Here is a 55,234-nt window from a genome sequence, read left to right as displayed (position 1 = left end):
CCCCGATCCTCAGGGGCTCGGGAGTCGTCGTACTCGTCCCAGGTGGCGAACCCCTTCGGTGGCGGCGGTGCGACGTACCCCAACACCTCGCACCAGAAGCGAGCGACGCGCTCGGGTTCCGCGCAGTCAAAGGTGACCTGGAACTGCTTGATCGATGACATGCGCGCACGATAGCAGGGGGGCTCTCGCCGGCCAAAGATCAATAATGGGCCAACCCTGAGGCACCAAGCAGCTGTTGACGCTGGAAGAGTCCCTCCGGGCGGTCCCTCCGGCCGCACCGCCCTCAGGCACGCAGAGCGGCGTCGAGCTCGCGGATGAACTCTCCCGCGCGACCGCCCCCGGCAGGCGCGGCGGGCAGACGGCCGAGTACCGCGGTGACCGCCGGCGGGGCATGATGCCGCGCCCATGCAAGGGTGCCCGCGCCGACACGCGGGTCTTCTCCGGACACCAACTCCTCTGCCCGTGCCGCATGCGCTGCCGCGCCGAGGATGTGCTTCACCTGATGGGCATCCGCCAGGGGATGAAGGTACGCCGCGCCCGCCGCATGGCTGGCCGCCCGCGCCGCGTCGACCGCGGCGGGCGAACCGGCCTCCCGTGCCGCTCTGAACGCCGCCCACGCGCTCTGCCGCAGGGCGGCCGTGCGCCGCCCGCCCTCGGCGAAAGCGCGTGCCGCATCGATGGCGTCGCGAGGGCGCGGGTCGGCAGGGAGATCCCGTTCGAAGATCGACAGCGCCCTGCGCGCACAGTCCGCCGCGAAGCCTGTGATCTCACGGAGTTCGCGTTCGCTCAGCTCGATCCTGTCCGACTCCATGCCCCCAAGGATAGGGGCCGGGTCCGACGCCACCACGCGCCCCGACCCGCACAACGGTGACAGCGAACGACGGCTGACGCTCCGATAAGTCCTGCGCATTCGAACGGATCGTTGGATACTGTTCGCCCGTGACTGATCAGCAGGGGACAGGGCTGTCGGCGGAGCCCGGCAGCGAGCCGGGCAAGGAACCGGACATACGGGTGGGCGCCCAGGTGGTGGCGGCGCTGGCGATGGGCGGGGTGCTGGTCGCCGGGCTGCTGGTGCTGCAGCACCGGCAGGACGCCGCGGGCAAGCCCGCCGCGGCGGCGACCTGCCAGGCCGCAACCGCCGACGATTCCCCCAGGTACCCGGCGCTCTGCGCCGCGTTGAACCGGCCCGACCTGCCGGTCCTCGTCGGGGCACCCACGGACCGGGTCACCGTCGCCGGGCCCGGCCCCACCCACTGGACCAGCTCGGACGGCACCAAGGAGGTCGTCCACGGCGCCGAGGTCCAGATCGGCCAGATCTCCCTGCGCCTGACGGACGACGACGACCTGGACGTGACCGATGCCGAGATCATGGGCACCGCGGCACACCACCGCGCTCAGGTGCTCGGCCACCTCAGCACCACCTACGAGATGAACACCTTCGGCTTCAGCTTCTCGCTCGGCGGCGGCCCCGCCTCGTCCGAGCCGGGCGGGGTCGCGCACAACCTCGTGATCGGCAAGCACCCGGACGGGCACGGCGGTTCCTACGAGCTCGCGATCTGGCGCCAGGACGCCGGAACCCCGGACGAGGCAAGCCTGTACCGGATCGCCGAGGCGGTGCTGCCGAGCCTGCCGGGATGGGACACGGGCACCACGGCCCCGAGCGCTCCGCCTGCCACCCCGTCACCGGCGGCGGAGACGGTCCAGTAGCCCGGCAGACTCTCAGGGCTGTGGTTGTCACAGACGTGGGCGGCGGGGGCGTGGGACGCGGCCGATGCGGAGGACGTCCTGCAGGAGACCTGGCTGAGGTGGGCCGACATCGACCGCTCCCAGGTCCACGAGCCGCGCGCCTACCTCGTGCGGGCCGTCACCCGCCAGGCGCTCAACCGCCTGCGGACGCTCTCCCGCCGCCGCGAGGAGTACGTGGGCGAGTGGCCGCCGGAACCCCTGCTGACCCACCCCGATGTCGCCGACGACGTGGAACTCGCGGAGAGCGTCTCGATTGCGATGCTGGCCGTCCTGGAGACGCTGCGCCCCACCGAGCGGGCGGTGTTCGTGCTCCGCGAGGTGTTCGGCGTCCCGTTCGAGGGGGTCGCCGAGGCCGTGGGCAAGAGCCCCGCCGCGGTCCGGCAGATCGCACGGCGGGCCCGCAGCCACGTCGCCGGCACCGACCGCAGCGTCATCGGGACGACGGCGGTGTGGCTCAACGGCGCTCCCGCGCTCCGGATCGGATCCGCCACCGCAGGGGCCGCGGTCAGCCTCACGGCCGAGAACGGGCGCATCACCCGGATCTACGCGACGGCCAGTGCGTGGCGGGAACAGCCGTGCGGCCCCGGGGAGCGCAGCTCGGCGACCATGGCGCGCCGTGCCCGACCTCCTGGGCGTTCCACCGCAAAAAAATTTCGGCGGCGATGTCGAGAACCCGCGTCCGGCTCCGTCCCCGGGGTGAACGCGACCACAATGGGTCGCACGATCACCGAGGAGAACCACGATGGCCAAGTACCTGCTGCTCAAGCACTACCGCGGCGCCCCGGCGCCGGCCAACGACGTGCCCATGGACCGGTGGAGCCCGGAGGAGATCTCGGCCCACATGCAGTACATGAACGACTTCGCCGCCCGGCTGGAGAAGACCGGCGAGTTCGTCGACGGTCAGGCGCTCGCCCCCGAGGGAGCGTGGGTCCGCTACGACGGCGAGGGGCGCCCGCCGGTCACCGACGGACCGTTCGCGGAGACCAAGGACCTCATCGCCGGCTGGATGGTGATCGACGTCGACAGCTACGAGCGCGCCGTCGAGCTGGCGGGGGAGCTGTCGGCCGCCCCCGGGGCGGGCGGCAGGCCGATCCACGAGTGGCTCGAGGTGCGCCCGTTCCTGGGCGCGGCACCCTGCATCACGGAGTGACCTCAGCGATGAACGAGGCCCTGCTGAGGAGCCTCACCCCGAGCGTGCTCGGGATCCTCGTCCGCCGCGGAGCCGACTTCGCGGCGGCCGAGGACGCCGTGCAGGACGCGCTCGTCGAGGCGCTGCGCGTCTGGTCGGCCGACCAGCCGCGGGATCCGAAGGGCTGGCTGGTCACCGTGGCCTGGCGCCGGTTCCTCGACCAGGCGCGGGCGGACGCCGCCCGCCGCCGGCGCGAGGACCGCGTCGACGAGGAGCCGCCGCCCGGGCCCGCGCCGGCGCTGGACGACACGCTCCAGCTCTACTTCCTGTGCGCCCACCCGTCGCTGACGCCCGCGTCGGCCGTCGCGCTCACGCTGCGCGCCGTCGGCGGGCTGACCACCCGCCAGATCGCCCAGGCCTATCTGGTGCCCGAGGCGACCATGGCACAGCGCATCAGCCGGGCCAAGCGCACCGTCTCCGGCGTGCGGTTCGACCGGCCCGGCGACGTCGCCACCGTGCTGCGCGTCCTCTACCTGGTCTTCAACGAGGGCTACTCCGGCGACGTCGATCTCGCCGCCGAGGCCATCCGGCTCACCCGGCAGCTCGCGGCCCACGTCGAGCATCCCGAGGTGGCGGGGCTGCTCGCCCTCATGCTCCTCCACCATGCCCGGCGGGCCGCGCGGATCGCGCCTGACGGCAGCCTGGTCCCGCTCGCCCAGCAGGACCGCGGCCGCTGGGACACCGGGTCGATCGCCGAGGGGGTCGCGATCCTGCAGGCGGCCCTCGCCCGCGACAAGCTGGGCGAGTTCCAGGCCCAGGCCGCCATCGCGGCGCTCCACGCCGATGCGCCCACCGCGGAGGAGACCGACTGGGTGCAGATCGTCGAGTGGTACGACGAGCTCGCAGGCCTGACCGACAGCCCGATCGTCCGGCTCAACCGCGCGGTCGCCGTCGGAGAGGCGGACGGACCGCGCGCCGGCCTGGCGGCGCTCGCCGCGCTGGACGCCGCACTGCCCCGCCACGCCGCGGTGGCGGCCTACCTCCACGAGCGTGACGGTGACCTGGCGACGGCGGCCCGGCTGTACGCCGAGGCGGCCCGCAAGGCCCCCAACCTCGCCGAGCGCGACCACCTGACGCGCCAGGCCGCCCGGCTCAACGCCGACGGTGGCCGCTGACGGGCCGGTCACCCCACGGTGTCGTCCGGAGTCATGCACAGTGCTGCCCGACTGCCCGACTGCCCGACTGCCCGACTGCCCGACTGCCCGACTGCCCGACTGCCCGACTGCCCGGCGTCAGTGGATGCGGGGGCCGCTCGGCCGGAGTTCCTCCTCGCGCGTCGACTCCCGTTCTCGCCAGGCGCCGGGCGGTTCGCCGTGGTGGCGGCGGAATGCGGCCGCGAAGGCGTAGGGCGAGCCGTAGCCGACACTGCGGGCGATGCCCGCCAGGCCGAGTCGGCCCGTGCGCAGCTGCTCCCTGGCCAGCGCCGCCTCCAGCAGCCCGTTGCCGATGTCGCCGGAGAACCGGTAGGCGCGGCAGAGGCCGCAGGCGTCCGCCACGTCACCTGCCTGAGCACCTACGGCGCCGACACCGCCCCACCGGGGATCGACATCAAGGCCGTCGAAGCCGACCTCGCCGCCCGAACGGGCATCACCCACTGCGTGGTCCGCCCCGCCTGGGTGATGCAGAACGTCACCGACAGCCACCTGCCCCTCATCGGCGGCGTGATCACCGTCCCCGCCGGCAGCGGAACCGAGGCCTTCGTCGACGCGGCCGACATCGCCGCCGTCGCGGCCGAGACGCTGCTCGCCCCCGAGGCCCACGCCGGCGCCGTGTACGCGCCCACCGGTCCGCAGGCCCTCACGGTCGGCGACGTCGCCGACCTGATCGCCGCCGTGACCGGACGGCCCGTCGCACACCAGGACCTCGACCCGGAGGCCTGGATCGGCGGCGCCGTCGCCGCCGGGATCGTCCCCGCCGACTACGCGATGATGCTCCGTTGGCTGACCGCCACCGTCATCAGCGCTGACCGTGCAGCGGGACACGCTGCTCCGGCTCGCCGACGGCGACCGGGCGCTGCTGCCCGACCGCGCCGTGGTGCTGCTGGAGCGGATGGCCGGCCTCGGCTTCACCGCAGACGAGGTGGCGGCCACCAGGGAGGGCTGGGTGCTGGCCAGGGCCCTGGTCCCGGAAGGCTTCGACGACTACCTCGACCACGGCGAACAAGCCCTGCGGGACACCCGGTTCGTCGCCCTGGTCAGGCGCGGTGCCGAAGCCGTGGCCTGGGATCCGGACGACCCGCGCATCGACGAGCTCGCCACCGCCATGGCCGACCACTACCTCGCCAACCCCGCACAGCTGAAGACCGTGACCGGCTTCCAGGCCCGCACCGAGACCGCGACCCGGTACCGGCTCATCAGCCGCTTCGGCAACCAGTCACCGGCCGGGGCCCGGATGGCCGATCTGATCGAGGCCAAGCTCCGCGCCGCGGGCGTCCCCATCCCGCGCCCCTGACGGCGGTTGGGCGGTCCGGTGGCCCGCCGGTCGGCGGCATGCGCCCCGTGCTCTACCAGACCTGGTAGGGCCGGAACTGCACGCTGATCCGGGGGCCGGTGGGCCGGGCGGTCTTCGGGACGGCGTGCTCGAAGGTTCGCTGGCAGGAACCGCCCATCACCAGCAGGTCGCCGTGGCCCAGGGTGTGGCGCCGGGTGGGACCGGTGCCGCCGTGCGGGCGCAGCAGCAGGGCGCGGGGTTCGCCGACGGAGAGGATCGCGATCATCGTGTCCTGGTCGGCCGCTCGTCCGCCGCGGTCGCCGTGCCAGGCCACGCTGTCGCGCCCGTCGCGGTAGTAGCAGAGCCCGGCGGTCAGGAACGGCTCGCCGAGTTCGGCCGCATAGTGCTCGCTCAGCCTCCGGCGGGCCCGGGTCAGCACCGGGTGCGGCAGCTCGGCCCCGGGACCGTAGTGCGCGAGCAGCCGCGGGACGTCGACCACCCGCTCGTACATCGGCCGCCGCTCGGCCCGCCACGGGACCTCGGCGGCGAGGTGTTCGAACAGTTCGTCCGCCCCGGTGAGCCACCCCGGCAGCAGGTCGACCCAGGCGCCGTGTCCGAGCTCGACGCGGCGGACGGCGGTGAGCGGGCCGAGCCCGAGGGCGTCGGCGCTGCCGAACAGGGTGCTCTGGAGGTGCTGCATGGGGACAGGGTAACGCGATAATCGCTCGCATGTTCGATTAATTGGGGGCTGCGGTGCCTCCGCACAATCCCGTTGGCGGACCATGGCGACACCTGCTACCTTTCCGGAGGCCGTGCGAGAGAACGAGGAGGTGGTACCCGTGAACGCAGTATCGACATGGGTGCTCCCCTCCGGGGTCACGGTCGGGCGATAGGTCGTCCGGGAGCGCCTTCATGAGCACTCCCGAAAGGCACGACCATGCAGTTCACTTCCGAGCAGCGCCTCGACAACGGCGTCCTCGAGCGCGAGTTCACCCTCGGCGAGATCCCCGGCACCCTGTGGACGCCTGAATCCGCCGCACCCGTCCCGCTGATCCTGATGGCCCACAACAACGGCCTCCCCAAGCGGGAACCCCGACTGGTGGCCCGGGCCCGGCAGACCGCCGGGTACGGCTACGCGGTGGCCACCATCGACGCCGCCGGGTGCGGTGACCGGCCCCGTTCCGCCGCCGACGAGCAGGCCCGCGCCGAGCTCCGCCGGGCGATGCAGGCCGGCGAGCCGGTCGATGAGATCTTCGAGTCCTTCGTCGGCCCGCTGGTCGAAAAGGTGGTCCCGGAATGGCGGACCGCCTTGGACGTCCTCCTAGCACTGCCCGAAATCGGCGGCCCGGTCGGGTACTCGGGGTGGACCGCCGTCGGCATCCGCCTCGCGGTGGTCGAGCCGCGCATCGAGGCCGCCGGCTTCTTCGCCGGGGGCTATGTGCCCCACGCCCAGCGCGAGGAGGCCCGGCAGGTCACCATTCCGCTGCTGTTCCTGCTGCAGTGGGACGACGAAGGCAACCCCCGACAGCGGTCCCTGGACCTGTTCGACGCCTTCGGCTCCAAGGAGAAGACGATGCACGCCAATCTGGGCGGGCACGCCGGTACCCCGTGGTTCGAGGTGGAGGAGGGGGACCGCTTCTTCGGCCGGCACCTGAAGTGAGGCCGGGCCGTCAGGCCCGCAGCACACGGTAGGCGCTGCCGTCCGGGCTGCCGCCCATCGAGGACAGGTCCCGGCCCTCCTCGATGGCGGTGGCCGGCAGCTGCCCCCCGCTTCTCAGTTCCTGCCCGACCCGGACCCGCGCCGCCCCGAGGTCGACATCTCCTTCAAGGCCCACCTGCCCTACGCCGACTTCCGCCGCCCCCATCGCGGGCCTGTCTGACCGTTCGCGTCGAATCGGCGGGTGCAGGACGCGCCGACCTGGGGGGCGCGTCGACCGCACGGCGGACATGGTCGGACAGGACCTACGAACGGCGGGCCAGCAGGTGGGCGTCGAGGAAGCCCCGTTCGGAGGCCGGGTCGTGGAGCAGCCGGGCGAAGGGGACGAGCCCGGCGTCGGCCAGCAGGTCGGCGAGGCGGTCCACCGGCCAGCTGTAGGCAGGCGTCACCTTGTGGTCGAATCGGACCGGCTCCGGTCCGTCGGTCCCGAAGCAGGAGACCAGGAGCAGGCCGCCCGGTGCCAGGACGCGTGCCTGCTCGGCGAGCAGCTCCGGCAGTTCCTCCGGCGGGGTGTGGATCATCGAGTAGTGGGCCAGGACGCCGCCGAGCGCGCCGTCCTCGACCGGCAGGGACTCCATCCGGGCCTCCTGGAAGCGCAGGGCCGGATGGGCCCGCCGGGCGTGGTCGACCATGCCCGGGGAGAGGTCCAGTCCGAAGGCGTCCAGGCCCAGTTCGTGCAGCATGGCCGTCAGGTATCCGGGCCCGCACCCGACGTCCGCGGCCCGCGGGTTGCCCGTCGCGCGCACCAGCTCGGCGAAGGTGCCGATCATGGCCCGGGCGAACGGCTGCCTCTCCAACCGGTCTGCGAACAGCGACGCGTACCGCTCGACGACCCCGTCGTAGGCCGCCCTGGTCTCGTTCTGATGATCCGCCACGGGAAGGATTCTAAAGCTGGCCTGATTAAGTGATCTTGTGGCAGGTCGAGGTGAGGCGACGGTCGCGGCGTGGGAGCGGATCGAGCCCTTGTTGCCGCAGGTGGACGGGCGTCGCCGTCCACGATCAAGCACGCCCACCAAGCGCGCGGCCGGCGCCGGCCGCATGCCTTCGACAGCGTCCTCTACCGCGACCGCTCCCGTCCGGCCCGCGCAGGGCCGGACGGGCCGGTGGGAAACCCTTGGGGCGTCAGCTCTCCGCCCAGTACAGGGTGGGGACAAGCGTGGGGTTGCTCTGGTAAAGCAGCTCCATCACCGGGTCGTAGTCAAAATCGCCCTGCTTGAAGTTGCCGGTGATGCTCCGGGCGTCCTTGCAGAACTTGGCGTCCTTCGAGTTGAACCTGGTGAGCCACCAGTCCTCGTCCAGGATGAGCGGGCGATAGTTCTCCTTGCTGACCGGGTCGGTGATCGCTTCGATGAACTTCGAGGCGTTGCTGTAGCTCTTGTCGGGCAGCAGCCAGAAGACCAGACCCCGCTCTTTCTTCTGCAGGACGAGAGACTTGAAATCATCATCGAATTCGAGGTACTTGGACGGCTGCGACCGTGCTTCGAGCATCTCCTCCCTGTTCGTCGGGAACAGCCAGCTCCTCTTTGCGCCGAAGAAGAAGATCGCGTTGTCGAGCGTTTCGTCAGGGATGGACTTGTACTGCTTCGAGAGGAATGTTGCACTGAGAAAGGCGTAGCGCCGATTGTCCTGGTCGACCACCGTTGGCCCCCTTCTTGTCTTTCTTGTCCCGATGAACTGCCAACGCCCAGTTCTCCCCAGGGCAGCAGCGGGGAAACACCCGGACTCCGGCTTCACCCGAACGGGTGCGGCCGACGGAAGCCCGTCAGCGGGACGGGCTTCCGGACGCCCTTCGGGCCGCGAGCCGGTGTCCTGTCGCAACTGCAACGCGGCAGAGCTTGGGCAAGCCTCGTCGTTCCAGCCCAGCCGAGGGTGCCGTGGAATCGGTGATGGTGATTCACGGTCCCACCGGGGAACGGTGGAAGCCATGAGCGATGCATCGGAGCTGGTCCCGGTCACGTCGGGCGGCAGGCTCGGTCCTGTCGCCCGGCACCCCGGTCTGCGCGACCCCCGCTATCTGGCGCGGCGAGGCGCGCTCGTCGCGTTGGCGCGCGGCCACCGGGTCGGTGATCCCTCGCCGTCGGTCGCGTACCGCACTGCGGAGCACGCGACGTGGCGCACGGTGCACGCGGCACTGGAGCCCGCCCTGCGGGCCCACGCGTGCCGCGCGGTGCTGGCCGCCCGCGAGGACGCGTGCATTCCCGCAGACCGCATCCCGCAGCACGACGAGGTCGGGGCGCACCTGCGGGCCCGGACCGGATTCGACTTCACCCTGGCCGGTGGCTTCGTGCCGAACCGGCGGTTCCTGGGGGCGCTGCGGCACGGCTACTTCCACGCGGTGCAGTTCGTCCGGCACCCCGCAGCGCCGCTGTACACGCCCGAACCCGACGTGATCCACGACGTGTTCGGCCACGGTGTCCACCTGGCCTCGACCCGGTTCGCCGAGCTGTACCGCCTGATCGGCAGGGCAGCCGCACAAGTGCGCACCGAGCAAGCCCTCGGCCTGCTCAGCCGGGTGTACTGGTACACCCTCGAATGCGGCGTGGTCACCGAGGCCGGGGCGGTCAAGGCGTACGGCGCGGCGCTGCTCTCCTCACCCGGCGAGCTGCGCCGACTGCCCCGGTGCGAGATCCGCGACTGGGACCTGCGCGCGATGGCAGGCACCGCGTACCGGGTCGATGCCTACCAGCCCGTCCTGTTCGCCGCACGCTCGATGGATCACCTCACCGATGCCCTCGCCGCGTTCTGCGCGGACTTCGACGACGACACCGGGGCCCGACTGAGGACCGCTGGGAGTGTCCGCCGGTAGGGGGCCTCCACAAGACCCATCACACCAGGTCAGGAGCCCCCTGCCCACGTCTGCCTCCAAGGAACGCACCCCAGGGGAAGCCACCGGGTTGACGCTTCGACAAGTGGGCCGCTGCGCGCGGTCGTTCCGGGCCGGCCGGTGGCTCCGGCCGTGCCACAGCGCTCACCTGACGGCGGGGCCGGCTGGTCGGCGTGCTGCCGCCTTCGGCCCGGATCGCCGGACGGTTGTGGCCGCCGCAGCGCCGGTGTGAAAGCCCCGGGGGAGGGTAGCCGAGCAGAGCAGGGGTGGGACCGGGACGGGCGCAGGCGGAGAGCGCCGGGATGAGTGGACGAGGAGGCGTGCGATGGGCGAGACGTCGATGAGGGCCACTGGGTGGGCGCGGTCCTTCCCGGTCAGTGGCGGAGTGCGAGCCGGCCGACGGTGGGCGCGCGTGCACCTGGACGCCCTGGGGTGGACGGTCCACGCGCCGGACACGGCCGACGATGTGCTGCTCACGGTGTCGGAGCTGATCACCAACGCCCACCTGCACGCGCACAGCGACGCCCAGCTCGTCCTGCTCTGGGACCGGCGTTGCCTCCACGTCAGCGTCCACGACGCCTCCACCGAGCTGCCGCACCTCCGGTCGCCGGACCCGGTGCGGCCCAACGGGCGCGGCCTCGCGATCGTCGACACCCTCGCCGACAGCTGGCGCGCGCACCCGCAGGGGGGCGGAAAGACCATTACCGCGTGCTTCCACGCGCCGGGCAGACCCGGTCCCGCGCCCGCGCCGCTGACCGACGGCACGGCCGACCGCGCCCCGGGGTAGCCACCGGGCGGTGTGGTCACTTGCCCGGAGACGGCGGGCGCGACGAGGATGGTGGTGCCGCCTCGCGGCGCACAGACCTCACTGGAGCCGGGCCGTCGCGACGGGGACCAGATCCGGTGAAGGAGCGTCCATGCTGACCGAGCCGACGGCATCCGCCGAGCTGATGGCACCCGGCCGGGCCGGGCAGGGCCCTGAGCGGCGCCGCGCCGTCGCGGCGGCCCCGAGAGGCGAGCGGCGGAGGGGTGGTGCGACCCAGTGACCCCGCCGCCCCTTCCGGGCCCCCTCGCCCACCTCGCCCCTCTGCTGGACCACTACGGCTACCTGGCGCTCGCCACGCTGGTCTTCCTGGACAACGTCCTGGTCCCGGTTCCGGGGCAGACGGTCCTGATCGCCGCAGCGGTGTACGCCGGCGCCGGGCGGCTGAACATCGTGGCCGTGATGTGCGTCGCCGCCCTGGCAGCGGTCCTGGGGAGCTGCCTCGGCTATGTCATCGGCCGCCGTGGCGGGCGGCCCTTCGTCCACCGCTACGGCCGCTACGTGCTCCTGACCCCGGAGCGCTTCGCCAAGGCCGAGGGCTTCTTCCAGCGCAACGGCGGCAAGGTCGTCACGGTGGCCCGGTTCATCGACGGACTGCGCCAGACCAGCGGCGTCCTCGCCGGAACCACCGACATGCCGTGGCGCCCCTTCCTCCTCTTCAACACCCTCGGAGCCGCCCTGTGGGTCGGGCTGTGGGGCGGTCTCGGCTACGCGGCCGGCGCCGACATCAACCCCCTCTACCACGAGGCCGTCCGCTACCAGACCTACCTGCTCATCGCCCTCGCGGTCGCAGCCGCGGCGCTGCTCGTCCGCTTCCTCCTGCGCCGACGCCGCTCCTCGGACGGCGACAGCTGAGCAGCCGGCCCTCGGCCGCCCGGGTACCCGGCACGGGGCGTGGGGGGTTCAGCGGGAAAGGTGCGTGAGTCGCCTGCGACCGGGGGCGATACGACTCACGCGGCCCGCAGCTCGTCCGCCCCGCGCTTGGACAGCCTGACGCGCACGAGGGCGGCCGCGAGCCGGGCCAGGTCCTTGGGCGGTACGAGCTTCGCGAGGCCGTCCGGGGTGTGCGGAAGACCGAGTCCGGCGGCGGTCGCGCAGGCCCGCTCGTCGAAGAACGGACGCAGGTCCGGCCACACGGCCTGGACCTCCCGGCAGAAGATGTCGGCGCCCACCGGCCCGATTCTCGGCACCTCCTGCAGCAGCTCCCGGAGCCTTCCCAGGTCGCCCCCGGCCTGTGCGCGCATCTTCCGCAGGTCGCCGCGGTAGCGGTCGAGCAGCAGCTCGGCGCCGTCGCCGAGTGCGGTCGCGGTGCTCTCGTCGTACCGGACGTAGTGTGCCCGCCCGAGTGCGTCCACCCGCTCCTGCCAGCCGGCGCTCGCCATCGCCTGCGGTGTGCGCAGCCCGGCGGTGAACAGTTCCCTGGCGGCGGCCGTGGCGATCTCCGCCTTGATCCGGATCGAACACAGGACGGTGAGGACCAGCAGTTGGTACAGCGGTGCGGGCTTGTCACGAAGGGTGATGCCGGCTTCGTCGGCATAGGTCCGCCCGTGCGCGCGCAGCAGCCGGGCGACCATCTCGGCGGTTTCCATCGGAGTGCTCCTTCCCGCCGCCGTCCCGCGGGCCCGGACCGGACATCCGGCCCCTGACAAGGCAGCTACCCGTGCCGCCCGCGATGACACAGGATGCCGCTCCCACCGGGGAAGGCCTCTTCGTCCCGCGGCACCTGGTCACCTCCGGGCAGACACGGCATCAAGGCGGTGATACCGCCCCGTCACTGTTCTCGGTGGTCCCGCCGCCCCGTTCGCACGGGCGCGGGACGCCGTCGTCGCGTCATGCCGACCGCCTCAGGACCGGGCGCGCTGCGCCGCCTCGTCGAGCGCGCTCACGGCAGCCCGGTGGGGCGCGAGCGCGAGGCAGGTGAGGACGGCGCCGAGGGTGGAGAGGGCCGCGAGGGCGAGGCCGAGGGTGTGGATGGCGCTGGTGAAGCCTGCTGCCAGGGCTGCGTGGTGCGCCTCGGCCACCTCACCGTGGACGGCCTGCCCGGCGATGCGGGTGGCGGAGTCGGGGGAGAGGCCGCTGCCGTGCAGCCGGGCGGCGGTGAGCGTGGTGAGCAGGGCCGCGGCGCCCGCGACGGCAACGGACTCGCCGGTGATGCGCATGGTGTTGAAGATGCCTGCTGCGGCTCCGGCGTTCTCGACCGGAACGGTGCTGACCGCGGCGTCGTCCATGACCCCGAACGCCAGGCCGACCCCGGCGCCGAAGGGCAGCAGCGGAAGCGCCAGCGCCGGCCAAGATCCGTCGCTGCGCAGGGTCACCAGGAGCAGGGCGCCGGCCACGATCAGCGCGGACGCACCCGTCAGCACCGCCCGCACGGAGGTGCGTGCGGCCAGTCGGCCGGCGGCGAGCGGCAGGAGCAGGACCGGGGCGGTCATCGGCAGCAGGAGCAGACCGCTCGCCACGGTGCTGCGGCCGCCGACACCCTGGAGATAGGCGGGCAGGTAGACCAGCAGGACGACGAAGCCCAGGGTGACCGTGAAGGGCTGGCAGACCACGGCGACGAACTCGGGCCTGCGGAACAGGCGGACGTCGAACATCGCACGGTCGGCCAGCCGGATCTCCACCGCGGCGAACAGCGCCACCAGCCCCACGGCGGCGGCGAGCAGCAGCAGGGTGCCCGGCGCGCTCCAGCCCGCGGCGCCGGCCCGGACGAAGGCGAAGGACAGACAGGTCAGCCCGGCGGTGAAGGTGACCAGCCCGGCCACGTCGAGCGCGGGCTGCTCGGGGTTGCGGGACTCCGGGGCCCGCAGCGCGCACCGCCAGGCGAGCACGGACATGGCCGCCACCAGGAGGAACACCGGGCGCCAGCCGGCCGCCTCGACCAGGGCCCCGGCGACCAGCGGTCCGATCGCCAGGCCCGTGCCGAAGGAGGTGCCGAGGATCCCGAAGGCCAGCTGTCGGCGCCGCCCGGAGGTGGAGTGGGCCAGCACCGCCGCGCCCGAGGCCAGTACGGCCGCGGCCCCGCAGCCCTGGACCACCCGGGCCGCGTCGGCGACGGCCATCGAGGGCGCCAGCGCGACCAGCAGGGACAGCGCGCCGACCAGGGCGATGCCGGTCAGCAGCACGCGGCGCCTGCCGAGCCGGTCCGCGAGGCTGCCGGCGGCGAGCGGCAGGGCGGCGAAGGTGATGTTGAAGCCGTTCAGCATCCACTGCGCGGTGCCGACCGAGGAGCCCAGGTGCGCCGACATGTTCGGCAGGGCCACCGCCGCCCCGGTCACGGAGAACGGCAGCATCATGCTGGCGGACCCGACCGCGACCACCGTGGGCCAGTAGCCGCGCCCGGGGCAGGGAGCAGGGGGAGAGGAGAGGGAGGGAGGAGCGGAAGCAGTGGACATGCCCTCGATCGTTCGCGATGGCCGGCGGCCGATGAAGAGACTGCGGTTCCCTGGGTCCCACAGGGCCACCTTCCGGCCACCGCACCCCTGGCCGCGCCCGCCATACTGGGGCGCATGGCCGACACGATCATGATCGCCAACAGCCTCGGCGACTACCTCAGAGCCCGGCGGGCCCTGGTGGCACCGGCGGAGGCGGGCCTGCCGACCACCGGCCGGCGCCGGGTGCCCGGCCTGCGCCGCGAGGAGGTCGCGGAACTGGTCGGGCTCAGCACCGACTACTACGTACGTCTGGAGCAGGGGCGCGCCGAGCACCCCTCGGACGAGGTCCTCGACGCGCTCAGCAGGGCACTGCGGCTGGGCTCCGCCGAGCGCGCCCACCTCCACGACCTGGCCCGACCACCCCGCCGCGCCGGCGCGGCGGCAGCGGCCACCGGACGGGGCGAGGCGCTGCGTCCTGCCCTGCGGCAGGTGGTCGAGGCCGTCCCGAACGCCCCCGCCGTGATCATGAACGACCGCAACGACGTCCTGGCCTGGAACCGGCTGGCAGCCGCGCTGATCGCCGACTTCCCCAACCTCGCGCCGCGCGAGCGGAACATGGCCCGCCGGATCTTCCTGGACCCGGACGCGCGCGACATCCACCTCGACTGGGACGAAGCCGCCCGCACCACCGTCGGCATGCTGCGCATGGCCGCCGGACGCCGTCCGCACGACCCGGAACTCGTGCGCCTGATCGGCGAACTGTCCCTGGGGAGCGACACTTTCCGCAAGCTGTGGGCCGGCCACCACGTCCACGAGAAGACCCACGGACCCAAGCACTTCCGCCACCCCGCCGTCGGCGAGGTCATGCTGAACTACGAGACCTTCCAGGTCCCCGGCGCCGCCCACCACCTGCTGGTGATCTACACGGCCCCGCCCGGCAGCGCCGCCGAGGAGGCCCTGAACTTCCTCGCGAGCTTCGCCTGCCGGTGAGGTGCAGCCCGGTGACGCCTGCCGGTCCGGTGGCGCCTGTCGGGCTGCTCAGCCACGGGTGATGCCGGGGTTGGCGGCGATGATCTCCTCCGCCGTCCGCCACACCAGGGGCAGCGCGGCGACGGTCTCCTGTGCCCGGGTCAGGAGGTCGCCGGTGGAGGTGATGCCGAGGTCTGCCAGGAGCTCGGCGAAGGCGGGCCGGAGGGCGCGTTCGCGGTGCGGGGCGTCGGTGGCCAGGATCTTGTGGCAGCGCGCGAAGGTCGCGGTGATCCAGAACACCGCTTCCCGGTGGTCGCCCCGGCGCGCGAGCTCGTGGCAGGCGTCGACGGCGATGGGCCTGGCCGCCGCGGTGATGTCGGAACTGAAGAGGAACGGTGTCCGGGCGCACGCCGCCGCCTCGTCGAAGGTCCGCGCCAGGGCGTCGACATGCTGGTCGACCCGCTCGGCCGTCAGGTCCTGGCACCCCGTCAACCGCAGCAGGCCCGGGTACCGCTCGGCGAGGCCGTACTCGTCAAGGACCTCGCGTGCCCGCAGGTAGCGCAGCCGGACCGTCGGGTTCCGCAGGGCGGCGACGAGCAGGAGATGGGTGGTGACGCCGGTCGGGAAGAGCCAGCCCGTCACCTGGTCGTGCCAGGGCGCCGTGGTGTCGAAGGACGTCAGGGAAGTCTCGATCCTCCGGCGGACGTTCTCGCAGCGGCGCCGCACCCATGCCTCGTCGGCGAAGGAACGCGCGACCTGCGCCTGCAGCTCGCGCAGGTCGCCGGTCGGATCGTCGATGACGGTGTCGCGGCTGAGCCCCGCGGCGAGGTGGTAGTCCGCGAGCACCGAGGGGGCCGACCGGAGCTGCTCCCAGGAAAGGTACGTGACCTCCAGCAGTGCGCCCCGGTGCTCGAACTTGCCGAGCTTGGGCCCCGCGACGGGCCTGCCGGTGACCACCACGAGGTCCACGTCGGTGCCGACGGGCAGCGCCGCGTCCGGAGCCAGGGCCACCGTCGAGCCGGTGAAGTACGCGCCGCGGTAGTCCTCGTGGCGCCGGCCTTCGCCCATGACCCAGTGCGCTGCCGTATCACGTGCCGTCGCGATGTCCACGGGCGCCATTGTGCCGTGGGCCGGGGCCGGCGGACCGAAGGCCGGCGGATCGAAGGCTCGCGGACGGGCGTCGGCGGACCGGGTCGGCGGCCCGCGTGCTCCGTTCGGGTGATAGCGGGGTTCGGTGGTGCGGTGGGGCGGGCAGAGCCTTCGGCATGACCTCTCCCTCGGCCAGACACCACCACCAGCACCGCCGCCCGGCCGCCGCGCCCGGCTCAGCCGCCTCAGCGCACCTCCAGCCGCCGTCGGCCGCCGCCCGGCCACGCGGCGCGGGCGGGTGCTGCCGGACCTGGTCCAGCGAGCACCGCACCCGGGGCGGGGAGGTGGTCCGCACGACCTGGCACGAGCCCGCGTGCACGACCTGGAGCCGTCCGTGACCGGCTCCGGCCACTCCGGGCGCCTTGCAGCCCGCCTGCCCCTGCGGGGCCGACGCCAGGCGCTCAGGGCCCGGTCGTCCGTGGCGGCCGGGCCGTCGCGGACGTCGCCCGGAGTGACGAACCCGTGATCGCCCGGGCGAGCAGCGTGGACGACTCCTGACCGGTCGCGCGGACGTACCGCCTCTTGCCCGGCATCCACCGTCCGGTTCACCGGCCGATCGGCCGGTCAGCCCGTGGGTGGAGACCGGGGGAGGGGCGAACTCCACCTGCGGATCCACCCGTAGGTGCAGGTGCCCGCAGCCTCGTCACAGCAGGCTGGAGCACATGACAACGACCGAATGGATCACCGACCTCGCCCTCATCCTCGTCGTCTTCCGGCAGCTGCGGGAAGGTCGGCTCGACCTCAGGTCCTTCCTGATCCCGCTGGGGATCGTGACCTTCGTGGCCTACTCGTACCTGGACAGCATTCCGACTGCGGGCAACGACCTGGTGCTGATCGGGGTGCTGATGGGCGTGGGTGCGGTGCTCGGCATCGCCGGCGGCATCTACACCCGGATCCGCACGGCCGGCGGGCACATCCTGATCAAGGCCGGTGCGGTGTCGGCGATCCTGTGGGTCGTGGGCATGGGCGCGCGGATGGGGTTCCAGATGTGGGTCGAGCACGCCGGCGGGGCCGCCGATGTCGCCCGGTTCAGCCTCACCCACCACATCACCAGCGACCAGGCGTGGGTGGCGGCGTTCGTGCTGATGGCGCTCACCGAGGTGGTCACGCGGCTGGCCACGATCTTCATCCGGAGCCGCACCCTGACGGTGGCCCGCCCCGTGCGCGTCTACGACCGCACCGCCTGACCATCCGTCGGTTCCGCCCCCGCGCGAAGGCCGCGGGCCCGCTCCCCGGGCCCGCGGCCTTCGCGCACCAACGTCCTCTGGTGCAACGTCCGACCGCTGGCCCGGCGGGCCGTCGCTGGTTCGCAGTGCGCCGCCAACACCTCCGACGACGGGGGCATGTGCAGCGTGGGCCGGCGCTCGACCGTGCGGATCACGGTGACCGACAGCTCCGGTGCCACCGCGTCCGCGCGGGCGAGCCTCATCTGCCTGGACCAGTAAACTGCCGCAACCGGCCGGGCACTTGGGCCGGACCCCTCGGCGGCGCCCCTGGCTCCACAAGGCGCGAGCAGCCGGCGTTGCACGCCGTCCGCTCGCTGCCAGGCTCTCGCGGCCTTCCGCCGCCGTTGCCGGCGCTCCCTACTGCCGTGCGGCACCCGGTTCTTGCGCGGGCAGGCCGCGCAGCAGTGTGTCCAGGAACAGCTCGAAGCGCGGGGTGCTGTCGCCGAGGTCGAGCGGGTGCTCCTGGACGGCGAGCCAGCTGACGATGGACGTGATGAAGATGTACCAGCTCTGCTCGGCCAGGTGCGGGGAGACCCCGGCGCCGGTGAACGCGGTGGTGACGCTGCTGCGCAGGCGTCCGAAGGTCTCGGTGGTGTGGCGGTGCGGCCGCGAGAGGCGGGTGGCGTAGCCGGGCAGGGCCAGGAAGTGGTCGTGCATGCCCCAGGCGAGGTCCGCGAGCCAGGGCCGCCAGTCGGCGCCCCGGGGGCCCTTGGCGGGAAGGATGCGTTCGACCATGACCTCGTTGATGAGGTCGGACAGCTGGTCGCGGTTCTTGACCCAGCGGTAGAGCGCGGCGTGGGTGACCCCGAGGCGGGTGGCGAGCTCCCGCATGGTCAGGGTGTCGAGGTTCCCGGTCGAGACGGCGGCGTCGACGATCAGCTCGCGGCTGATCTGCGCGGGGCGTCCCCGGCGTGATCGGGTTGTCGGGGTATCGGCCATGGCCAGGACTATACGAGACCGCGGTCGGCGGGTGCCCGTGATCAGCGGGCTTCCCATCAGGACTGGACCAGCGCGGCGTAATAAGTAACCATTGGTAGCTAAGTGGGCTGTGCCTCGTCGGACGCCCGCCGACAACCCATGTCGTGACAGAGCTGGGAGGAAGCGCAGATGCACGCAAACGTGGTGCAGGGTACGGTCGCCGACGGGTTCGAGCCGGTCCGGGAGGAGCTCGCCGCGGTCGCGACGGGGGAGGGCGGCGACCATGCCGCGCAGCTCGTGGCCTACCGGCACGGGGAACGGGTCGTCGACCTGTGGACGGGCCCGGAGATCACCGGGGATTCACTGTTCGGCGCGTACTCCGCGTCCAAGGGCGCCGCGCACCTGGTCGTCGCCTCACTCGTCCAGGAAGGCGTGCTGGACCTGGAGCAGAAGGTGAGTCACTACTGGCCGCAGTTCGCGGTGGAGGGCAAGGCGGAGGTGACCCTGCGCGAGCTGCTGGCGCACCGGGCCGGCCTGGTCGGCGCGGATGCGGGGTTCACGATCGAGGAACTTGCCGACGACCGGCAGGTCGCCGAGCGTCTGGGCGCACAGTGCCCGTACTGGCGGCCGGGCACCGCCTTCGGCTACCACGCGCTGGTCATGGGGGCGCTCAGCGGCGAGGTGGTGCGCCGCGCCACCGGGTGCAGCGTCCAGGAGTTGTTCGCCGAGCGCGTGCGCGATGCGTACGGAGTCGACTTCCACCTCGGACTGCCGCAGGAACAGGAGTCACGATTCCTCCGTGCCCGACCGATGGTGACGACCCCCGAGCGGCTGGCCGCGCCGGCCGCGTCCGCGAGCGGTCCGAACAGCCTGTCCGGCATCGCCTTCAACCGCAATCACCCGCAGAACCCGGGGGTGTGGGAGCTGCCGAACTTCCAGGTGGTCCGCAGCTCGGGGACGGCCTCGTTCGGCGGGGTGGCCTCGGCGCGCGGCCTGGCCCGGATGTACGCGGCCACGATCGGCTCGGTCGACGGCTCGGTCCCCCTGCTCAAGCCCGAGACGCTCGCGATGGTCGGGCAGATCCAGTCCATCGGCCACGACGTGGTCCTCGGTGCGCAGAAGGCGTTCACCATCGGGTTCCACGCCACCTCCGAGTACTACCCGCAGCTCGGCCAGGGCTCGTTCGGCCACAGCGGCGCGGGCGGTCAGCAGGCCTTCGCCGACCCGCGCAACGGCATCGCCTACGGCTACACCCGTCGGCGCACCCCCTTCCCCGCTGCCGCCGCCCCGGAGAACGACCGCCTGATCCGCGCCCTGTACGGAGCCGCCGCCGGACGGTGACCGCCTGACGGGGGGCAGTGGTCACCCGGGTCGCACACTTCTCCTCGTCCGTCGGGCAGGCGGCGCCGGTCGGCCCCGACGGCGGAAATCCGATGTGCCGGGGATGATCTTCGTGGCAGGCTCCGCCTGACCGACCGTCATCCCGTAGGGAGCCGCTCCACCGTGCGCCGTAGTCTCGTCCGGGTCGCTGCCGCGACCGCCACCACCCTCGCCGTGCTCACGGGGTGCGACAGCGCCGGCCACTCCGCACCGGCCGCCGCACCGGGCTCCTTCGACCCGGCCCAGGCCGTGGCGAACGCGAGCAAGGAACCGTATGCGGTGTCGGTGAAGGTGACCGGCGGGCCCGACGCGATGGTTCTCACCGCGCGGCAGAACGTCAACACCCTGCAGACCGGCCACCGGGAGCAGAAGGACCCCGACGGCAGCACCATGGAGTTCATCACCACCGCCACCTCCGAGTACATGCGCGGCTACGACGCCAGCGGCCGGTGGAAGAAGATCCCGAAGTCCAACGACGCCTGGGAGCTCGACTTCACGGGCTACGCCCCGCTGCTGCTCGCCCAGGGGAACGCCACCCGCAAGGGCATGGAGAGCCGGGACGGCGTCCCGGTCTACCACCTCGCCGGCCACCTGGGCATCGAGCAGGTCGCCGGCGTGACCCCGGAGTTCTACCGGGCCACGAAGTCCAGCGGCGTCACGGGCTTCGACCTGGACCAGTGGATCGACGCCCAGGGCCGCACCCGCTACGTCGAGGAAGCCATGGTCGTCGACGGCGCCATGAGGGTCATCAAGGCGACCTACAGCGACTTCGGCCCCGCCGAGACCTTCACCGCCCCACCCACGGACGCCGCCTGACCCTGCGCCGGGCCCACCGTGCGGTCCCGTCGGCCGGTCACCCCGGCCGCCGGCTGCTCCCGCCACCTCGGTGCCCGGCCGCGCCGGGGCCCGGGTCAGCCCTCGTGGACCGGCCGGCCGGCGCCGTCGCTCGGGGGAGCGGCCGCTCATGCCTCCTGGTGCGTGCCGGGCGCGGCGGAACGGGGGCCGAGGACGGTGTCGACGTGGGCCATGAGCGAGGAGCGCAGGCCGTCGGGTGTCATCCCCTGGTCGTCGAGCAGGTGGGCCACCAGGTCGGCGCGGATGGTGGCCAGCAGCGCGTGGGCGGTGAACGCCGCGTCGTGGACCCCGGGCACCTGATCCAGTGCCGCCCGCAGCACGGCGTGCCACCAGCCGTAGTGCTCGGCCTGGTAGGGGCTGCTGAGTCCGGCGTCCTCGGCGGCCGCCATCAGGTTCCGGTTCTCGATCTTGAAGCGCAGCGAGGCGTCGAGGAGGTCCAGCACCCGCTGCCGCGGCGAGGACCCGGCAGCGTCCTGCGCCTCCTGCACGGCCTGCTGCACGGGTTCGAGACGGGCGGCGATCACGGCACCGACCAGGCCGGCGCGGTCGCCGAACCGGCGGAAGAGGGTGCCCTTGCCCACGCCCGCGGCCGTCGCGATGTCGTCCATCGACACGCTGAGGGGGCTGCTGCTGGCGGCGAACAGGGCGTCGGCGGCAGCCAGGACGACTTCGCGGTTGCGCAGGGCATCCGCGCGCTCGGGGCGCTGGGTCACAGGTCCTCCTCGGTCTTCGGCCTGTCCCGGCCCCGGGGAATGATATGCGGCTGCCTCGCGCGGGCGGCGGCTCGCGCCCGGCTTCCCCGGCGGCGATGCGATGCGGTGCGGTGCGGGCCGAACGGCGACCGCCGGCGCCGGACGGCCGTGGCGCATCAGCTGCCCTGCGACAGCTCCCGTTCGACGAAGGCGCGGAAGGTGCCCGCGGGGCGGCCGGTGAGGCGCTCGACGGTGTCCGAGGTGCGGTCCTCGGCGCCGGCGGCGATGGCGCGGTCCATGCCGGCCAGCATGGTGGCGAACTCCAGCGGGATCTCGGCCGCCCAGCGATCGCACAGTCGCTCGAAGGTCAGGTGGCGGTGTTCGACGAGCCGGCCGGTGGCCTCGGTGATGATCGCGGCGACCTCGTCGTAGCTCAGGGTCTGCGGCCCGGTGAGGACCAGGTCGGTGTTGGGCGCCCGGTCGTCGAGCAGGGCGTGGACCGCGACAGCGGCGATGTCCTCGGCGTCGACGAACCCGACGCGCCCGTGTCCCGCGGCCGTGAGGATGGCGCCGTTCTCGCGGATGCTGCGTGCGTGCGGGCTGGAGCCGGCGAAGTTCTGCATGAACCAGGAGGGCCGCAGCACCGCCCACTCCTCGAACAGGTCGGGCAGGTGCGCGTGGACCCGGCCCACCGCCGGACCACCCGCGGGGATCGCCGAGGAGCTGAGCAGCACGGCGCGGCGCAGCCCTGCCGCGCGGGCCCTGCGGAGGAAGGGCAGCATGACCGTGGCCGGCTCGGAGGAGCCGACGGGCGGGACGAGGTAGGCACGGTCGACGCCGTCCAGGGCCGCGTCCCAGGTCGCGGGCTCGTTCCAGTCGAAGCGGACGGCCTGCGCGCCTGCCAGCGGGGTGGCGGACCGGCCGGCGGCCTTGGCGCGCCGGCCCTTGCCGACCAGGCCGGCGGTGACGCGGCGACCGGTGGTGCCGGTGGCCCCGGTGACCAGGGTGCTGCTGGTCGGGGTCGTCATCGGTGTGCTCCGGTGAAGTCGGCGCCGGGCCGGGAGACGGCGAGGGGGTTCCAGTAGTCGCGGTAGGAGGTGATGAGACCGTCCTTGACCGTGACGACGGCGATGTAGGTCAGGTCGAAGGGGCTGCCGGTCTCCACCAGGCGGCCGACCCCGCGCATCTCCACCACGATGGTCGCGGGGGTGGTGGTCTGGTGGATCGTCACGTCGGGGAAGTCGTGCAGGTCGATGTGGTCGGGGTAGTGGCGCATGTAGGCGGCGACCGCGGCCTTGCCTTCGAGGCGAGGGGGCCAGCCTTCGGGTGCGAAGGGGAATTCGAGGACGCCGTCGTCGTCCCACAGGTCCACCCAGGCGGAGATGTCCTTCTGAAGCAGCAGGTGCAGGCCGTGGCGATACAGCTCTGCGGGGGTCATGGGGGGCGTCATGGTCAGGGCTTCCATTCGCTTCGAAGTCTCGAAGTCTCGAAGTCTCGAAGTGTCGAAGTCTCGGGGTGTCGGCGGTTGCGGCCCGTCGGGGCGGCGCATCCGCGGGAGACGTGAAAACGGACCGGCGGTCCGCATGGCATGGAGCATACGGACTGCCGGTCCGCTTAACAAGGCCGGGTCCAGGGGGAAGGCTCGCCGCCGGACCGTTCGATCGCCGTGCTGGCAGGATGGCGGCATGGAACGTGTGCTTGGAATCGGTGGGTACTTCATGAGGGCTGCCGACCCGGAGGCCCTGGGCGCCTGGTATCGCGAATGCCTGGGCCTGGAGGCCGACGAGAACGGCCTGTGGAGCCAGGGAGCGGGGCCGACGGTGTTCGCGACCTTCGGGTCCGAGACCGACTACTTCGGGTCCCGCACCCAGCAGACCATGCTCAACTTCCGGGTCCGCGACCTGGACGCGATGCTCGCGCAACTGCGCGCCAAGGGAGCGGAGGTGGCCGAGGGGACGCAGGAGATGGCGGGCGTCGGTCGATTCGGCTGGGTCACCGATCCCGCGGGCAACCGGATCGAGCTGTGGCAGCCCGCGTGACGGCGCTCTCACGCAGGCGTGGGGGCCGGCCCGAGCCCGGGCCGGCCCCCACGGGACGCCGGTGGTGGTGACCGGTCAGGCCTGCTGGCCGGTGGCGGCGAGCACGATTTCGCGGATGGTGACGTTCGGCGGCTGCTGGTAGGCGTAGACGATGGCCTCGGCGACCGTCTGCGGGTCCAGGGCGCCGCCGGCGGACTTCTTCCACGCCTCGTAGTCGCTCTTGATCCGCTCGTCGGTGGTGTGGGAGAGCAACTCGGTCTCCACGGCGCCGGGGGCGATGGTCACCACCCGCACACCCGAGGAGGCGACCTCCTCGCGCAGGTTCTCGGACAAGGCGTGGACGGCGAACTTGGTGCCCACGTAGGCGCTGTGGTTCGGGTAGGTCTTGCGGCCGGCGACGGAGCTGACGTTGATGATCGTGCCGGTGCCGCGGGCGACCATGCCGGGCAGGACGGCGCGGATGCCGTAGAGCACGCCCTTGATGTTCAGGTCGATCATGCGCTCCCACTCGTCGGCGTCCTGGTCGGCGATGCGTCCCAGGAGCATGACCCCGGCGTTGTTGACGATCGCGTCGGCCGGTCCGAACCGCTCCTCGGCCTCGCGTACCGCGGCCTGCAGCGCGTCCCGGTCGGTGACGTCGACCCCGCGGCACAGGGTCTCGGGCAGGCTGAGCTCCTCCAGCTTCTGCAGCCGCCGCGCGAGCAGGAGCAGCGGGTGCCCCTGGGCGGACAGGAGGCGGGCGGTGGCCGCGCCGATGCCGGAGCTGGCGCCGGTGATGACGATCAGGGGCTTGGACAAGGCGATCCCTCTTCAGACAGGTGCGGACGGTGTGCCGTTCTCCAGTTCACCACCCGTGCGGCGGCGCCGCCGGACATTCGGGTGGCCGACACCCTCCGCGCCGGGTTCGGCGCGACTCATGGCCCGACGGCTCGTTGATCAGTGGGTGGGACAGAGGGAGCGGTCGCGTGCCTGGATCGACCCGGACGAACTGCGAGGTCCGGTCGCGCGGTTGCCGCCGGCAGCCGGTCCACCGTTCGCGGGAATCGTTCGGCCGATCAGGGGCAGGAGGTGCGGTACAGCGCACGAGACACACCACTACCACGACCACCCGGAACCGACTGGAGGCTGAGATGGACACCCGTGGGCTGATCGAACAGACCGGTGAGATGGTCAAGGGCGTGATCAAGGAGTACGCCGGCATGGTGACCGGTGACGAACAACTGCTGGCCGAGGGCCGGGCCGACCGCGAGGGGGCCGACACCGGCGCCGGTGCCGACGCCGACAGCGGCGCCGACGCGAGCAGCGAGCGGACCGAGGCTCCGGCAGGGCCTGCGGGAACGGGACGACCGACGTAGGGAACCCGTCGGGGCCGGCTACGACTCCCGGTCGATGTGTCACCAGGGCGCGGGCGCATACCGTCGTCCTCGTGACCCTTGACCTTGATGCCTACTTCGCCCGGATCGGCTGGAACGGCCCGGCGCCGCAGCCCTCCGCTGCCGCGCTGCGCTCGCTCAACCTGGCCCACGTCCGCGGCATCCCCTTCGAGAACCTGGACCCGGTCCTCGGCACGGTGCCCTCGCTGGCGCTCGACGACATCCAGCGCAAGCTGGTGCACGGCGGCCGGGGCGGGTACTGCTACGAACAGAACACGCTCTTCGCGGCCGTCCTGGAGGCGCTGGGCTTCGGCGTGACCCGGCTGGCCGCACGGGTGCGCAGGGGCGTGCGGCCGGGGGAGACCAGGCCCAGGGCGCACATGCTGCTGCTCGTCGACGACCCTGGTCTGCCGGGTCCCTACCTCGCGGACGTCGGATTCGGCAGCGACGGCGGGCTGCTGGAGGCGGTTCCGCTGGTCGCGGGGAGCGAGTTCGGCGGGGAGCGGCGGCACCGCCTGCTGCGCGAACGGGGGCAGGGACGGGAGCCGCTGGAGTACTGGGTCCTGCAGTCCCGTCAGGAGGACGTCTGGTGCGACCAGTACGCCTTCACCCTGGAGCCGTACGAGACGGCGGACTACGAGATGTTCAACTGGCACATCGCCACCGGCCCGCGGTCCCCGTTCCGCAAGACCCTCTACGTCCAGCGCACCCTCCCCGGCCGCCACCTGTTCCTGACGGGCCGGCGGTTCACCGACACCCGCGCCGACGGCACGGTGCTGCAGCGCGACCTCGCGGACGGCGAGGAGGTGCTCCGTGTGCTCGCCGAGGAGTTCGCGATAACCCTGCCCGAGGGCGTCGTCCTGCCGCAGTGACGCCGGCGCGGGGCAGCGGCCGGCCCTCCTCGCACGGGAACCCTCAGGACAGCTCGCCGGACCGGCTGCCGTCCGGGGCGGGCGGCAGCCGGAAGCCGACCTCGGCGCCGCCGCTGGGGGCGGCGGTGGCGAAGACGGTGCCGTGGTCGGCGGCGACGAGGTCGTGGACGATGGCCAGGCCGAGCCCCGAGCCCGGGGTGGACTGGGTGGCGGCGGCGCGGTAGAAGCGCTCGAAGACGGCCTGCCGGTCACCGGGGGCGATGCCCGGCCCGTGGTCGCGCACGGCCAGCCGGGTGCCGGTGATGTGGACCTCCACCGGCGCGCCGTCGGGGCTGAACCTCACCGCGTTGCCCACCAGGTTGTCCACGCAGCGCTGCAATGCACGCGGGCGGGCCAGCACCGCCACGGGCTCTTCGGCGCGGACGCTGATCTCGCGCCCGGTGCGGCGGCGGAAGCGCCGGGCACTGTCCTCGGCGGCGGGCGGCAGGTCACCCGGCTCCGGGTCCTCCGCGGTCTGCTGGTCGGTGGCCAGCTCGACCAGCTCGCGCACGAGTTCGTCGAGTGCGACGGTCTCGGTGACCAGCGTGGCGAGGATCTGCTCCTCGTCCTCGGGGGCGAGCCGGCCGCGGGCGCGCTGGAGGAGTTCGGCGCAGCCGCGCACCGAGGTCAGCGGGGTGTGCAGCTCGTGACTGGCGTCCTGGACCAGGCGCTGCTGCTGCTCACGCGAGTGGCGCAGCGCGCCGACCATCGACTCGAAGGCGCGGGTGAGGCGGCCGACCTCGTCGCGTCCGGCGGCGGGCAGGGACGGGGTCAGATCGCGGGTGGTGGTGATGTGTTCGGCGGCGCGGGCCAGGCGCTGCACCGGGCACCGGTCAGGCCGCTGGCAGAGCGGTGACAAAGGTGTGTAAGAACTCCGGCGTGGTGGGCGGCGCAGGGGGAGTGGGCACGCTGTCGAGGGTGGACGCGAGGGCCGGCCACTCGCGGCCGGCGGCATCTCCGACTCCGGGCGGCGGCTGTTCAGCGTGGCCCAGAGGCGCGGCTGCGGCCCGGGCGGGCACCGCAGCCGCGAGCGGGCACAGGCGTCAGGCGCCCATGCCGTTCCACTCCGCGGGCTGCACAGCGGAACCGGTGGAGCTCCACTCGGCCGGAACGATGTCCGAGGTGGAGCTGTTCCAGTCGGTGGGCTGGACGCCGGCGCCGGTGTTGTTCCATCCGGCGGGCTGTGCGGCGGAGCCGGTGTTGTTCCAGACGGTCTGCTGGATGCCGGAGCCGGTGTTGTTCCAGACGGTGGGCTGGACGCTGGCGCCGGTGTTGTTCCAACCAGCGGGCTGGACGCCAGCGCCGGTGTTGTTCCAACCAGCGGGCTGGACCGCAGCGCCGGTGTTGTTCCAACCAGCGGGCTGCACAGCGGCGCCGGTGTTGTTCCAGCCCGACGGCGCCGCTGCCGCGTCGCTCTGCGCGAAGGTGGTCACCGCCGCCACCATGCCCGCGGCGCCGAGCAGCAGAGCCGCCAGGCCCAGCCCGGCCACCTTCGGGCGCAGCCCGCCCGCACGGCTCGGCGCTGCGGTCTTCGTCACTCCTGCGATCGTCATCTTGATCCCCCGTTTGTCTGGTCACGCAGCTGGCGTGGGCCCGGCCGACGTTCGGCCGTGCGAAGGGGATTGTGCCAGTTGATGATCAAGAGCGACAGCGATTTACCGTCACCTGAACATGCGGTCGCCGCTGGTGGCCATCCGGTGGGTGCCGCCGTGGTGGTCGACCCAGTCGCGGACGAGCTTGATGGCATTGGCGCACTGCCAGCTGTCGTCGTACTCGCGCACCCCGGTGAAGTCGCCGTAGCCCGCGATGATGCCGTCCACCCGTGCATCGCCCAGCAGCTTGTCGACGTACCACGGGTCGTTGTAGGTGGCCGTCCAGGACAGGGTGGCCGCGAGCTGCCCGGCCGCACGGTCGGCGGCGCCCTTCTTCAGCTCCGCGCACGTGTTGTAGGTGGCCTCCGTGCAGTTGCCGAAGCCTTTGGTGATGTTGGTGTCGCCGTAGTCCATCGCCCGGTGACCGACCGGGATCCCGGCACCGGACCGGTCGAACGCGCCGCGGACCTGGTCGCGGGTCCCGGTCGTCGTCATGCCCTCCAGGCGGCCGAGCTTGCCTTCCAGGCTCTGCCAGCCCCGGCCGCCCACGTCCGGGGTGCTGCCGCCGTGGTATTCGTAGAAGCCGTAGAGGACCTGGATCCCGGCGGCCGTCAGCCGCTGCGCCTTGTCGTGCAGTCCGGCGACGCTGCAGCCGCGGTTCGGCTGTTCCCCGCAGTAGTTCGGGTCCTTGATGTCCAGCCAGACCAGCGACAGCCGGCGACCCGCGTTGGCGTTCGACACAATGCGGTCGATCATGCTGTCGAAGCTCGGCCCCAAGCGATTGTCACCCGCCGAGGAACAGTCGTGGTAGGCACGCCATTCATTGGGGTTCCACCAGGCGCAGACATCGATCTCGATTCCGTTCGCGCCGTGTTTGAGCGCTGCGTCCACGCCGTCCACGGTGTCGGCCCGGTGCGCGATGGCGTAGATCGCCTGCCGCTGGTCGGCGGCCGCCGCCGGCGTCGCGCCGAGTGCGGTGACGCCGGTGATCGCGCACAGCGCCGCCATCAGGGCTGGCACCATGCGCGCGCCGACACGACGCCTGAGGTGAGAAGTCAAGATCAGGTACTCCTTAGGAGCTTCAGAGGGCGGGGTCGACGCCGTGGCCGGCGGCGAGCCGTCGGATCCGCGGCGGAATCTGTCAGGCTGCTCGGCCGGATCGCACCCGGGCGCGAGCGTGCCGCCGGGTTCCGATCGAATGCCCACGGCGGCTCGCCCAGCTGTCGGCGCGGCGGATCCGTGAGCAGAGCTTCGATGTTCCCTGCGGCCACGCGTTATTGACCTGGACTTTGCTGGGAATCATCTGTTGCTTTGCCAAGCCGCGATGGCTCAAGCGTGGAGTTGGGGAGGGCGAGTGCGCCAGAAAGATCTGATGTTCTGTCTGGAAACGGTCAATTCGTGTCCGAAACGGATTCGCTTCCCCGTGTCGGGGCCGGCTGCCATCATGGGTCGGACGTGGCGCTGTCGCTGCCGCTGTCTCCGGGCGGTCGGTGGCGACAGCGCCGTTGCCGGCCGCTGTCCTGGTGAATCGCCCAGTGTCAGGCGACGGTTACTCCGCCTTCGGTCGAGTCGGTGGAGCGGCTGAGGTCCTCCCAGGCGTCGAAGTCGTCCTGGACGCGCTGGCGCCCGGCGGCGACCAGGCGTAGCGCGTCCGAGCCGAGCAGGATGTGCACGGGAGGCTTCTCCACGTCCAGGAGGGCGAGGATGGCGTCGCCCGCGCGATCGGGGTCACCGATGCCCTGACCCGCGAGGGCCTGGCGGCGGGTGCGGATCGGGTCGAACAGTGCGTCGTAGTCGGCGATGCTGCGTGGTGCGCGGACCAGTGACCTGCCTGCCCAGTCGGTCTTGAACGCGCCGGGAGCCACGGCGGTGACCCGCACGCCGAACTGGCCGACCTCCTGGGCGAGGGTGTCGGTGATGCCTTCCAGGGCGTGCTTGCTGCCTTCGTAGAACGCCAGTCCGGGGAAGGTGGTGAGCCCACCCATCGAGGTGATGACGAAGATGTGGCCGCCGCGCCGCTCCCGCATGCCGGGCAGGACCGCCTTCACGGTCGCTACCGTGCCGAAGACGTTGACCTCGAACTGGCGGCGCAGGTCGGCCATCGATGACTCCTCGAAGGTGCCTTCGAGCCCGTAGCCGGCGTTGGCCACGAGCACGTCGATCGGGCCCAGTTCCGCTTCGGCGGCCCGCACCACGGGGTCGATCCGGTCGGCGTCGGTCAGGTCGAGGACGAAGGCACGGGCGCGGTCGGGGTCCAGCGCCCGGAAGGCGGCCGCGTGCTGCTCGGTGCGCACGGTGCCCGCGACCCGGTGCCCGGCCGCCAGGGCTCGTCGGGCGATGGCCAGTCCGAGGCCGGTGCTGACGCCGGTGATCAGGAATGTCTTGCTCACTACGGGTGTCCCTTCGTGAATGAGTGTCAGGCCGCAGGCGTGCGTGGGCACGGCGGCATCGACCCCGCGCGTACGGCGGGGCCGTGTCTGGGTGGTGCTGGTGCTGGTGCTGGTGCTGGCGCCGGATCGCCCGGTTCGGGCGGTGGTGAGGACCCGTCGGGCGGTGGTCAGGACCCGGCGGCGGTGCCCCGGGCGGTCGCGGCGGCGGGTTCGCTGCCCCAACTGGCCAGCAGTCGCAGGCGCTCCTGGGACGGCGAGCCGGACGGCGCGCTGTAGACGACGAGCGATTGGCCCGGGTCGGCGACCGAGGTGAAGATCTCGTACTGCAGTTCCAGGTCACCGACGACGGGGTGGCGCAGGCGCTTGACGCCGGTGCTGCGTTCCTGGACGCGGTGTTCCGACCACCACGCCGGGAACTCGGGTGAACGCATCATCAGCTCACCGATCAGGGTGGCGATGCGCTGATTGCGCGGCTGGGCGGCGGCGGCCAGCCGCAACCCGTGCACGTAGTCGCGGGCGACGCGTTCCCAGTCGCACCACACCAGCCGGGCCCGCGGATCCAGCAGCGTCCAGCGCGCCATGCTGCGTTCCCGGCGCGGCAGCTCGGCCACACCGGGAAACAGCAGCGCCCACATCGTGTTCCCGCCGACGACAGTGAGGTCCCGGTCGCTGACGAAGGCGGGAGCCAGATCCATCGACTCCAACACCTGTCGCAGCGCCGGTCGGAGCCGTGACGCCTGCTCGGCCCGGTCCTTGTGCCCGGCTGCGATGCCCGCGAGGGCGAACAGGTGCCGCCGCTCGATGTCGTCGAACCGCAGCGCCTCGCAGAGGGCCTGCAGCACCTGCTCGGACGGCTGCCGGGCGCGGCCCTGTTCCAGCCGGGTGTAGTACTCGGTGCTCACCCCGGCCAGCTGCGCGACCTCACCGCGCCGCAGACCGGCGACCCGGCGACCGGCGCCGAACTCGGCCGGCAGACCGATCTCGTCCGGCGTGAGTCCAGCACGGCGGGCCCGCAGGAAGTCGCCCAAGTCGTTGTTGCCCATGCCCTCAGTCTGCTCGTCACCCCGCCGATCACCAAGGGCCTGGCTGGCCCTGCCAGTACTACACAGCGGGTCGTGCGAGGCCGCGTCCGGACGGGACGTGGCGGGTGGTCATCCCCTCCATCCGGTGTGGTGCAGCCAGCCCTCGAAGGTCATCAGGTTTGCTGACCGACGTGGGCCGGACGCTGGTGGAGCCGATCGCCGTGCTGACCGAGTGGGCTCACGAGCACGGCGCGGCTGTGGTGGAATTCCAGCAGCCCACAACGGACGACGGACGTCGGCTCGTCAGGCGGGAGTCTCCGAGAGACCGTCAGTCTGTGGTCCGCTCCGAGGAGAAGCAGTGAGGTCGGCCACCACCAGCTCGGCCGCCCGCACCGGGTCCCCGCCGGCGCGGGCCAGCAGCGCGGCCGCGGCGTAGCTTGCGTCGACCGTCTCCCGGTGGGTCACTCGCATCCTGTGCACCGAGTCGTAGCGCGGCGAGCTGAGCGCCGCGCCGATCCCGGGGCGCAGCCGCTCCAACTCCACGACGACCGCCCAGGCGTCGTCCTCCAACCGGGCCCGCCGCACCGGGTCGCAGGCCGCGATGGCCCGGTCGGTCTGGGACGCGTCGAACTCGTAGGCGTCCAGAGACGGCAGGAGCTCGGGAACGCCCAGGATCTCCGCTGCGTCCAGGGTGAAGATCTGGGACCCGTCATCGGAGTCCAGCAGGTGCGCGATCAGTGGGACGGCCCGTGGGTCGTGCCGCCTGGCCAGCCCACGCGCGCCCTCCTGCCGGACCTCGTCGTCCTCATCGGTGGTGCACTTCCACAGCGCGTCCCTGATGGCGGTCGTGTCCTGCTCCAGTTGGAACCCCAAGGCGAAGGCCGCCCAGTTGCGGACCTCGGAGTCCTGGTCCTGGGCGAGCCGGATCAGCGCCCGGACATCGGGCCCGTCGGGCAGTCCGCTGTTGAGGGTGCCGAATACCAGGGCGACCCCATGTCGCACCTCGGTGTCCTCGTGGCCGGAAAGCCCTACCAGGACGGGAACGGCGCGCGGGTCCTGCGCCGCGCCCAGGCCGATGACGAGGGCATGCAACACGCAGGCCTCGGTCTCCACCTCGGCCAGCGCCATCAGGGCGGTTGCCGCCTCGCCACGCAGGCACTCATGCGTGGCGGCCACGTCGCGCACCAGATTGCAGCCCACCTTCCGCTCCAGGACCTCGGCCGACGCCAGCAACCCCAACCCGCAGCGCAACGCGGTCTCCCCGCTCTCCCCCTCCGCCGCCTCCCGGACCAGGTTCCAGTAGGCGTGCCCGTCCTGGTCCTCCTCCGAGGTCTGCTCCAGTCGCGCCGCAGCCATCAAGCGCCCCGCCAGACCCACCGCGTTGTCCATGCGCGCATTCTTACCCGAACGGCTTGCTGCCGGGTACTGAATTCCTACGCCGGCCGGTCCCCGACCTCCAGCTGCCGCCTCGGGCCGGCACCTGCTGCCCGCCGCCGGTCACCACCGCGCCGCCCACGCAGCGTCGCCGGGCAAGAGGCACTGGCCCGGGTCTGACGGTGCATCACTTCTCGCTCGCGGGAGTCCAGGAGGGACACCACAGTTCTGTGGTGTCGGTGGCTCACGGTAGCGTGCCGGGATGGAGAAGACCGTCACCTATCTCGAGATGACCGCTCGCGAAGAGCTGAAGCCCGGACGGGTCGTGCCTGCGTTGGAAGTTCGACGCGAGGAGGGGCTGACGGCGCTGGCGCGCTCGGTGCAGGCCCGGGTCGGTGCGGCCCACGGGTGGCGCAGTTCGACGCGCTCCGACCAGGAGTGGCAGGACTTGGCGATGGCCCACCCGCGCCGCCAGTACTGGTTGATCAGGCTGGCGGGCGAGACAGCCGGGATCGTCGCGCTGGAGCCCCAGCCCGGTGGGGACGTGGAGATCCGCACCTTCGGACTCCTGCCCCAGTACGTCGGCCAGGGGCTCGGCGGGCATGCCCTCACGCTGGCGCTGCGGCAGGCCTGGGCGACCGAACCGTTGGAGGCTGCGGCCGTCCGCAGGGTGTGGCTGCACACCAGCTCCAACGATCACCCGGGCGCGCTCCTCAACTATCAGCGCCGAGGACTTCGCGTCTACCGCACCGAGGTTGAGGAGTAGCCGCGCAAGCCCGGGCCGCTCATGCGTGAGTTGGGGTTCGGTCTCGATCAGTGTGAGCCAGGAGGGTCACGTCGTGTGTGGTGTGCCCGGTGCTGCTGGGCGTCCTCGGCGACGAACACCGACCAGACCATCTGGATGGTCCTGGTGCGGGAGATAAACCGCAGTCCGTATCGGTCGGCGGCGGGTTCGGTGGTCAAGGCCAGGTCGGCTGTCCGCTCGCGGACAGCTCGGGCGGCCGCGCTGGTCGAGGGCGTCAGGGTGATCTTCCGGCCCGTGTACCGGGCGGGGAGTAGCTGGTCGACGAGCGGCACCGGAGCGGGGTGGGTGGCCACCACCGGGACGGCGGGGACCTTGTGGTCGAGATCTCGGGCGATGCCGTACAGGGGAGTCTCAAGGACGAACGCGGCAGCCAGCGCGATCCGGGTGTCCATGTAGAACTCGTTGATTCTCGCGTAGGCGTTGGCGATCACCACATGGCTGATCTCGCCCGAGCGCAGGGCGTTGCCGGCCTGCTCGTACGTGTCGTACAGCCCCACCTGTGGTTCGCACTTGGGCGCGCCGCCGTGGAGTCGGTCCCAGAGGAAGCCGGCAGCTTCCTCACTGCTGGTGCCCTGGGGGCCGAGTGTGCCGACCAGTCGGGCAGGGCGGTGCCGGATGATCTCCCGGGTGAGCAGATCTCCTGCTCCACCGGGAAGGTCGACCCCGCCCGCCGGCCATGCTCCATGGCCGGCGGGCACCCGGTGTTCTGCGGCGAGTTGGTCGGAAGCTGCGGTGGTCACCATGGGTTCAGCCTTGGTCGATCCGGACGGAGGTGAGCCAGTGGTGGTGTCGAACGTCTCCGCCGCCGCGGATGGTCCGGGCGTAGTGGTGGGCGAGGCTTCGGGCGATCGGGCCGGGTTCGCCGGCGCCGATCGGGTGCCCGGAAACCTCGTTGACCGGGGTGATTCCGATGCCGGTGCCGGTGAGAAAGACCTCGTCGGCACAGCGTAGATCGGACACGTCCAACTCGTGTTCGGCGGTCTCGATGCCGAGATCGGCGGCGAGGGCCAGCACGGTGTCCCGAGTGATGCCGGGCAACAGGTCCGCGGTGGCGGGCGGGGTGAGCAGTCGGCCGGAACGAGCTGCGAAGACGTTCGCGGTGCTGGCCTCGCAGACCCGGCCACGGTCGTCGAGCAGGATCGCGTCGTCGTATCCGGCCGCCCTGGCCTCGTCGGCGGCAAGCGCGTTGTTGACGTACCCTCCGGTGACCTTGGCGTGGATCGGGATCGCAGCACTGCGCGGCCGCACCCAGGAGCTGACCGTGCAGCGGATGCCGCCGGGCGGGGTGTAGGCGCCCATCGGGAAGCCGGTGATCGACAGGGCGTCGGAGACGCCGCTCAGGCCGACGCCGGGCCGCGTGCCGGGTAGCAGAGCGAGCTTGTAACCGAGTGGCCGCAGGTAGGTGTCGGCGGTGGTGCCGTTGCGCCGGAGCAGCTCACAGGTGATCTCGACCAGTTCGTCGACGGTGTGCCCGGTCTCGATGCGCAGGAGGCGGCAGGAGCGCAGGAAGCGCTCGTAATGGTCGCGGACCCGGAAGAGCACCAGTTTCCCGCCATCGGCGCAGGTGTGCGCACGGATGCCCTCGAAGACCCCGGTGCCGTACTGCAGGGCCTGGGTGGTGAGCGGCAGACCGGCCTCGGCGAACGGGACGAACGCACCCTGGTGGTAGGCCATGGCGGCGATGGCGGGCCTCGCCCGGGTAGTCATCGAGTCCTCCCGGCCGCGATCTTGGCGGCGGCCGACGCCTCGGCGTCCTGGCCGCCCGCACGCAGGTCGATGACCCGGGCGGCCTTCCAGCTGACCATCGCGCCGGTGGTGGTGATGCTGCCGAGGGTGCCGGTGCCGACCTCCAGCTCGGTGCCGAGTTCGTCGCGGCACTGCTCGACCGCGCGGGCGGCGCCCTGGGCGACGGCGGCCGCGCCCGCACGGCCTGGCAGCTGGAGGGTCAGGGAGAGCCGGTCGGTACCGTCCACGCGGTCGATGGTGATCTGGTAGTCCAGGTAGCCGCGCAGATGACGCAGCAGCAGGTGCTCCAGGTCGTAGCCGGTGATCAGGTGCCCGTTGAGGACGAGTCGGTCACGGACCCGGCCGAGGGCGGCGATCGACGGAGCCGGAACGCTCTGCCCCGGACGCGGATCGGTGATCCTGACCAGGTCGCCGGTACGGTACCGGACCAGCGGCTTGGCACCCTGGTACAGGTGGGTGACGACCAGTTCTCCTTCCCGGGTGCCGTCCGCGCCGGGCTGCACCCAGCGGTCGGTCTCCGGGTCGACAACTTCGTTGTACGAGATGAGCGGAGCGGTGTACAGCCGCCCGTCGGCGGCGGCGGCGCCCATCACCGAGGCCTCCTGCGAGGCGTACAGGGCGTTGTAGGCCTGAGCCCCCCAGATCTCGCCGAGGTTGGCGATCAGGCTGGGCGAGGCGAGTTCGCCGGTGGTCATCAGGACGTCGAGGCGGAAGTCCCGGCGCGGGTCGAGCCCGGCGGCGACGGCCCGTTTGGCGAGCGTCAGTGCCATGCCAGGGGTGCAGAACAGGCCAGTGATCGGGAAGGACCGCATCACCTCCAGAGCCCGGTCGAAGCCGACCATCGGGGAGTGCGGCCACATCTTCGCCACGGCCAGGCCGAGGTTGCGGCAGACGTCGCCGAAGGTGTCCGAGAAAGCGTGCAGCTCGGTCGGCCCTGCCACCCCGATGACCTGGTCATCACCGTACTGGCGGAAGACTGTCCCGTAGTAGTGCGTGAGGACGGTGTTGTTGGCGAGCGAGTCGATATCGTCGCGCGGGCAGGGAGTGGAGCAGCCGGTGGTGCCCGTGGTCTCGTAGAAGATCCAGGCGTCGGCGAGCGGCCGGGACAGCAGGCCGTGCTGGGCGCCGCGCAGGTCGTCCTTGGTGGTGAACGGGATGCCTGCGAGGGCGCGCTCGTCCAAGGTGGTGATGGTGGACGGGTCGACTGCGGCGAGGTGGGCACGGTAGAAGGAGGAGTTCTCCTTGACGTAGCGGAGTGTCCGGCGCACCGACGTGAGCTGGTGCTCTGCCAGACCGGTCCGGTCCCACTGGCCGGCGAGGAACGAGCGGTGCTGGTCGCGGAGTTCGACGGCCGGGCCGGCCAGCTCGGGACGGTAGATCGTGAACATGGGCGTCCTGTGCGGTTGGGGGGAGCGGGGTGGGCTCAGACGAGGGCGGGTTCCGGCTCGACGAGGTCGGCCACCACCCAGTCGCTGATCGGCCGCCACTTCTCGATGGCCTGTCGGTGGAACGGGTGGACGAGGTAGCGCTCCAGCGCTTCCTGGTCCGCGAGCAGGCCGATCACCGCGAAGTCGTAGGCGATCGGCCGGGCCGAGGTGTTCCGGCCGGTCTGCCAGTGCAGCAGTTCGGGGACTTCGGCGCCGATGCGGGCGGCGATCCGCTCGGCCTCGGCCACGGCCGGGTCGTCCCAGCTGTAGTCCGGTTTGAGCTTGAACAAGGCGATGTGGCGGATCATCGATTCCTCTGGAGGGCGGGCGTCACGGCGGCGGAGGCCGACCGCCGCGACGGTCCGAGGTCAGTGCGCGCGGGCGGCGAGCAGCCCGCCGGCGTGCAGGTGGTGGACGTAGTGGTCGAGGAGCGCGGTGTCGACGGCCGGGCAGGACCGCTTCCAGTTCGGCCAGATCTGCTGGATGCGGGTCTGGTCCATGCGGGGGAAGACGGATTCCAGGAACAGCTCCTTGACGCTGATGTCCGCGTGGTTGGCGCGGGTGGCGAACAGCGGCGCGAACGGGGCGATCAACGTGTCAGGGTGTTCGCGGACGTGTTCCAGCACCAGCTGCACCCAGTCGCGGTAGGGCAGCTCCCGGATGGTGTGCCCGGCGGCGCGCAGCCGGCCGACCATGTCGCAGAGCAGTGCGGGGCGCGGATTGGTCAGGTGGAACACCCCTGCGACGTGCGGGTAGGTGGTCGCCACGCCGACGATCGCATCAGCGACGGAATCGACGGGAACCAGGTCGAACGGCAGCCGGATGGCCGGGGCGGCCCCGAGCCGGGTGATCGCGTCCAGGAGAGCGCACAGCGCGGTGTCGGTGTTCCACGCGCCGGTACGGCTGTGCCCGGTGATCTCGTACGGCCGGTAGACGGTGACCGGCAGTCCGGCCCGGGCGGCGTGTTGCAGCAGGCGTTCGGCGACCCACTTCGACTCGCCGTACCCCAGGCTGATCAGTTCGGGATGGCTCAGCGGGCTGGTCTCGGTGAACTGCCGGACGCCCGCGGCACCGCTGCCCGCCAGCACGGCGACGCTGGAGACGTGGTGCAGCGGGATGCGCCGGGCCGCGGCCAGGCCGATCAGCTCGCGGACCGCGGTCACGTTGGGGCCGCGCAGCGCGCTGTACGGGTAGATGAAGTTGACGTGGGCGGCGTTGTGCAGGACGAGGTCGATCGAGTCCGCGAGCCGTCGCCGGTCCTCCGTCGCCAGGCCCAGCCCGGCGCGGGACAGGTCGGCCGGGTGGACCTCGATCCGTTGTGGATCGGGCTGCTCGATCCCGTACCGCAGCAGGTTGGCGCGGACGCGGTCGCGCGCGTGGTCCGGGTCACCGGCCCGCACCAGGCAGTGAACGACGATGTCGGGGTGGCGCATCAGGCGCTCCAGCAGGAAGGCGCCCAGGAAGCCGGTGGCCCCGGTGAGGAGAACGCGACGCACTGGGCCGCTACCGACCGCCGGCCGGTCGAGCGGAGGCAGCGTCAGATCGAGCGAAGCCTCGGCCTCGAAATAGGCGTGCTCGGCCGGGTCGGGCACCGGAGCGGAACCGGACTCGCGGAATCCGGCCAGCGCGGCACGGTGGGCCGAGAAGGCGGGCTGGGCCAGCAGGCTGCGAAGCAGCGGTCGGAACCGGTCCGGGGGCAGATCGAGTGCGGTGAGCGTGCGGTTCACGACGTGTGCCGCAAGCAGGGAGTTCCCGCCGGCTTCGAAGAAGTGGGTGTCCGGGTGGACCGACACACCCAGGCTGTCGGCCCAGATGCGGCGCACGGGGTCGTCGTCCGCCGGTGCGCCGTCCTGCCCCGGCCTGGCGTTCGCGGGTGCCTGGAGGTCGGCCCGTAGGGCGGCGTAGTCGATCTTTCCGTTGTCGGTGAGCGGGAACCGGTCCACGGGTCTGATCGGAGTGGGGATGCTGTGCGCTGGCAGCCGCTCGGCCAGGAACATGCGCACCTGCTCCGGGTGAACGGGACGGTCCGGGCGAGCGGAGGTGACGAAGGCACTCAGCGTCCTGCTCATGTCGTCCTCCCCCCGAAGCAGGACGGCTGCCTCGGCGACGTCCGGGTGCGCTCGCATCTGCGCCTCCAGGGCGTCCAGTTCGATCCGGCATCCGCGGATCTTCACCTGGCGGTCGGACCGTCCGAGGAATTCCAGGGTTCCGTCGGGGTTCCACCGGGCCCGGTCGCCGCTGTGGTACAGCCGGACGCCGGCCCGGCCGCCGACGGCCATGGTGACGAACGCCCTCCTGGTCTCCTCCGCACGCCCCAGATAGCCCAGCGCCAGCCCGTCACCGCCGATGTACAGCTTGCCTTCCTGGCCGGGGAGCGCCGGGCTGCCGTCTTCCAGCAGGACGTGGCACTCGCTGCCCGCCACCGGCTGCCCGATGGGAACGGAAGCCGCATCCCGCGCGATGCTGCGGAGGTCATGCGTGGTGACCAGGATGCCCGCCTCGGTCACGCCGTAGCCGTGGATGAGCTGGCGCGGCGCACCGCTGTCGAGGACCGCACGGGCGAGCCCGACGGCCATGGCCTCACCACCCGTCAGCACCATCTCCAACCCTGCGAAGATGCCGGGTCGGAAGCGGACCGCGTGGTGGAACAGGCTCATGGTCAGGAAGGCGTGGCTGACCTGCTCGCGGTCCATCAGGGCCTGCAGCGCATTGGGATCGAGCAGCTCGTTGGGCCCCGCCACCACCAGGCAGCCGCCGTTGAGCAGTGTCGACCACACCTCCATCAGTGACCCGTCGAACGACAGGCCGAAGGTCTGCAGGACCCGCTTGCCCGGCCCCGCGCACCACGGAAGACCGTCGAGACCGAGCCGCGCCACCGCCTTGTGGGGCACCACCACCGCCTTCGGCCGTCCCGTGGTACCCGAGGTGAACAGGATGTACGCGGCATCCTGTGCCTGGCGCGTCCGGTCGCCCGGAGCGGGCTGCGCAAGCCCGGTCGGCCGGTGCTCAACTGCTTCGGCGAAGGGCAGCCATCGCACCGGCAGCGACTCGCAGACGGATCGGTGACCGGTCAGCAGCACAACCACGTCCGCCCCGGAGTCGACCATCATGTCGCTCATCCGTGCGGACGGGTGATGGGCATCCAGCGGGACGGCGACGGAACCCGCCTTCAGCACGCCGCACAGCGCGACCGTGGACTCCCAGGACCGGGTCCCGAGCACCCCGACCGTCATCCCGGGGCGCACACCGCGGTCCGTCAGCGCGCCGGCGACAGCGGCAGCCATGTCGTCGAGTTCCCGGTACGACAGCTCCCGCCCCCCGTCCCGTACCGCCGGCGCCCCGGGGGTCCGGGCTGCCTGCCGGGTGAGCAGCTCAGAGAGCGAAAGGTCCCCCGAATCCGGTGCGGCCGGCCGAAGAGGGGCAGCGGCTTCCACGACATTTCCCATGATGATCACTTCGGTTGACCCTGTGAGATTCCGCGCCCTTCGATGCCGGGACCGTCAGTCGATCCGCTTCCACGAGATCCAGGCGATTCTCATGATCCCGCCGCGCACCGCCGCGGTTGTTCCGCGCACCGTCTCGCAGGTGGCCTGGTAGAGGCGGTCGCCGCCGATGGCCCGAGCCTCCTGCTCGCGCTCCGAGAGCCGGGAACCGGCCGCCTCCAGGGTGCGCAGCATGTCCTCGTGCTGGGTCACGATGCTGACCGGCTCCCACAGGCCGGAGCCGGCGTTGAGGAGGTCACCCAGGCGCGGCATGATGGCCTGCCGGGAGTTCCTGAGCACCTCCGCGTCGAGTTGCTCGTGCAGGTCGTCCCGGGTCTCGGCCGGTCCGGCGACGCATACCTCGGCGGCGAACCGGCCTCCCGGCACCGTCCACGCGTGAATGCGCCGGAGCATCTCCCGCATGGCCTTCGGATCGCTCCCGCAGTCGGCCGGGGCGCCTGCCAGCACGTGCTCCAACGACTGCACCGCGACCACGGAGTCGAAGCCGGCCGTCTCGACGGGAAGGTCCCAGAAGTCGCAGTCGCTGACCTCGACGGCGGGATTGCCCAACGATTTGACATGCCCCGCCTGGGACGCTGACGTGGTGATCCCGAGAGCGTGGCCGACCTTGCGCTCGTCGACGGCGAAGGTCAGGAGACCGCCGTATCCGCAACCGATGTCGAGGACCTTTCCACCGGGCTTGAAATCCGCAAGATCGGCCATCAGGTTGAGCTTCTGCTCCTGGGCCCGGTCGAGGTCCAGGTCCAGGCAGCCCTGCCACAGCGCGGAGCTGATGGTCAGTCTCGAATCCGCCCAGACCCGGACGAATTCCGGACTGCTCTCATAGAAGTCGACGTTCGTGTCACCGGACATGGTGAACCATCCTCACTCTCGGGATGCTGGCTACGGAAAACAGCCGATCAGGACGGAAATCAGAAGAACCGCGGACTGTGCCCGACGGCGGAAAGAATGGGCGAGGAGATCCGAGGTGTGCCCGCGGCCGGGCCGCGAGCACACCTTCTCCCGGTGCTCGGATAAGGGGAGCGGCCCGGGTTCAGTGCCAGAACTCGAAGGTTCCCACGACGTCGTTGGACGTCAGGCCCGCCTCCTCGCAGGGCTTGGGGTGGGTGGTCATGACGATGCTGGTCTCCTCGAGGCTGTCACCCTGGTACGGGCCGGACAGCACCTTGCCGACGGCCCTGGTCAGGACCTCATCACCGTCGTGGTTGTCGAAGGCGAAGGCACCCTCGATGTGGCTCTTCTCGCCGGTGGACCAGATGATGTCCTGCGCCCACCTCGCGCTGTGGAAGTCCGCGGCGGTGCAGCTGGCCATCTCGTGGCCGACCTCGTGCACGGCACCGTCACCCGTCGGGGCCTCCTGGTCGTCCCCGGTGTTGCAGTTGGTCAGTACGCCGTCCACGGTCCAGTGGATCAGCTGCGGGTCATCGGTCACCTTGTCCATGACCTTGGCCTTGGCAGTTCCCCGGCAGGCAAGGTCGATGGTGCGGCTGTCGGCCTTGGGCTTCGCCTCCGCCAGGGCCGGGCCGGCGGTGAGCAGCAGCGCGATGCCGGCGGCAACCGCGACCGTACGGCCACGCAGCGTCGAACGACGCGAGCCGCCCGTACGAATTCTCGATGAGGTCTGCACCTCTCAGTTCCTTCCACTTGTCAGCTGATCGGGAAACAGGCCGCATGCGGAACGCATCGGCAACGATACGCAACCGGTCGGACATCTGTTCAGGTGCAGTAAATCCGAACGAACAGAAAAATGTCACGCACCAAAGATCGTGTTCACTCGAATGCGGGCACGGACAAGGAAGAGTCGCCAGAGAGAGGCGACAGTATTTACGTGTATATGACGATCTGAATTCTCTTGAGCCGCGGGAAAGCGCCGACTCGGACGATTCGCAACCATTCCGGTCTCTCTCAATTCATCGGCTCGGCCGCATGCTGTCGATACCATCGCGGTGACTGGCCAACCACACGTCACATGGGCGGTCGCGGGGTCCTCAACGAGAAGAGTTCACGATGCTCCTGATCGACCGCGCCACCGTGCGCAAGGTCTACCCGATGCGGGAGGCCACACAGGTCATGGCGGAGGCGATGCGCCGGTACAGCAAAAAGATGGTGGACCTGCCCCTGCGCACCATTCTTCGCCCGGAGAAGGACACCGGCCTGCTCGGCACCATGCCTGGCTTCGTTTCGGGAGAGGGGTGGGCGGGGTACGGGGTGAAGGCCATGGTGCTCAAGCCCGAGAATCCGGCCCGCGGTCTGGAACTGCACATCGGCGTCGTCCTCGTCTTCCACCCCGACACCGGCGCTCCGCTCGCGCTGATGGATGCCGGAGCAGTGACCGCCATCCGCACCGCCTCGGTCTCCGCCGCCGCCACCGATGCCCTGGCACGGCGGGATGCCGGGGATCTCGCCGTCCTCGGCTCGGGTGTCCAGGCCCGCAGCCATCTGGAGGCCATGCAGGTGGTCAGGCCACTTCGGAGAGTTCGAGTCTGGAGCCGCACCCGTGCCAACGCCGACGCGTACCGCGCATGGGCGGCCACCGAGCTCGGCATCGAGGTGGAGGTCACGGACAGCCCCGCGGAGGCCCTGGCCGGGGCGGATCTGGTGTGCACCGCGACAGCGGCCAAGGAACCCCTCGTCGAGGCCGCAGACCTTGCCCCCGGAGTGCACGTCAATGCTGTCGGTGCTTCCTTCCTGGACCACCGCGAGCTCTCCTCCGCGGCAGTGGCCAAGGCGTCCTTCTTCGTGGACAGTCGGGAATCCGCCGCAGCGGAGTCCGGTGACCTGCGAGCGCCGATCACGGAGGGGCTGATCGGACTTGACCACATTCAGGCGGAACTGGGCGAGGTGCTGCTGGGAGCCCATCCGGGACGCCGCGAGGAACGCGAGGTCACCGTCTTCAAGTCGCTCGGGCTCGGCGTGCAGGACATCATGTCCGGCTTCGCCATCGCCGAGGCAGCGGCGGCTCAGGGACTGGGCCAGTGCATCAAGCTCGACTGACTCGACGGCACCGGAATCTACGCCCCTCCGGGCAGGCCCCTGCCACCGCCCGCACTGAGCGCAACGCTCAACAACCGTGCGCGGGCACCGCGTTTTGATAGCGGCCAGTTGGGCTCGATCTGGCCGCTGTCGTTCACGCCGCACGCACTTTTGACGCTCCGGCTCACGCCGCTACCGGCACGCACTCGGCGAGCAGGCCGACGATGTCGCGCCAGGCTCGCTGCGCGTGCTGCGGGTGGTGGCCGACGCCGGGGAGCACGGTGTGGTCGACCGGCGGGTGGTGGAAGGCGTGCAGAGCTCCGCCGTAGACCACGAGGCGCCAGTCGACGCCCGCGGCCTGCAGTTCGGCGGTGAAGGCGTCCCGCCGCTCGGCGGGCATGATCGGGTCCGCCGATCCCACCCCGGCCCACACGGGGCAGCGGATGCGCGCGGCCTCGCCCGGCCGCCCCGTGGTCAGTGCGTTGACCGTCCCGATCGCGCGCAGGTCGACGCCGTCCCGCCCGAGCTCCAACGCGATGGCGCCCCCGGTGCCGTAGCCGATGGCGGCGATCCGGTCGGGGTCGGTCCGGGGTTCGGCGAGCAGTACGTCGAGCGCCGCGTGGCCGATGCCCCGCATCCGGTCGGGGTCCGCGAGCAGCGGGGTCACGTACGCCAGCATCTCCTGGGGATCGGTGAACCAGCGCCCGCCGTTGATGTCGAAGGCCAGCGCCACATAGCCCAGTTCGGCGAGGGCGTCGGCTCGGCGGCGCTGGAAGTCGTTCAGGCCCGGACCCTCGGGCCCGATCAGGACCGCGGGCCGGCGGCTGGCCCCGGCGGGGAGCGCAAGGTGCCCGATCATCGTCAGTCCGTCGGCCGGGTATTCGACCGTGCGTGTGGTGACAGTCGTCATGAGACCAGACTGTAGTGACCGTCGAGCCCGATCGGGCCGGTCTTCACCGTGGGCAGAACGGCGCGGTCGCGTACCGATGCTGGTCGGGCCGCGAGCCGGTTCGCGAGGCCCATCAGGACACGCGCGGGTCGGCCTTGACCGCGTCCAGCAGCAGCTGCGCGACGTCGACCACCTTCAGGTGCTTCTTGGCCGCGCCCGAGCCCGCGGCGGAGCCGCCGTTCGACGCCTTCTTGCCGTTCACCGAGTCGGAGAGCATCACCAGGCAGAACGGGCAGGCGGTGGAGACGATGTCGGGGTTGAGCGACAGCGCCTCGTCCACCCGCTCGGTGTTGATCCGCTTGCCGATCCGCTCCTCCATCCACATCCGCGCGCCACCGGCGCCGCAGCAGAAGCCGCGTTCCTTGTGACGGTGCATCTCCTGCTGGCGCAGCCCCGGGACCTTGTCCATGATCTCGCGCGGCGGGCTGTAGACCTTGTTGTGCCGACCCAGGTAGCAGGGGTCGTGATACGTGATCAGGCCCTCCACCGGGTTGACCGGGACCAGCTTGCCCTCGTCGATCAGGTGCTGCAGCAGCTGGGTGTGGTGGATGACCTCGAAGTGGCCGCCGAGCTGCGGGTATTCGTTCGCGATGGTGTTGAAGCAGTGCGGGCAGGTGGCCACGATCCGCTTCTTCGGCCCCTTGGCGGTCGACTCGGTCTCCAGCGCGGCGTTGAGCGTCTCGACGTTCTGCGCACCGAGCATCTGGAACAGGAACTCGTTGCCCAGGCGGCGGGCCGAGTCACCGGTGCAGGACTCCTCCTTGCCCAGGATGGCGAACCGGACCCCGGCGGTGTGCAGCAGTTCGGCGAAGGCCTTGGTGGTCTTCTTCGCCCGGTCCTCCAACGCACCGGCGCAACCGACCCAGTAGAGGTACTCGACCTCGGCCGGCTCGATGTCCTGGCCGATCACCGGCACCTCGATGCCGGTCTCCTTCTTCAGCTCCTTGACCCAGTCCAGGCGCGCCTTGGTGGCCATGCCCCACGGGTTGCCCTTGTTCTCCAGGTTCTTGAGCATCGTCCCGGCCTCGGTCGGGAACGAGGACTCGATCATCACCTGGTAGCGGCGCATGTCGACGATGTGGTCGATGTGCTCGATGTCCACCGGGCACTGCTCGACGCAGGCACCGCAGGTGGTGCAGGACCACAGCACGTCGGGGTCGATCACCCCGTTCTCCTCGGCGGTGCCGATCAGCGGACGCTCCGCCTCGGCCAGTGCCGCCGCCGGCACGTCCTTCAACTGCTCCGCGGTCGCCTTCTCGCTGCCCGAGCCCTGCCCTCCCTCCGGAGCGGTCTTGCCGCCGCCGGCCAGCAGGTACGGCGCCTTGGCGTAGGTGTGCTCGCGCAGGCTCATGATCAGCAGCTTCGGCGACAGCGGCTTGCCGGTGTTCCAGGCCGGGCACTGCGACTGGCAGCGGCCGCACTCGGTGCAGGTGGAGAAGTCGAGGATGCCCTTCCAGGAGAAGTGCTCGACCTGCGAGACGCCGAAGACGGCGTCCTCGGCCGGGTCCTCGAAGTCGATCGGCCGCCCGCCCGAGTGCATGGGCTGCAGCGCGCCGAGCGCGACCCCGCCGTCCGCCTCGCGCTTGAACCAGATGTTCGGGAAGCCCAGGAAGCGGTGCCAGGCGACGCCCATGTCGGTCTTGAGCGAGACCGTGATCATCCAGATGAAGGACGTCGCGATCTTGATCGTCGAGGTCAGGAGGACCAGGTTCTGCAGGGTGCCGGTGCTCGTTCCCCTGAAGGCGAGGACCAGGGGGTAGGACGCGAAGTGCGCGGCGTCGTAGTGGCCGATGCGGACGAGGGCTCCCTCCAGGCCGCCCAGCGTCATGTCGCAGATGCCGATGATGAGGATGACGGCCTCGACGAAGTACGCCTGGCCGAGGTTCGAGCCGGCGAAGCGTGACTTGCGGCCGGCCCGCCTCGGGTGGCTGAGCTGGCGGATGGCGATGAGCACGAGAATGCCGAGCGTCATCGTCGTGACGAGGAACTCGACGAACATCTCGTACGGCACCCAGTGGCCGATGATCGGAAGCGTCCAGTCGGCGCTGAAGAGTTGGCCGAAGGCGTTCGCCAAGGTCAGTACGAGCGAGAGGAAGGCGATGGCGATGAACCAGTGTGCTGCACCGACCACCTTCCACCGGTTCATCCGGGTGTGGCCGAGAAACTCCCGGAGCACCGTGACCGTCCGCGCGACCCGGTTGTCGGTGCGGGTGCCCGCGGGGACGTCCTGGCCGAGTCGGACGACCCGGTAGACCTGCGCGAAGGCTCGGCCGAACAGTGCCACGCCGACCACGGCGAGGACCAGCGACACGGTGATCGCGGCGAGTTGCATGAGGGCTCCTCCAACCTGCGCGAGCGGAAGCTCGATCCTACTGGCGGGTAACCTTGTGCTGATGGGCAGTCAGATTACCGAGCATGGAAGGCTTCCTGAAGATGTGCGGCTGGTGATCTGCGTCGCCGGGACCACCACGGCGCGAGGCACGGTGTGCGGGCAAGATGGTGTGCGGACTTCGGGGCATCCTTGTCCGGCCACTGGTGGCGGGCCGTCGTCTACGCTCGACCTGTTCACGTATTCCACGGGAAGGGGGGTGAGGTCCGTGCTGCACACAGACCTGGTCGAGGTGACGTCACCGGAGGAACTGGGGGAGCTGCTCGGCGAGCCGACACCGGGCGCGCTGGTCAAGGTGCGGCCGAGCCTGCACGAGCACGACCGCCAGTGGCTGGCCGCCTCGTCGCTGTGCGTGGTGGCGACTTCGGGGGCCGACGGAAGCTGCGACGCGTCACCGAAGGGCGACCCGGCCGGGTTCACGCTCGTGCTGGACGACACGACGATCGCGATCCCCGAACGTCCCGGGAACCGCCGGGCCGACGGGTTCCGCAACATCCTGGCCAATCCCCACGTGGGGCTGCTCTACCTGATCCCCGGCCGCCCCGACACGCTGCGCATCAACGGCCGCGCGCGGCTCGTGCGCGACGCGCCGTTCTTCGACGACATGGTGGTCAAGGGGAACCGTCCGCAGCTGGCCCTGCTGGTCGAGATCGACCAGGTCTTCTACCACTGCCCCAGGGCCCTGCTGCGGGGCGGAGTCTGGCAGCCGGAGACCTGGGAGCCGGACGCGGCGCCCTCCCGTGCGGTGCTCGCGAAGGCCCACGATCGCCGTCCGGAGAGTGTGGCAGAACTGGAGGCGTACTACGGCCCGCAGTACCTGGAGCGCCTGTACCAGTAAGGGCCTCCTGCACAGCTTCCCTGCATGCTGCCGAGTCGACCAGGCAACAGGAGGCCCTGGTTCCCGCCAGGAGCGGCCGAACCAGCGGCGCTTGGCCCGGGGTTGCTGCTGGGGTTGGGGCGTTGCGCCGTTCGCCGGGGCCACCGACGGGTCGTCGTACTCGCGGGAGATCACCTGGACCCGGCCCGACTCGGAAAAATCAGTTGGTGGGGTAACTGCGTTGCAAGACCATGGCCGCATGCGCATCCTCGGCCTCGTCTTCGCCGGCACGTCCACGCCCTATCGCTCGCAGATGGCCGGCTTCCTTGGCGACACCCTGTTGTTGCCCCGTGCCCAGGTGGACGGCGTTGAGGCTGACTTGTTCGAGCTGCCCGACGGATCCAGCTTCGCGGTGTCCTCGCCCGGCGGGATGGGGGATGCGCCCCGTTCTGTCGGCCTTCTCGTCGACGATCTCGCTGCTGCAGCGGTGGTCCTGCGTGAAGCAGGCGTCGAGGTGGGCCCGGTCGGCGAGAACGAGCGCGATCGGTACCTGCACTTTCGCGCTCCGGACGGCGAGCTCTACGAACTGGTGGAACGCAAGGGCGGAACCGTGTGACCTTCGGGGGGCGATCTCGGGGCAGGTCGCCGGTGGCCGGGCCTCAGCAGTAGCCGTGGAGCTTGGTGCTGCCCTTGGGGGCGAGGCTGGGCCAGGGCCGGCCGGCGCCGGCCGCGGCGGCAGAGCGCAGAAGGTCGACGAGGGTGCAACCCGGGTAGCCCTGGAAGCTCTGGTAGGCGTTGCGGTAGTAGCAGCTCCAGTAGCTCACGACCCGCCGTTGCGTGCGGGCGAAGAAGGCCGGGTTGGCCACGATGAACTCACTGTAGGCGTGGCGGAAACCGTCCCCGGGGACGCCGAGGCCGCGAAGTCCATGGGTGATGTCGACCAGGATCTCCAGGACGTACTCGCCGACGAGTTGAACGACGAACGGGATGACCCACGGGTCCGCAGAACCGAGGACCTGCGCCAAGTGGCGTTGCCTGACCCGGCCGTCGCAGTGCCGCGAATACAGGCAGTGCAGAACTCGTCGCTGACGCAACGAGAGGGCAGCAACGGCTTCCGGCGGCGGCTCGTCGTTGTAGATGCGCTCGGGGATGGCGAGTTGCTCTCCCCGCACCAGGACCGAAAACTGCCCGACCGGCCGGTGCAGAGGCGCAGGTGCGACCGCCAGAACTGCTTGAACGTCATCGGCCAGATCGGCTGGGAACGCCGCGGTCAACAGTTCACCGGGGGTGGGGAGTGGCTGCACGGTCCGAGCATACGTGCAGCCCTGTGGGCAGTCCCGGCGACCGTGAAGCGGCTGACTGCGTGGTGGGACCGGCCCGGCCCCGCGCCGCGGCGGCCGCTCTCGGCCGCCTACAGCGCCAGGAACTCCTCGGCCGCACGCTTCGGGGCAGGCGGCACGTCGGTCAACTCCGAGACGATCGAGTGGACTTCACGCCTGAGCCCGGGGGACTCGCCCCAGGAAGCAGTTGTTGATCCTAGGGCAGGGCGTCCGAGGCCGCCGCCTCGGACGCCCTGCCGCTCGCGCATCCCCCGCCGTGAACGCGCGCGGCGTGTCACCGGGCGGGCCGGGGGTGCTTGTTCTTGCTCGGCCTTGCTCGGCCTTACTCGACGACGAGGGTGACCGGGATGTTGCCGCGGGTGGCCTTGGAGTACGGGCAGTACGCGTGCGCCTGCTCGACCAGGGCCTGGCCCTGCTCGCCCTGCAGGCTGTCGGGGAGCTCGACGCGCAGCGTGACGGCGAGGCCGAAGCCGCCGTCGGTGTCCTTGCCGATGCCGACCTCGGCGGTGACCGAGGCGTCCTTGGTGTCGATCTTCGCGGCCCGGCCGACCGCGCCCAGGGCGCTGGCGAAGCAGGCCGCGTAGCCGGCGGCGAAGAGCTGCTCGGGGTTGGTGCCCTCGCCGTTGCCGCCCAGGGCCGCGGGGAACGCGAGCTGGAGGTCGAGTCGGCCGTCGGAGCTGACCGTGCGGCCCTCGCGGCCGTTGGCGGTGGCGACAGCGGTGTACAGGGCATCCATGAGGAATCGTCCTTCGTGCGTCGTCGACCACCCGGTGGGGTGCCCGGGTGGGCCGGCCGAGTGGTTCGGCCGCTCCACCAGCATGGCACACAATTAAATTGTGCGCAATCAAATGATGTGCGATCGAGTTGTATCCTTGGGGCATGGCCACTGCGAACCCGAGCACCCAGCCGCCGAACGGCGAGGATCTGCCCCCCGACCTCGACCTGTTCCAGCTCGACCTCCAGGTCTGCTTCGCCGTCCACGCAGCCGCCCGCTCCTTCGACCGGGTCTACCGCCGCCTGCTCCAGGACCTCGGCCTGACCTATCCGCAGTACCTGGTGATGCTGACGCTCTGGGAGCACGGCGACCTGCCGGTCAAGCGGCTGGGTGAACTGCTCCGGCTGGACTCCGGCACGCTCTCCCCGCTGCTGAAGCGCCTGGACGCGGCCGGCCTGGTGCAGCGCGAGCGCAGCCCTGAGGACGAGCGCTCGGTGATCGTGCGCCTCACCGCGGAGGGCACCGCGATGCGCGCCGCCGCCCAGCGGGTGCCCCGGCAGATCGCGGTCGCGAGCGGGATGACCGCGGAGCAGGGCCGCGAGCTGCGCACCCGGCTCGAGCAGCTGACCGCCACCCTGGACCTGTTCGGCACCGAGGCGGCGGTCGGCGAGGCACTCGGTGAGGACTTCGGCGAGGCCTGAGTGGGTCCGCCGCCCCGGCGCATCCCGCGGGTGTCGGGCCGCCACGGAGTCGGGCCGCTTGCGTCCGGCGACGGGGGCCGCCGCGTGCGCCTGGTGACCAGTGGCCTCCGGCGCCACGCGCGCAGCCCTGTTCACCATATGCCCCAGCAGCCGCAGTGCAGTTGGGCGCTCCCTGCCGGGCGACGGCGTTTTTCGGACGGGTTGCGCTGCCCCCGTTGACCGTCGTCGGCGTCCGGCGATTGGCTCTCCCCGAACCCACCGGCGGGGGAGCAGGGGTGGGCCGGGGACAGCCATCCGGGGAGGACCGGTCAGCGTGAAATCGATCAGCCGAACGGCACACACAAGAGGCAGACTCGCCCTCGGCGCCTGCGTGTTGGCGACTGCTGCGGCCGTCGCCGGCACTGCGGTGCCCGCCCGGGCCGCGGCTCCGGCCTGGGGCCCCACCGCCCAGGTCGACCTCGGCGCGAACGGCGTCCAGGCGGACCAGGCGTCGACCGGCCTCGGAGTCAGCGCGGACGGCCGCTACGCCCTGTTCAGCTCGTCGGCGACGAACCTGGTGCCGGACGGGGCGAACATCGGCTTCGGCCTGTACGTCCGCGACCTGCGCACCGGGCGCACCGAGCTGGTCAGCCGGGCCGACGACGGCACTGCGCTGACCGCGCTCGACGAGGTCGCGGGGATCAGCGGCGACGGCCGGTACGTTGTGTTCTCCAGCGGCGCGGCCCAGGTGGCGCCCGGGCAGCCCGCGGATGGTGCGTACAACGTCTACGTCCGCGACCGCGTCAGCGGCCGCACCCGACTCGTCAGCGCCGGGACCCCCAGCGGCGGAGCCCAGGACGACCTCGGCGCCTACCACCCGGCCATCAGCGCCGACGGTCGGAGCATCGTCTACATGTCGGTGCGCACCGACCTCGTGCCCGGTGCTCCCGTCAAGCCGGACACGCGCAACATCTACGTCACCGACCGCATCACCGGCCGCACCCGCCTGGCCTCGGTCGGCGTGGACGGGCAGGCGGCCGACAATAACTCGGACAACCCGACGATCAGTGCGGACGGCGGTACCGTCGGCTTCACCTCGAGCGCCTCGAACCTGCTCCCGCCGTCGGCCCGGACGCCGAACGCCGCCGCCTCCCCGGCCATCGGGCGTTACACCACCCTCTACACCCGCGACCTGAACCGGGGCACCACCACCCTCGCCGGCCTCGCCGCCGACGGCACGGCCGGGTCGGCGTCCCCGACCATCCGGCTCAGCCCCGACGCCCGCTACGCCGCCTACGCGCTCGGCGCGGCCCCGCTGCCGGGCGGCAAGGCCCGCACCGAGCTGTTCGTCCAGGACCTGCGGACGGGCCAGGTGAGGAGCATCCGCACCTCGACCAACCCGGCGGCGATCTGCTGGGCGGACCCCTCGGCGGCCATCAGCGCCGACGACCGGTGGGTCTACTTCTCCGGTGGCTGCTCCGACACGGTCATCCACGCCTCGCAGGCCCGTTTCGACCTCTACCGCCAGAACCTGGCGACCGGCCGCACCGAGGCCGTCAGCACGGCCCCGGACGGGTCGCAGCAGGACGGTGCCGCCTACGGGCCCTACCTCTCCGACAGCGGCAGGACGGTGGTGTTCACCGACGACAGCACCGACCTGCTGCCCACCGGCACCACCTCCAACGACTGGCACGTCTACGCCCGCACACGCGGCGAGGACTGAACAGACCTCAGGTGGGCCCGATGCGAAGGTCGGGCCCCACCGGCCTGCCGGCTCCGGCGGATCTGGCCGGGAAGCTGCCGACGTCGCCCGGTTCGGCGCTGCTCACCGGATCGTCTGTGACGTCGACACCGAGGCACACCGGAGGCGGCCGGGCTGCGGTGCCGCCCGCTCGCCGAGACGGTGCGCGACACCTGGGCCTGGCTGCAGGAACGCGGCCCGCGCGAGGAGCCCTACACCCAGGGCCTGCAGGGCGACGTGCTCGGTATCGACCCGCAGAAGGAGCGCCGGATCCTGGCGGGCGAACTCTGACGACGATCAGGCCCGGGTGTACCGGGCACAGCTGCCCATGCTGCTCGCGGCGGTCGGCTTCCGGATCCGGCCCGAGCCGTGGAACCGGACCGCCGCGCTCCCACGGGACAGCTCCCGCTCCCATGTGTACGATACGAGTACCGTACACATGGGAGATGGTCATGGTTCGAGGACAACCACGCGTGGACGCGATCCTCGCGGCTGCGACGGAGCTGCTCGCCGAGGTGGGCTACCACGCGTTGACGATGGACGCCGTCGCGGCCAGGGCGCATGCCAGCAAGACGACCATCTACCGGCGCTGGCGCAACAAGGCCGAGCTGGTCAAGGCCGCGCTCGACGCGCAGGACCAGGACTTCAACGACAGCGTCGCCGACACCGGCTCGCTGCGCGGCGATCTCGTCGCCGTCCTGCGGATGCTGCGCGTCAAGGCCGCCCAGCTGCCGCCGAAGGCGTACCACGAACTCGCCGAGGCCATGCGCGAGGACGAGGAGCTGGCCGCGTTGATCGAGGCGCACCTGGCGGACGGTGACCTCTCGCCCTGGCACGAGCCCCTGCACCGGGCGGTGGGCCGCGGCGAGGTGCCGGCCGGTGTCGACGAGGACCTCGTGCACGACGTCGCCGAGGCGATGATCCTGCGCCAACTGCACCTCGGCGAGGCCCTTGACGAGGCCTTCGTCGATCGGCTCGTGGACGACGTGCTGCTCGTCCTGCTCACCCGTGGAGGAAAGCGATCATGACTGTCGTGATAGCCGGCGCCGGCCCGACCGGGATCACGCTGGCCTGCGAACTCGCCCGTCGCGGCATTGCCTGCCGGGTGCTGGACCAGGCGCCCCGGCTGTTCGAGGGCTCGCGCGGCAAGGGCATCTCGTCGCGCACGCAAGAGGTCTTCAGCGACCTCGGCGTGCTCGACCGGATGCTCGCCGACGGCATGCCGTTCCCGAAGTTCCGCCTGTACGCCGGGCACGACGTCGTCTCCGAGCAGACCGTGAGCGAGCTGCTCGGCGTCCAACCGCTGCGGCGCAGCCCCGAGCTCCCCTATCCCGAGACCCTGCTGCTGCCGCAGTGGCGCACCGACGAGATCCTGTACGAGCGGCTGCGCGAACTCGGCGGTCAGGTCGAGTTCGGCACCGAGGTGACCGGCTTCGACCAGGACGAGGACGGCGTCACGGTGCACACCTCGGCCGGCCCGATCCGGGCCAGCCACCTGATCGGTTGCGACGGCGGTCGCAGCCGGCTGCGCAAGGCGCTCGGCGTCGGCTTCGCGGGCGAGACGCTGGAGACCGAGCGCACGATCATCGGGGACGCCCGCGTGGACGGCCTCGAAGGCGTGTTCTGCCACATGTTCACCAAGGCCGGCGACATCGGCGAGCGGTTCTCGCTGTGGAGCATGCCCGGTGGTGAGTACTACCAGTTCGTGGCCACCATGCCGACCGAGCGGACGCCGGAGCTGACGCTGGACGCGATGAACCGGCTGCTGCGCGAGCGGTCCGGCCGCGACGACCTGCACCTGCACGGGCTGCGCTGGATCTCGCTCTACCGGGTCAACGTGCGGATGGTCGACCGGTACCGGGTCGGCCGGGTGCTGCTGGCCGGCGACGCGGCGCACGTCCACTCCGGGGCCAGCGGCCAGGGGATGAACACCAGCGTGCAGGACGCCTACAACCTCGGCTGGAAGCTGGCCGCGGTGCTCTGCGGAGCGCCCGAGGAGCTGTTGGACACCTACGAGACGGAGCGGATGCCGGTGGCCGCGAACGTGCTCGGCGTCAGCACCCGGCTGCACCGGCTGAACTTCCAGCGCCCGACCGAGCCGGTCGCGGTGCACCAGCTCGACGTCAGCTACCGCGGTGGCCCGCTCGCCGTGGACGACCGGCGCACGCCCGGTCGACTGCGGGCCGGCGACCGCGCGCCGGACGGGCTGCTCGACGACGGCACCCGGCTGTTCGACGTGTTCCGCGGTACGCACTTTACGCTGCTGGCCTTCGGACGCCGCCCCGACGCCGATTTCGGCAGCGGCGTCCGGGTGCACCGGGCCGCCAAGTCCGAGGGCTACGACGTGGACGGCGACGCCCTGGTCCTGGTCCGGCCGGACGGGTACGTCGGCGTGATCTGCGACCGGGTCGAGACCGTGCGCGAGTACTTGGAGCGGGTCTCCGGCACCGCGTGAGCCGCACGGACGCCTCGCCAGGCCGCAGTTGTCGCCGCGGGACGGACAACTACCCGGTAACCCGGTTCGAGGTCGCGTGGAGGGAGCCGAGCAGGGCGAGGGCCTGGGCGCTGGAACTGCCGGGCTCCGCCTGGTAGACGATCAACTGCTGGCCGGGAGCGTCGCGGACGTCGAAGGCCTGGTAGGTGAGGATCAGCGGGCCGACCTCCGGGTGGCGCAGGTGCGTGGCCTCCTGGGTCTTGCCGCGCACGGCATGGGCGCTCCACAGACGGGTGAAGTCCGTGCTGTGCCCGGTGAGGGTGCGGACGAGTTCCCGCAGCCGGGGGCTGTCGGGGTCGAGCCCGGCCGCCTGCCGCAGGTGGCCCACGAGGGCCTGGGCGGTGTGGCCCCAGCGTTCGTAGAACTGCCGGCCCGCCGGGTCGAGGAAGGCCATCCGCGCGAGGTTGTCCACCTGGTCGAAGGGGGAGTGCAGCACCTGGGCGAGGGCGTTGGCCGCCAGCATGTCCAGGGTCCGGTTGATGACGAACGCCGGTGCGCCCGGGTAGCCGTCGAGCAGTTGGCGCAGTGCGGGGCCGACCTGGTCCGTGGTGTGGGCGAAGCGCTCGCTCGGTACCGTCCCCGCCACCTGGTGCAGGTGCGCGTGCTCGTCCGGGTCCAGTTGCAGGGCGCGGGCGAGCGCGTCGAGCACCTGGGCCGACGGGTGGCGTTCGCGGCCCTGTTCCAGGCGGGTGTAGTAGTCCGCGTTCACCCCGGCCAGGACGGCGACCTCCTCCCGGCGCAGTCCGGCGACCCGGCGTACCCCGTGGCTCGCCATGCCCGCGTCCTCGGGCCGCAGCGCTGCCCGGCGTGCGCGCAGGAACTCTCCCAGCTGATTGTCACTCACGGGTTCACCCTAGGCGGCCCGGGCGGCACCGTGCCTGGGTGCACCGCACCCGGGCAGGGCACGGCCTGGTCGTTCGTCCCTGTCCCGCCCAGACTCGGTCGGGCGCAGCGGATCCGGAGCTGGATCCGGGGCCGCGTCCGTATCCGGATCCGCATCCGCGGAACGGGGTCCGCCACCACGAACACCCGGTGCTCCACCGGGGGGAGAAGTCGTCATGACGCAGACAAGCAAGGTCGTCCTGGTCACCGGAGCGAGCAGCGGGATCGGCGAGGCCACCGCCCGCCGGCTCGCCGCCGACGGTCACCGGCTGTTCCTCGGGGCGCGGCGCACCGATCGTCTCGAGGCGCTCGCCGGGGAGCTCACCGCTGCGGGCGGCACCGCGGCGTTCCGGCGCCTGGACGTCACGGACGCCGCCGACGTCCAGGCCTTCGTGGCCGCCGCCCGTGCGTGCCACGGCAGGGTGGACGTGCTGGTCAACAACGCCGGGGTGATGCCGCTCTCGCCGCTGGAGGCGCTGAGGACCGAGGAGTGGGACCGCATGATCGACGTGAACGTGCGGGGAGTCCTGCACGGCATCGCCGCGGCGCTGCCGGTGATGCGGGCGCAGGGCGGTGGGCACTTCGTGAACATCGCGTCCGTCGGCGCGTACGAGGTCTCGCCCACCGCTGCCGTCTACTGCGCCACCAAGTTCGCGGTCCGGGCGATCTCCGAAGGGCTGCGCCAGGAGTCCACGGGGGACATCCGGGTCACTCTCGTCTCTCCCGGCGTGACCGAGTCCGAACTGGCCGAGGGGATTTCGGACCCCGTCGCCAGGGAGGCGA

General features: G+C 71.5%; 58 protein-coding genes and 1 pseudogene (2 of these 59 cut by a window edge). 26 read left to right on the top strand and 33 right to left on the bottom strand.

Annotation, left to right across the window (positions count from 1 at the left end):
- Both OG294_RS01660 and OG294_RS01655 read right to left on the bottom strand, forming a co-directional pair.
- A protein-coding gene (locus OG294_RS01660; protein WP_327064553.1) for a VOC family protein crosses the window boundary here: on the bottom strand, positions 1-161 show its 5' end (the start). It extends 268 nt beyond the left edge of the window; 161 of the gene's 429 nt are visible here — the first part of the coding sequence; its start codon is at positions 159-161; the stop codon falls past the left edge of the window.
- Between the two features lie 122 nt (positions 162-283).
- A complete protein-coding gene (locus OG294_RS01655) occupies positions 284-811 on the bottom strand; it encodes a putative immunity protein (protein WP_327064552.1) in 528 nt (175 codons plus the stop codon).
- Positions 812-939: 128 nt separating this feature from the next.
- On the opposite strand from OG294_RS01655, the gene OG294_RS01650 reads away from it, so the two are divergent.
- From OG294_RS01650 to OG294_RS01640, 4 genes and pseudogenes are all read left to right on the top strand, one after another.
- Positions 940-1,707, top strand: a complete 768-nt coding sequence (locus OG294_RS01650; RefSeq protein WP_327064551.1) for a DUF6215 domain-containing protein — start codon at positions 940-942, stop codon at positions 1,705-1,707.
- A 24-nt stretch (positions 1,708-1,731) separates the two neighbouring features.
- Positions 1,732-2,142 (top strand): annotated as a pseudogene (locus OG294_RS40990) (sigma-70 family RNA polymerase sigma factor); the annotation flags it as partial.
- Positions 2,143-2,488: 346 nt separating this feature from the next.
- A complete protein-coding gene (locus OG294_RS01645; protein ID WP_327064550.1) occupies positions 2,489-2,896 on the top strand; it encodes a YciI family protein in 408 nt (135 codons plus the stop codon).
- 8 nt (positions 2,897-2,904) lie between these two features.
- On the top strand, positions 2,905-4,050 hold the full coding sequence (locus OG294_RS01640; RefSeq protein ID WP_327064549.1) for an RNA polymerase sigma factor: 1,146 nt from the start codon (positions 2,905-2,907) through the stop codon (positions 4,048-4,050).
- A gap of 117 nt (positions 4,051-4,167) precedes the next feature.
- Here the strand turns inward: OG294_RS01640 and OG294_RS01635 are convergent, their stop codons facing one another.
- On the bottom strand, positions 4,168-4,917 hold the full coding sequence (locus OG294_RS01635; protein WP_327064548.1) for a helix-turn-helix domain-containing protein: 750 nt from the start codon (positions 4,915-4,917) through the stop codon (positions 4,168-4,170).
- On the opposite strand from OG294_RS01635, the gene OG294_RS01630 reads away from it, so the two are divergent.
- The gene (locus OG294_RS01630; protein ID WP_327064547.1) at positions 4,904-5,386 is read left to right on the top strand and encodes a hypothetical protein; all 483 of its coding nucleotides are present in this window, start codon (positions 4,904-4,906) and stop codon (positions 5,384-5,386) included. The two genes, OG294_RS01635 and OG294_RS01630, sit on opposite strands and share 14 nt — an antisense overlap.
- Positions 5,387-5,438: 52 nt before the next feature.
- Here the strand turns inward: OG294_RS01630 and OG294_RS01625 are convergent, their stop codons facing one another.
- Positions 5,439-6,065: an alpha-ketoglutarate-dependent dioxygenase AlkB gene (locus OG294_RS01625; RefSeq protein ID WP_327064546.1), complete on the bottom strand. Its 627-nt coding sequence runs from the start codon at positions 6,063-6,065 to the stop codon at positions 5,439-5,441.
- 237 nt (positions 6,066-6,302) lie between these two features.
- On the opposite strand from OG294_RS01625, the gene OG294_RS01620 reads away from it, so the two are divergent.
- Positions 6,303-7,025 (top strand): dienelactone hydrolase family protein, encoded by a 723-nt coding sequence (locus tag OG294_RS01620; protein WP_327064545.1) that lies wholly within the window; start codon positions 6,303-6,305, stop codon positions 7,023-7,025.
- Positions 7,026-7,035: 10 nt separating this feature from the next.
- Here OG294_RS01620 and OG294_RS01615 read toward each other — a convergent pair whose 3' ends face one another.
- The 3 genes from OG294_RS01615 to OG294_RS01605 all read right to left on the bottom strand — a co-directional run bounded on the left by OG294_RS01615 (position 7,036) and on the right by OG294_RS01605 (position 8,720).
- Entirely contained in the window at positions 7,036-7,200 is a 165-nt protein-coding gene (locus OG294_RS01615) for a hypothetical protein (RefSeq protein WP_327064544.1), read from the bottom strand.
- A gap of 127 nt (positions 7,201-7,327) precedes the next feature.
- Positions 7,328-7,957, bottom strand: a complete 630-nt coding sequence (locus OG294_RS01610; RefSeq protein WP_327064543.1) for a class I SAM-dependent methyltransferase — start codon at positions 7,955-7,957, stop codon at positions 7,328-7,330.
- A gap of 247 nt (positions 7,958-8,204) precedes the next feature.
- Positions 8,205-8,720: a hypothetical protein gene (locus OG294_RS01605; protein WP_327064542.1), complete on the bottom strand. Its 516-nt coding sequence runs from the start codon at positions 8,718-8,720 to the stop codon at positions 8,205-8,207.
- Positions 8,721-9,006: 286 nt separating this feature from the next.
- Between OG294_RS01605 and OG294_RS01600 the strand changes: the two genes are divergently transcribed.
- The 3 genes from OG294_RS01600 to OG294_RS01590 all read left to right on the top strand — a co-directional run bounded on the left by OG294_RS01600 (position 9,007) and on the right by OG294_RS01590 (position 11,584).
- On the top strand, positions 9,007-9,888 hold the full coding sequence (locus OG294_RS01600; protein WP_327064541.1) for a phenylalanine 4-monooxygenase: 882 nt from the start codon (positions 9,007-9,009) through the stop codon (positions 9,886-9,888).
- Positions 9,889-10,231: 343 nt separating this feature from the next.
- Positions 10,232-10,693 (top strand): ATP-binding protein, encoded by a 462-nt coding sequence (locus OG294_RS01595; protein WP_327064540.1) that lies wholly within the window; start codon positions 10,232-10,234, stop codon positions 10,691-10,693.
- Positions 10,694-10,948: 255 nt separating this feature from the next.
- Positions 10,949-11,584, top strand: a complete 636-nt coding sequence (locus OG294_RS01590; protein ID WP_327064539.1) for a DedA family protein — start codon at positions 10,949-10,951, stop codon at positions 11,582-11,584.
- Positions 11,585-11,679: 95 nt separating this feature from the next.
- Here the strand turns inward: OG294_RS01590 and OG294_RS01585 are convergent, their stop codons facing one another.
- The gene (locus OG294_RS01585) at positions 11,680-12,318 is read right to left on the bottom strand and encodes an endonuclease (protein ID WP_327064538.1); all 639 of its coding nucleotides are present in this window, start codon (positions 12,316-12,318) and stop codon (positions 11,680-11,682) included.
- A 255-nt stretch (positions 12,319-12,573) separates the two neighbouring features.
- The gene (locus tag OG294_RS01580; RefSeq protein WP_327064537.1) at positions 12,574-14,121 is read right to left on the bottom strand and encodes an MFS transporter; all 1,548 of its coding nucleotides are present in this window, start codon (positions 14,119-14,121) and stop codon (positions 12,574-12,576) included.
- A 114-nt stretch (positions 14,122-14,235) separates the two neighbouring features.
- Here OG294_RS01580 and OG294_RS01575 point away from each other — a divergent pair, with 114 nt between their 5' ends.
- On the top strand, positions 14,236-15,090 hold the full coding sequence (locus OG294_RS01575) for a helix-turn-helix transcriptional regulator (protein WP_327064536.1): 855 nt from the start codon (positions 14,236-14,238) through the stop codon (positions 15,088-15,090).
- Between the two features lie 48 nt (positions 15,091-15,138).
- Here OG294_RS01575 and OG294_RS01570 read toward each other — a convergent pair whose 3' ends face one another.
- A complete protein-coding gene (locus OG294_RS01570) occupies positions 15,139-16,188 on the bottom strand; it encodes a hypothetical protein (RefSeq protein ID WP_327064535.1) in 1,050 nt (349 codons plus the stop codon).
- 692 nt (positions 16,189-16,880) lie between these two features.
- Between OG294_RS01570 and OG294_RS01565 the strand changes: the two genes are divergently transcribed.
- On the top strand, positions 16,881-17,405 hold the full coding sequence (locus tag OG294_RS01565) for a hypothetical protein (RefSeq protein ID WP_327064534.1): 525 nt from the start codon (positions 16,881-16,883) through the stop codon (positions 17,403-17,405).
- A gap of 396 nt (positions 17,406-17,801) precedes the next feature.
- Here OG294_RS01565 and OG294_RS01560 read toward each other — a convergent pair whose 3' ends face one another.
- Positions 17,802-18,383, bottom strand: a complete 582-nt coding sequence (locus tag OG294_RS01560) for a TetR/AcrR family transcriptional regulator (protein ID WP_327064533.1) — start codon at positions 18,381-18,383, stop codon at positions 17,802-17,804.
- A gap of 168 nt (positions 18,384-18,551) precedes the next feature.
- Here OG294_RS01560 and OG294_RS01555 point away from each other — a divergent pair, with 168 nt between their 5' ends.
- On the top strand, positions 18,552-19,703 hold the full coding sequence (locus OG294_RS01555; RefSeq protein ID WP_327064532.1) for a serine hydrolase domain-containing protein: 1,152 nt from the start codon (positions 18,552-18,554) through the stop codon (positions 19,701-19,703).
- A 162-nt stretch (positions 19,704-19,865) separates the two neighbouring features.
- Entirely contained in the window at positions 19,866-20,558 is a 693-nt protein-coding gene (locus tag OG294_RS01550) for a hypothetical protein (protein ID WP_327064531.1), read from the top strand.
- Positions 20,559-20,704: 146 nt separating this feature from the next.
- Here OG294_RS01550 and OG294_RS01545 read toward each other — a convergent pair whose 3' ends face one another.
- From OG294_RS01545 to OG294_RS01535, 3 genes are all read right to left on the bottom strand, one after another.
- The gene (locus OG294_RS01545) at positions 20,705-21,310 is read right to left on the bottom strand and encodes a TetR/AcrR family transcriptional regulator (protein ID WP_327064530.1); all 606 of its coding nucleotides are present in this window, start codon (positions 21,308-21,310) and stop codon (positions 20,705-20,707) included.
- Positions 21,311-21,465: 155 nt separating this feature from the next.
- The gene (locus OG294_RS01540; RefSeq protein ID WP_327064529.1) at positions 21,466-22,317 is read right to left on the bottom strand and encodes an NmrA family NAD(P)-binding protein; all 852 of its coding nucleotides are present in this window, start codon (positions 22,315-22,317) and stop codon (positions 21,466-21,468) included.
- A complete protein-coding gene (locus tag OG294_RS01535) occupies positions 22,314-22,739 on the bottom strand; it encodes a nuclear transport factor 2 family protein (protein WP_327064528.1) in 426 nt (141 codons plus the stop codon). The genes OG294_RS01540 and OG294_RS01535 overlap by 4 nt, the downstream gene beginning before the upstream one ends.
- A 235-nt stretch (positions 22,740-22,974) precedes the next feature.
- On the opposite strand from OG294_RS01535, the gene OG294_RS01530 reads away from it, so the two are divergent.
- Positions 22,975-23,328, top strand: a complete 354-nt coding sequence (locus OG294_RS01530; RefSeq protein WP_327064527.1) for a VOC family protein — start codon at positions 22,975-22,977, stop codon at positions 23,326-23,328.
- 75 nt (positions 23,329-23,403) lie between these two features.
- Here OG294_RS01530 and OG294_RS01525 read toward each other — a convergent pair whose 3' ends face one another.
- The gene (locus OG294_RS01525; protein ID WP_327064526.1) at positions 23,404-24,126 is read right to left on the bottom strand and encodes an SDR family oxidoreductase; all 723 of its coding nucleotides are present in this window, start codon (positions 24,124-24,126) and stop codon (positions 23,404-23,406) included.
- A 332-nt stretch (positions 24,127-24,458) separates the two neighbouring features.
- Here OG294_RS01525 and OG294_RS01520 point away from each other — a divergent pair, with 332 nt between their 5' ends.
- Together OG294_RS01520 and OG294_RS01515 are read left to right on the top strand one after the other, a co-directional pair.
- Entirely contained in the window at positions 24,459-24,683 is a 225-nt protein-coding gene (locus tag OG294_RS01520; protein ID WP_327064525.1) for a hypothetical protein, read from the top strand.
- 71 nt (positions 24,684-24,754) lie between these two features.
- The gene (locus tag OG294_RS01515) at positions 24,755-25,573 is read left to right on the top strand and encodes an arylamine N-acetyltransferase family protein (protein WP_327064524.1); all 819 of its coding nucleotides are present in this window, start codon (positions 24,755-24,757) and stop codon (positions 25,571-25,573) included.
- Between the two features lie 43 nt (positions 25,574-25,616).
- Here the strand turns inward: OG294_RS01515 and OG294_RS01510 are convergent, their stop codons facing one another.
- From OG294_RS01510 to OG294_RS01485, 6 genes are all read right to left on the bottom strand, one after another.
- Entirely contained in the window at positions 25,617-26,435 is an 819-nt protein-coding gene (locus OG294_RS01510; RefSeq protein ID WP_327064523.1) for a sensor histidine kinase, read from the bottom strand.
- A gap of 220 nt (positions 26,436-26,655) precedes the next feature.
- Positions 26,656-27,150: a hypothetical protein gene (locus OG294_RS01505; RefSeq protein WP_327064522.1), complete on the bottom strand. Its 495-nt coding sequence runs from the start codon at positions 27,148-27,150 to the stop codon at positions 26,656-26,658.
- Positions 27,151-27,273: 123 nt separating this feature from the next.
- Complete coding sequence (locus OG294_RS01500; protein WP_327064521.1) at positions 27,274-28,263, bottom strand: phospholipase; 990 nt, start codon at positions 28,261-28,263, stop codon at positions 27,274-27,276.
- Positions 28,264-28,742: 479 nt separating this feature from the next.
- Positions 28,743-29,594, bottom strand: a complete 852-nt coding sequence (locus OG294_RS01495) for an oxidoreductase (RefSeq protein ID WP_327064520.1) — start codon at positions 29,592-29,594, stop codon at positions 28,743-28,745.
- 167 nt (positions 29,595-29,761) lie between these two features.
- Positions 29,762-30,637 carry a helix-turn-helix transcriptional regulator gene (locus OG294_RS01490; protein ID WP_327064519.1) on the bottom strand — a complete coding sequence of 292 codons (876 nt, stop codon included), beginning with the start codon at positions 30,635-30,637 and terminating at the stop codon, positions 29,762-29,764.
- A 282-nt stretch (positions 30,638-30,919) separates the two neighbouring features.
- On the bottom strand, positions 30,920-32,005 hold the full coding sequence (locus tag OG294_RS01485) for a HEAT repeat domain-containing protein (RefSeq protein ID WP_327064518.1): 1,086 nt from the start codon (positions 32,003-32,005) through the stop codon (positions 30,920-30,922).
- A 247-nt stretch (positions 32,006-32,252) separates the two neighbouring features.
- Between OG294_RS01485 and OG294_RS01480 the strand changes: the two genes are divergently transcribed.
- A complete protein-coding gene (locus OG294_RS01480) occupies positions 32,253-32,756 on the top strand; it encodes a GNAT family N-acetyltransferase (protein ID WP_327064517.1) in 504 nt (167 codons plus the stop codon).
- A 47-nt stretch (positions 32,757-32,803) separates the two neighbouring features.
- Here OG294_RS01480 and OG294_RS01475 read toward each other — a convergent pair whose 3' ends face one another.
- The 7 genes from OG294_RS01475 to OG294_RS01445 all read right to left on the bottom strand — a co-directional run bounded on the left by OG294_RS01475 (position 32,804) and on the right by OG294_RS01445 (position 41,098).
- A complete protein-coding gene (locus tag OG294_RS01475) occupies positions 32,804-33,538 on the bottom strand; it encodes a prephenate dehydratase domain-containing protein (protein ID WP_327064516.1) in 735 nt (244 codons plus the stop codon).
- Positions 33,539-33,542: 4 nt separating this feature from the next.
- Positions 33,543-34,502 carry a branched-chain amino acid transaminase gene (locus OG294_RS01470; RefSeq protein WP_327064515.1) on the bottom strand — a complete coding sequence of 320 codons (960 nt, stop codon included), beginning with the start codon at positions 34,500-34,502 and terminating at the stop codon, positions 33,543-33,545.
- Positions 34,499-35,929 carry a phenylacetate--CoA ligase family protein gene (locus OG294_RS01465; protein ID WP_327064514.1) on the bottom strand — a complete coding sequence of 477 codons (1,431 nt, stop codon included), beginning with the start codon at positions 35,927-35,929 and terminating at the stop codon, positions 34,499-34,501. The genes OG294_RS01470 and OG294_RS01465 overlap by 4 nt, the downstream gene beginning before the upstream one ends.
- Positions 35,930-35,964: 35 nt before the next feature.
- The gene (locus tag OG294_RS01460; protein WP_327064513.1) at positions 35,965-36,276 is read right to left on the bottom strand and encodes a Dabb family protein; all 312 of its coding nucleotides are present in this window, start codon (positions 36,274-36,276) and stop codon (positions 35,965-35,967) included.
- 60 nt (positions 36,277-36,336) lie between these two features.
- A complete protein-coding gene (locus OG294_RS01455; protein ID WP_327064512.1) occupies positions 36,337-39,414 on the bottom strand; it encodes a non-ribosomal peptide synthetase in 3,078 nt (1,025 codons plus the stop codon).
- Positions 39,415-39,468: 54 nt separating this feature from the next.
- Complete coding sequence (locus tag OG294_RS01450; RefSeq protein WP_327064511.1) at positions 39,469-40,323, bottom strand: SAM-dependent methyltransferase; 855 nt, start codon at positions 40,321-40,323, stop codon at positions 39,469-39,471.
- A 181-nt stretch (positions 40,324-40,504) separates the two neighbouring features.
- Complete coding sequence (locus OG294_RS01445; protein WP_327064510.1) at positions 40,505-41,098, bottom strand: hypothetical protein; 594 nt, start codon at positions 41,096-41,098, stop codon at positions 40,505-40,507.
- A gap of 380 nt (positions 41,099-41,478) precedes the next feature.
- On the opposite strand from OG294_RS01445, the gene OG294_RS01440 reads away from it, so the two are divergent.
- Positions 41,479-42,465: an ornithine cyclodeaminase family protein gene (locus OG294_RS01440; protein WP_327064509.1), complete on the top strand. Its 987-nt coding sequence runs from the start codon at positions 41,479-41,481 to the stop codon at positions 42,463-42,465.
- A 163-nt stretch (positions 42,466-42,628) separates the two neighbouring features.
- Here OG294_RS01440 and OG294_RS01435 read toward each other — a convergent pair whose 3' ends face one another.
- A complete protein-coding gene (locus OG294_RS01435) occupies positions 42,629-43,354 on the bottom strand; it encodes a dienelactone hydrolase family protein (protein WP_327064508.1) in 726 nt (241 codons plus the stop codon).
- Between the two features lie 112 nt (positions 43,355-43,466).
- The gene (locus OG294_RS01430) at positions 43,467-45,725 is read right to left on the bottom strand and encodes a (Fe-S)-binding protein (protein ID WP_327064507.1); all 2,259 of its coding nucleotides are present in this window, start codon (positions 45,723-45,725) and stop codon (positions 43,467-43,469) included.
- A 265-nt stretch (positions 45,726-45,990) separates the two neighbouring features.
- On the opposite strand from OG294_RS01430, the gene OG294_RS01425 reads away from it, so the two are divergent.
- Together OG294_RS01425 and OG294_RS01420 are read left to right on the top strand one after the other, a co-directional pair.
- Entirely contained in the window at positions 45,991-46,620 is a 630-nt protein-coding gene (locus tag OG294_RS01425) for a pyridoxamine 5'-phosphate oxidase family protein (RefSeq protein WP_327064506.1), read from the top strand.
- Positions 46,621-46,858: 238 nt separating this feature from the next.
- Positions 46,859-47,215 carry a VOC family protein gene (locus OG294_RS01420; RefSeq protein ID WP_327064505.1) on the top strand — a complete coding sequence of 119 codons (357 nt, stop codon included), beginning with the start codon at positions 46,859-46,861 and terminating at the stop codon, positions 47,213-47,215.
- A gap of 43 nt (positions 47,216-47,258) precedes the next feature.
- On the opposite strand, the gene OG294_RS01415 is transcribed toward OG294_RS01420, so the two are convergent.
- On the bottom strand, positions 47,259-47,903 hold the full coding sequence (locus OG294_RS01415; protein ID WP_327064504.1) for a hypothetical protein: 645 nt from the start codon (positions 47,901-47,903) through the stop codon (positions 47,259-47,261).
- 358 nt (positions 47,904-48,261) lie between these two features.
- Positions 48,262-48,675, bottom strand: a complete 414-nt coding sequence (locus OG294_RS01410; protein WP_327064503.1) for an organic hydroperoxide resistance protein — start codon at positions 48,673-48,675, stop codon at positions 48,262-48,264.
- Between the two features lie 143 nt (positions 48,676-48,818).
- On the opposite strand from OG294_RS01410, the gene OG294_RS01405 reads away from it, so the two are divergent.
- The 5 genes from OG294_RS01405 (at position 48,819) to OG294_RS01385 (ending at position 53,530) form a co-directional block, all read left to right on the top strand.
- Positions 48,819-49,355 (top strand): MarR family winged helix-turn-helix transcriptional regulator, encoded by a 537-nt coding sequence (locus tag OG294_RS01405; protein ID WP_327064502.1) that lies wholly within the window; start codon positions 48,819-48,821, stop codon positions 49,353-49,355.
- 370 nt (positions 49,356-49,725) lie between these two features.
- Positions 49,726-51,057 (top strand): hypothetical protein, encoded by a 1,332-nt coding sequence (locus OG294_RS01400; protein ID WP_327064501.1) that lies wholly within the window; start codon positions 49,726-49,728, stop codon positions 51,055-51,057.
- 180 nt (positions 51,058-51,237) lie between these two features.
- Positions 51,238-51,366: a hypothetical protein gene (locus OG294_RS01395; RefSeq protein WP_327064500.1), complete on the top strand. Its 129-nt coding sequence runs from the start codon at positions 51,238-51,240 to the stop codon at positions 51,364-51,366.
- 182 nt (positions 51,367-51,548) lie between these two features.
- Positions 51,549-52,103 carry a TetR/AcrR family transcriptional regulator gene (locus tag OG294_RS01390; protein ID WP_327064499.1) on the top strand — a complete coding sequence of 185 codons (555 nt, stop codon included), beginning with the start codon at positions 51,549-51,551 and terminating at the stop codon, positions 52,101-52,103.
- Complete coding sequence (locus OG294_RS01385; RefSeq protein WP_327064498.1) at positions 52,100-53,530, top strand: FAD-dependent monooxygenase; 1,431 nt, start codon at positions 52,100-52,102, stop codon at positions 53,528-53,530. Before OG294_RS01390 ends, OG294_RS01385 begins: the two co-directional genes overlap by 4 nt.
- A 49-nt stretch (positions 53,531-53,579) precedes the next feature.
- Here the strand turns inward: OG294_RS01385 and OG294_RS01380 are convergent, their stop codons facing one another.
- A complete protein-coding gene (locus OG294_RS01380) occupies positions 53,580-54,413 on the bottom strand; it encodes a helix-turn-helix transcriptional regulator (protein ID WP_327064497.1) in 834 nt (277 codons plus the stop codon).
- Positions 54,414-54,627: 214 nt separating this feature from the next.
- On the opposite strand from OG294_RS01380, the gene OG294_RS01375 reads away from it, so the two are divergent.
- On the top strand, positions 54,628-55,234 hold the 5' portion of the coding sequence (locus OG294_RS01375) for an SDR family oxidoreductase (RefSeq protein ID WP_327064496.1). 128 nt of this gene lie beyond the right edge of the window; only the first 607 of its 735 coding nucleotides appear in the window; its start codon is at positions 54,628-54,630; its stop codon lies beyond the right edge, outside the window.

The sequence above is a fragment of the Kitasatospora sp. NBC_01302 genome, assembly GCF_035976515.1.
Taxonomy (GTDB): Bacteria; Actinomycetota; Actinomycetes; order Streptomycetales; family Streptomycetaceae; genus Kitasatospora.
Note: the sequence above shows the minus strand (reverse complement) of the source record. Positions and strands in the feature narration are given on the sequence as shown.

What these genes read in the sequence shown, in the direction of transcription:
- OG294_RS01655 (WP_327064552.1), bottom strand. Translation starts at nt 811, where the DNA reads ATGGAGTCGGACAGGATCGAGCTGAGCGAACGCGAACTCCGTGAGATC.
- OG294_RS01645 (WP_327064550.1), top strand. Translation starts at nt 2,489, where the DNA reads ATGGCCAAGTACCTGCTGCTCAAGCACTACCGCGGCGCCCCGGCGCCG.
- OG294_RS01640 (WP_327064549.1), top strand. Translation starts at nt 2,905, where the DNA reads ATGAACGAGGCCCTGCTGAGGAGCCTCACCCCGAGCGTGCTCGGGATC.
- OG294_RS01625 (WP_327064546.1), bottom strand. Translation starts at nt 6,065, where the DNA reads ATGCAGCACCTCCAGAGCACCCTGTTCGGCAGCGCCGACGCCCTCGGG.
- OG294_RS01620 (WP_327064545.1), top strand. Translation starts at nt 6,303, where the DNA reads ATGCAGTTCACTTCCGAGCAGCGCCTCGACAACGGCGTCCTCGAGCGC.
- OG294_RS01600 (WP_327064541.1), top strand. Translation starts at nt 9,007, where the DNA reads ATGAGCGATGCATCGGAGCTGGTCCCGGTCACGTCGGGCGGCAGGCTC.
- OG294_RS01595 (WP_327064540.1), top strand. Translation starts at nt 10,232, where the DNA reads ATGGGCGAGACGTCGATGAGGGCCACTGGGTGGGCGCGGTCCTTCCCG.
- OG294_RS01585 (WP_327064538.1), bottom strand. Translation starts at nt 12,318, where the DNA reads ATGGAAACCGCCGAGATGGTCGCCCGGCTGCTGCGCGCGCACGGGCGG.
- OG294_RS01580 (WP_327064537.1), bottom strand. Translation starts at nt 14,121, where the DNA reads ATGTCCACTGCTTCCGCTCCTCCCTCCCTCTCCTCTCCCCCTGCTCCC.
- OG294_RS01575 (WP_327064536.1), top strand. Translation starts at nt 14,236, where the DNA reads ATGGCCGACACGATCATGATCGCCAACAGCCTCGGCGACTACCTCAGA.
- OG294_RS01570 (WP_327064535.1), bottom strand. Translation starts at nt 16,188, where the DNA reads ATGGCGCCCGTGGACATCGCGACGGCACGTGATACGGCAGCGCACTGG.
- OG294_RS01565 (WP_327064534.1), top strand. Translation starts at nt 16,881, where the DNA reads ATGACAACGACCGAATGGATCACCGACCTCGCCCTCATCCTCGTCGTC.
- OG294_RS01560 (WP_327064533.1), bottom strand. Translation starts at nt 18,383, where the DNA reads ATGGCCGATACCCCGACAACCCGATCACGCCGGGGACGCCCCGCGCAG.
- OG294_RS01555 (WP_327064532.1), top strand. Translation starts at nt 18,552, where the DNA reads ATGCACGCAAACGTGGTGCAGGGTACGGTCGCCGACGGGTTCGAGCCG.
- OG294_RS01540 (WP_327064529.1), bottom strand. Translation starts at nt 22,317, where the DNA reads ATGACGACCCCGACCAGCAGCACCCTGGTCACCGGGGCCACCGGCACC.
- OG294_RS01535 (WP_327064528.1), bottom strand. Translation starts at nt 22,739, where the DNA reads ATGACGCCCCCCATGACCCCCGCAGAGCTGTATCGCCACGGCCTGCAC.
- OG294_RS01530 (WP_327064527.1), top strand. Translation starts at nt 22,975, where the DNA reads ATGGAACGTGTGCTTGGAATCGGTGGGTACTTCATGAGGGCTGCCGAC.
- OG294_RS01520 (WP_327064525.1), top strand. Translation starts at nt 24,459, where the DNA reads ATGGACACCCGTGGGCTGATCGAACAGACCGGTGAGATGGTCAAGGGC.
- OG294_RS01490 (WP_327064519.1), bottom strand. Translation starts at nt 30,637, where the DNA reads ATGGGCAACAACGACTTGGGCGACTTCCTGCGGGCCCGCCGTGCTGGA.
- OG294_RS01485 (WP_327064518.1), bottom strand. Translation starts at nt 32,005, where the DNA reads ATGGACAACGCGGTGGGTCTGGCGGGGCGCTTGATGGCTGCGGCGCGA.
- OG294_RS01480 (WP_327064517.1), top strand. Translation starts at nt 32,253, where the DNA reads ATGGAGAAGACCGTCACCTATCTCGAGATGACCGCTCGCGAAGAGCTG.
- OG294_RS01475 (WP_327064516.1), bottom strand. Translation starts at nt 33,538, where the DNA reads ATGGTGACCACCGCAGCTTCCGACCAACTCGCCGCAGAACACCGGGTG.
- OG294_RS01470 (WP_327064515.1), bottom strand. Translation starts at nt 34,502, where the DNA reads ATGACTACCCGGGCGAGGCCCGCCATCGCCGCCATGGCCTACCACCAG.
- OG294_RS01465 (WP_327064514.1), bottom strand. Translation starts at nt 35,929, where the DNA reads ATGTTCACGATCTACCGTCCCGAGCTGGCCGGCCCGGCCGTCGAACTC.
- OG294_RS01460 (WP_327064513.1), bottom strand. Translation starts at nt 36,276, where the DNA reads ATGATCCGCCACATCGCCTTGTTCAAGCTCAAACCGGACTACAGCTGG.
- OG294_RS01455 (WP_327064512.1), bottom strand. Translation starts at nt 39,414, where the DNA reads ATGGGAAATGTCGTGGAAGCCGCTGCCCCTCTTCGGCCGGCCGCACCG.
- OG294_RS01450 (WP_327064511.1), bottom strand. Translation starts at nt 40,323, where the DNA reads ATGTCCGGTGACACGAACGTCGACTTCTATGAGAGCAGTCCGGAATTC.
- OG294_RS01440 (WP_327064509.1), top strand. Translation starts at nt 41,479, where the DNA reads ATGCTCCTGATCGACCGCGCCACCGTGCGCAAGGTCTACCCGATGCGG.
- OG294_RS01435 (WP_327064508.1), bottom strand. Translation starts at nt 43,354, where the DNA reads ATGACGACTGTCACCACACGCACGGTCGAATACCCGGCCGACGGACTG.
- OG294_RS01430 (WP_327064507.1), bottom strand. Translation starts at nt 45,725, where the DNA reads ATGCAACTCGCCGCGATCACCGTGTCGCTGGTCCTCGCCGTGGTCGGC.
- OG294_RS01420 (WP_327064505.1), top strand. Translation starts at nt 46,859, where the DNA reads ATGCGCATCCTCGGCCTCGTCTTCGCCGGCACGTCCACGCCCTATCGC.
- OG294_RS01410 (WP_327064503.1), bottom strand. Translation starts at nt 48,675, where the DNA reads ATGGATGCCCTGTACACCGCTGTCGCCACCGCCAACGGCCGCGAGGGC.
- OG294_RS01405 (WP_327064502.1), top strand. Translation starts at nt 48,819, where the DNA reads ATGGCCACTGCGAACCCGAGCACCCAGCCGCCGAACGGCGAGGATCTG.
- OG294_RS01385 (WP_327064498.1), top strand. Translation starts at nt 52,100, where the DNA reads ATGACTGTCGTGATAGCCGGCGCCGGCCCGACCGGGATCACGCTGGCC.